Origin of the sequence: Paenibacillus ihumii (assembly GCF_001403875.1) — a bacterium.
Classification (GTDB): Bacteria; Bacillota; Bacilli; order Paenibacillales; family Paenibacillaceae; genus Fontibacillus; species Fontibacillus ihumii.
Window position 1 is genome coordinate 3,610,688 of sequence record NZ_LN884299.1, and the last position, 57,671, is coordinate 3,668,358.

Annotated in this window: 50 protein-coding genes and 1 riboswitch (2 of these 51 running past the window's edge); of the genes, 8 read left to right on the top strand and 42 right to left on the bottom strand. The window is 49.1% G+C overall.

Features of this window, described 5'->3' with window-relative positions:
• On the top strand, positions 1–44 hold the 3' portion of the coding sequence (locus tag BN2762_RS23460; protein ID WP_230202580.1) for a phosphatase PAP2 family protein. Its footprint begins 634 nt before the window's first position; the window shows 44 of its 678 coding nt (coding positions 635–678); its start codon lies off the left edge, out of view; the stop codon is at positions 42–44.
• A gap of 1,146 nt (positions 45–1,190) precedes the next feature.
• On the opposite strand, the gene BN2762_RS23465 is transcribed toward BN2762_RS23460, so the two are convergent.
• Both BN2762_RS23465 and BN2762_RS23470 read right to left on the bottom strand, forming a co-directional pair.
• Positions 1,191–1,997, bottom strand: coding sequence for a DUF6612 family protein (locus tag BN2762_RS23465; protein ID WP_055109236.1), 807 nt, complete (start codon positions 1,995–1,997; stop codon positions 1,191–1,193).
• A gap of 343 nt (positions 1,998–2,340) precedes the next feature.
• Positions 2,341–3,321, bottom strand: a complete 981-nt coding sequence (locus tag BN2762_RS23470) for a DMT family transporter (RefSeq protein WP_055109237.1) — start codon at positions 3,319–3,321, stop codon at positions 2,341–2,343.
• A 126-nt stretch (positions 3,322–3,447) separates the two neighbouring features.
• Positions 3,448–3,599: riboswitch (FMN riboswitch) on the bottom strand.
• 289 nt (positions 3,600–3,888) lie between these two features.
• Between BN2762_RS23470 and BN2762_RS23475 the strand changes: the two genes are divergently transcribed.
• Together BN2762_RS23475 and BN2762_RS23480 are read left to right on the top strand one after the other, a co-directional pair.
• Complete coding sequence (locus BN2762_RS23475) at positions 3,889–4,641, top strand: ABC transporter ATP-binding protein (protein WP_230202581.1); 753 nt, start codon at positions 3,889–3,891, stop codon at positions 4,639–4,641.
• A complete protein-coding gene (locus BN2762_RS23480) occupies positions 4,629–5,381 on the top strand; it encodes an ABC transporter permease (protein WP_055109238.1) in 753 nt (250 codons plus the stop codon). The genes BN2762_RS23475 and BN2762_RS23480 overlap by 13 nt, the downstream gene beginning before the upstream one ends.
• A 129-nt stretch (positions 5,382–5,510) precedes the next feature.
• Here BN2762_RS23480 and BN2762_RS23485 read toward each other — a convergent pair whose 3' ends face one another.
• The 10 genes from BN2762_RS23485 to BN2762_RS23530 all read right to left on the bottom strand — a co-directional run bounded on the left by BN2762_RS23485 (position 5,511) and on the right by BN2762_RS23530 (position 17,387).
• Complete coding sequence (locus BN2762_RS23485) at positions 5,511–6,371, bottom strand: MetQ/NlpA family ABC transporter substrate-binding protein (RefSeq protein WP_055109239.1); 861 nt, start codon at positions 6,369–6,371, stop codon at positions 5,511–5,513.
• 59 nt (positions 6,372–6,430) lie between these two features.
• Positions 6,431–7,114 (bottom strand): methionine ABC transporter permease, encoded by a 684-nt coding sequence (locus tag BN2762_RS23490; RefSeq protein WP_187386575.1) that lies wholly within the window; start codon positions 7,112–7,114, stop codon positions 6,431–6,433.
• Positions 7,107–7,871 carry a methionine ABC transporter ATP-binding protein gene (locus BN2762_RS23495; RefSeq protein WP_055109240.1) on the bottom strand — a complete coding sequence of 255 codons (765 nt, stop codon included), beginning with the start codon at positions 7,869–7,871 and terminating at the stop codon, positions 7,107–7,109. The genes BN2762_RS23490 and BN2762_RS23495 overlap by 8 nt, the downstream gene beginning before the upstream one ends.
• 226 nt (positions 7,872–8,097) lie before the next feature.
• Complete coding sequence (locus BN2762_RS23500; RefSeq protein ID WP_230202582.1) at positions 8,098–8,847, bottom strand: stalk domain-containing protein; 750 nt, start codon at positions 8,845–8,847, stop codon at positions 8,098–8,100.
• A 230-nt stretch (positions 8,848–9,077) separates the two neighbouring features.
• The gene (locus tag BN2762_RS23505; protein ID WP_055109241.1) at positions 9,078–9,404 is read right to left on the bottom strand and encodes a thioredoxin family protein; all 327 of its coding nucleotides are present in this window, start codon (positions 9,402–9,404) and stop codon (positions 9,078–9,080) included.
• A gap of 19 nt (positions 9,405–9,423) precedes the next feature.
• On the bottom strand, positions 9,424–10,185 hold the full coding sequence (locus BN2762_RS23510; protein ID WP_055109242.1) for an SDR family NAD(P)-dependent oxidoreductase: 762 nt from the start codon (positions 10,183–10,185) through the stop codon (positions 9,424–9,426).
• A gap of 372 nt (positions 10,186–10,557) precedes the next feature.
• Complete coding sequence (locus tag BN2762_RS23515; RefSeq protein WP_055109243.1) at positions 10,558–13,902, bottom strand: beta-galactosidase, LacZ type; 3,345 nt, start codon at positions 13,900–13,902, stop codon at positions 10,558–10,560.
• 206 nt (positions 13,903–14,108) lie between these two features.
• Complete coding sequence (locus tag BN2762_RS23520; RefSeq protein WP_055109244.1) at positions 14,109–14,933, bottom strand: carbohydrate ABC transporter permease; 825 nt, start codon at positions 14,931–14,933, stop codon at positions 14,109–14,111.
• Entirely contained in the window at positions 14,930–15,823 is an 894-nt protein-coding gene (locus BN2762_RS23525; RefSeq protein ID WP_055109245.1) for a carbohydrate ABC transporter permease, read from the bottom strand. The genes BN2762_RS23520 and BN2762_RS23525 overlap by 4 nt, the downstream gene beginning before the upstream one ends.
• 247 nt (positions 15,824–16,070) lie before the next feature.
• Entirely contained in the window at positions 16,071–17,387 is a 1,317-nt protein-coding gene (locus tag BN2762_RS23530) for an ABC transporter substrate-binding protein (protein WP_055109246.1), read from the bottom strand.
• A 764-nt stretch (positions 17,388–18,151) separates the two neighbouring features.
• Between BN2762_RS23530 and BN2762_RS27085 the strand changes: the two genes are divergently transcribed.
• On the top strand, positions 18,152–18,400 hold the full coding sequence (locus tag BN2762_RS27085; protein ID WP_148499995.1) for a hypothetical protein: 249 nt from the start codon (positions 18,152–18,154) through the stop codon (positions 18,398–18,400).
• Between the two features lie 172 nt (positions 18,401–18,572).
• Here BN2762_RS27085 and BN2762_RS23535 read toward each other — a convergent pair whose 3' ends face one another.
• Complete coding sequence (locus BN2762_RS23535) at positions 18,573–20,765, bottom strand: cache domain-containing sensor histidine kinase (RefSeq protein WP_055109247.1); 2,193 nt, start codon at positions 20,763–20,765, stop codon at positions 18,573–18,575.
• Complete coding sequence (locus tag BN2762_RS23540; protein ID WP_055109248.1) at positions 20,762–22,333, bottom strand: response regulator transcription factor; 1,572 nt, start codon at positions 22,331–22,333, stop codon at positions 20,762–20,764. The genes BN2762_RS23535 and BN2762_RS23540 overlap by 4 nt, the downstream gene beginning before the upstream one ends.
• A 1,527-nt stretch (positions 22,334–23,860) precedes the next feature.
• Here BN2762_RS23540 and BN2762_RS23550 point away from each other — a divergent pair.
• From BN2762_RS23550 to BN2762_RS27090, 3 genes are all read left to right on the top strand, one after another.
• Complete coding sequence (locus BN2762_RS23550; protein WP_055109250.1) at positions 23,861–24,502, top strand: NAD(P)H-binding protein; 642 nt, start codon at positions 23,861–23,863, stop codon at positions 24,500–24,502.
• 287 nt (positions 24,503–24,789) lie between these two features.
• Positions 24,790–24,957: a hypothetical protein gene (locus BN2762_RS27910; RefSeq protein WP_222861109.1), complete on the top strand. Its 168-nt coding sequence runs from the start codon at positions 24,790–24,792 to the stop codon at positions 24,955–24,957.
• A gap of 515 nt (positions 24,958–25,472) precedes the next feature.
• Positions 25,473–25,856: a hypothetical protein gene (locus BN2762_RS27090; RefSeq protein ID WP_148499996.1), complete on the top strand. Its 384-nt coding sequence runs from the start codon at positions 25,473–25,475 to the stop codon at positions 25,854–25,856.
• Between the two features lie 8 nt (positions 25,857–25,864).
• Here BN2762_RS27090 and BN2762_RS23555 read toward each other — a convergent pair whose 3' ends face one another.
• The 16 genes from BN2762_RS23555 to BN2762_RS23630 all read right to left on the bottom strand — a co-directional run bounded on the left by BN2762_RS23555 (position 25,865) and on the right by BN2762_RS23630 (position 41,633).
• Positions 25,865–26,956, bottom strand: coding sequence for a carbohydrate ABC transporter permease (locus tag BN2762_RS23555; protein WP_055109251.1), 1,092 nt, complete (start codon positions 26,954–26,956; stop codon positions 25,865–25,867).
• A complete protein-coding gene (locus BN2762_RS23560) occupies positions 26,957–28,039 on the bottom strand; it encodes a carbohydrate ABC transporter permease (RefSeq protein WP_055109252.1) in 1,083 nt (360 codons plus the stop codon).
• 342 nt (positions 28,040–28,381) lie between these two features.
• On the bottom strand, positions 28,382–29,788 hold the full coding sequence (locus BN2762_RS23565) for an ABC transporter substrate-binding protein (protein WP_055109253.1): 1,407 nt from the start codon (positions 29,786–29,788) through the stop codon (positions 28,382–28,384).
• 762 nt (positions 29,789–30,550) lie between these two features.
• Positions 30,551–31,114: a 6-phospho-3-hexuloisomerase gene (gene hxlB / locus BN2762_RS23570; protein WP_055109254.1), complete on the bottom strand. Its 564-nt coding sequence runs from the start codon at positions 31,112–31,114 to the stop codon at positions 30,551–30,553.
• A gap of 13 nt (positions 31,115–31,127) precedes the next feature.
• Complete coding sequence (hxlA, locus tag BN2762_RS23575) at positions 31,128–31,763, bottom strand: 3-hexulose-6-phosphate synthase (protein ID WP_055109255.1); 636 nt, start codon at positions 31,761–31,763, stop codon at positions 31,128–31,130.
• A gap of 25 nt (positions 31,764–31,788) precedes the next feature.
• Complete coding sequence (locus tag BN2762_RS23580; RefSeq protein ID WP_055109256.1) at positions 31,789–32,784, bottom strand: dihydroxyacetone kinase subunit DhaK; 996 nt, start codon at positions 32,782–32,784, stop codon at positions 31,789–31,791.
• Position 32,785: 1 nt separating this feature from the next.
• Positions 32,786–33,442 (bottom strand): dihydroxyacetone kinase subunit DhaL, encoded by a 657-nt coding sequence (gene dhaL, locus BN2762_RS23585; protein WP_055109257.1) that lies wholly within the window; start codon positions 33,440–33,442, stop codon positions 32,786–32,788.
• A 6-nt stretch (positions 33,443–33,448) separates the two neighbouring features.
• Entirely contained in the window at positions 33,449–34,621 is a 1,173-nt protein-coding gene (locus BN2762_RS23590) for a mannitol dehydrogenase family protein (RefSeq protein ID WP_230202646.1), read from the bottom strand.
• A gap of 72 nt (positions 34,622–34,693) precedes the next feature.
• Positions 34,694–35,545: a PTS system mannose/fructose/sorbose family transporter subunit IID gene (locus BN2762_RS23595; RefSeq protein ID WP_055110364.1), complete on the bottom strand. Its 852-nt coding sequence runs from the start codon at positions 35,543–35,545 to the stop codon at positions 34,694–34,696.
• A gap of 5 nt (positions 35,546–35,550) precedes the next feature.
• Positions 35,551–36,303 (bottom strand): PTS mannose/fructose/sorbose/N-acetylgalactosamine transporter subunit IIC, encoded by a 753-nt coding sequence (locus BN2762_RS23600; protein WP_222861110.1) that lies wholly within the window; start codon positions 36,301–36,303, stop codon positions 35,551–35,553.
• Positions 36,304–36,306: 3 nt separating this feature from the next.
• On the bottom strand, positions 36,307–36,801 hold the full coding sequence (locus BN2762_RS23605) for a PTS sugar transporter subunit IIB (protein WP_055109259.1): 495 nt from the start codon (positions 36,799–36,801) through the stop codon (positions 36,307–36,309).
• Positions 36,795–37,214, bottom strand: a complete 420-nt coding sequence (locus BN2762_RS23610; protein ID WP_055109260.1) for a PTS sugar transporter subunit IIA — start codon at positions 37,212–37,214, stop codon at positions 36,795–36,797. Before BN2762_RS23610 ends, BN2762_RS23605 begins: the two co-directional genes overlap by 7 nt.
• A gap of 16 nt (positions 37,215–37,230) precedes the next feature.
• A complete protein-coding gene (locus BN2762_RS23615; protein ID WP_055109261.1) occupies positions 37,231–38,022 on the bottom strand; it encodes an SDR family oxidoreductase in 792 nt (263 codons plus the stop codon).
• A 212-nt stretch (positions 38,023–38,234) separates the two neighbouring features.
• On the bottom strand, positions 38,235–38,987 hold the full coding sequence (locus BN2762_RS23620; RefSeq protein WP_055109262.1) for a GntR family transcriptional regulator: 753 nt from the start codon (positions 38,985–38,987) through the stop codon (positions 38,235–38,237).
• A 91-nt stretch (positions 38,988–39,078) separates the two neighbouring features.
• Positions 39,079–40,869 (bottom strand): cellulase family glycosylhydrolase, encoded by a 1,791-nt coding sequence (locus tag BN2762_RS23625; RefSeq protein ID WP_055109263.1) that lies wholly within the window; start codon positions 40,867–40,869, stop codon positions 39,079–39,081.
• 317 nt (positions 40,870–41,186) lie between these two features.
• Positions 41,187–41,633, bottom strand: a complete 447-nt coding sequence (locus tag BN2762_RS23630; RefSeq protein WP_055109264.1) for a hypothetical protein — start codon at positions 41,631–41,633, stop codon at positions 41,187–41,189.
• Between the two features lie 347 nt (positions 41,634–41,980).
• Between BN2762_RS23630 and BN2762_RS23635 the strand changes: the two genes are divergently transcribed.
• Complete coding sequence (locus tag BN2762_RS23635) at positions 41,981–42,658, top strand: NAD(P)H-dependent oxidoreductase (RefSeq protein WP_055109265.1); 678 nt, start codon at positions 41,981–41,983, stop codon at positions 42,656–42,658.
• A 171-nt stretch (positions 42,659–42,829) separates the two neighbouring features.
• On the opposite strand, the gene BN2762_RS23640 is transcribed toward BN2762_RS23635, so the two are convergent.
• From BN2762_RS23640 to BN2762_RS23695, 12 genes are all read right to left on the bottom strand, one after another.
• A complete protein-coding gene (locus tag BN2762_RS23640; RefSeq protein WP_055109266.1) occupies positions 42,830–44,461 on the bottom strand; it encodes a beta-N-acetylhexosaminidase in 1,632 nt (543 codons plus the stop codon).
• Positions 44,454–45,815: an FAD-dependent oxidoreductase gene (locus BN2762_RS23645; RefSeq protein ID WP_055110369.1), complete on the bottom strand. Its 1,362-nt coding sequence runs from the start codon at positions 45,813–45,815 to the stop codon at positions 44,454–44,456. The genes BN2762_RS23640 and BN2762_RS23645 overlap by 8 nt, the downstream gene beginning before the upstream one ends.
• 39 nt (positions 45,816–45,854) lie before the next feature.
• Entirely contained in the window at positions 45,855–47,054 is a 1,200-nt protein-coding gene (locus BN2762_RS23650; protein ID WP_055109267.1) for a GNAT family N-acetyltransferase, read from the bottom strand.
• 20 nt (positions 47,055–47,074) lie between these two features.
• Positions 47,075–48,070, bottom strand: coding sequence for a zinc-dependent alcohol dehydrogenase (locus BN2762_RS23655; protein ID WP_055109268.1), 996 nt, complete (start codon positions 48,068–48,070; stop codon positions 47,075–47,077).
• Between the two features lie 22 nt (positions 48,071–48,092).
• A complete protein-coding gene (locus BN2762_RS23660) occupies positions 48,093–50,339 on the bottom strand; it encodes a helix-turn-helix transcriptional regulator (RefSeq protein WP_055109269.1) in 2,247 nt (748 codons plus the stop codon).
• A gap of 55 nt (positions 50,340–50,394) precedes the next feature.
• Entirely contained in the window at positions 50,395–51,258 is an 864-nt protein-coding gene (locus tag BN2762_RS23665; protein WP_055109270.1) for a carbohydrate ABC transporter permease, read from the bottom strand.
• Positions 51,252–52,154: an ABC transporter permease gene (locus BN2762_RS23670; protein WP_083485221.1), complete on the bottom strand. Its 903-nt coding sequence runs from the start codon at positions 52,152–52,154 to the stop codon at positions 51,252–51,254. Before BN2762_RS23670 ends, BN2762_RS23665 begins: the two co-directional genes overlap by 7 nt.
• A 159-nt stretch (positions 52,155–52,313) precedes the next feature.
• A complete protein-coding gene (locus BN2762_RS23675) occupies positions 52,314–53,933 on the bottom strand; it encodes an extracellular solute-binding protein (RefSeq protein ID WP_055109271.1) in 1,620 nt (539 codons plus the stop codon).
• A gap of 313 nt (positions 53,934–54,246) precedes the next feature.
• Positions 54,247–55,149, bottom strand: coding sequence for a Gfo/Idh/MocA family protein (locus BN2762_RS23680; RefSeq protein ID WP_230202584.1), 903 nt, complete (start codon positions 55,147–55,149; stop codon positions 54,247–54,249).
• 7 nt (positions 55,150–55,156) lie between these two features.
• Positions 55,157–56,041: an L-serine ammonia-lyase, iron-sulfur-dependent, subunit alpha gene (gene sdaAA, locus BN2762_RS23685; RefSeq protein WP_055109273.1), complete on the bottom strand. Its 885-nt coding sequence runs from the start codon at positions 56,039–56,041 to the stop codon at positions 55,157–55,159.
• The gene (gene sdaAB / locus BN2762_RS23690; protein ID WP_055109274.1) at positions 56,028–56,720 is read right to left on the bottom strand and encodes an L-serine ammonia-lyase, iron-sulfur-dependent subunit beta; all 693 of its coding nucleotides are present in this window, start codon (positions 56,718–56,720) and stop codon (positions 56,028–56,030) included. The genes sdaAA and sdaAB overlap by 14 nt, the downstream gene beginning before the upstream one ends.
• Positions 56,721–56,740: 20 nt before the next feature.
• Positions 56,741–57,671, bottom strand: partial view of a dihydrodipicolinate synthase family protein gene (locus tag BN2762_RS23695; RefSeq protein WP_055109275.1) — the 3' portion only. 137 nt of this gene lie beyond the right edge of the window; the window shows 931 of its 1,068 coding nt (coding positions 138–1,068); the start codon falls outside the window, past its right edge; it ends in the stop codon at positions 56,741–56,743.

Below are 57,671 nucleotides of genomic sequence, written 5' to 3' on the forward strand. Positions count from 1 at the left end.
AGTCCGTTCGGGAAGCAGCCCGCGAAATGTCGCATCATGGATAAACCTCATCTGCTTCGCACTCGCCAAAGAGGGGGTGTCCCAGAAGTCATCCAAGATGACTGAGGGACGCTCCCCTTCTTTTAGAACGCTATCCGTTTCTGCGGAATCAATTGTTACCGGAGTCCATTTCTCTCTTGCCTGAATCCCATTTCTTTGGCTCATCTTATATTAAGCTAAACTTTGAACACGAACATAAGCTGTTGAGCACGAACATGAGCTGTTGAACTCAAACATGAGCTATCGAGCACGAACATAAGCTGTTGAACACAAACATGAGCTATCGAGCACGAACATGAGCTGTTGAACTCAAACATGAGCTATCGAGCACGAACATGAGCTGTTGAACTCAAACATGAGCTATTGAACACGAACATGAGCTATCAAGCACGAACATGAGCTGTTGAACTCAAACATGAGCTATCGAGCACGAACATGAGCTGTTGAACTCAAACATGAGCTATCGAGCACGAACATAAGCTGTTGAACTCAAACATGAGCTATTGAACACGAACATGAGCTATCGAGCACGAACATGAGCTGTTGAACTCAAACATGAGCTATCGAGCACGAACATGAGCTGTTGAACTCCAACATGAGCTATCGAGCACGAATATAGGCTGTTGAACTCCAACATGAGCTATCGAGCACGAACATAAGCTGTTGAACTTCAACATGAGCTATCGAGCACGAACACTAAATGGAATTCATGTATCTAAATTTGCTCTAAACGAATGGTTTAAGGGATTAGATGGATTTCATGCCCCTAAAGTCAAGAATCTCGCCCATAACGGGGATCTCCCTCCTTCTAACCACATGAAAACCATTTAAATCTGCTTTCCCTGCTTTACCGCAGAAACTAACTACTACAATTCCATTTAAATTGAGAAGTCCGCGGATTCATGTTCGCTAGAACGAGAAACCCGCCATTTATGTTCGGCGTAAAAAGGGGGGAGAGCGTGTTTGATCATATCAAGGGCAACCGGCCGCAGGCTGGGAGCAAATATTGATCACATTACAGACGACCGCAGGTGGGGAGCATAATGGTCACATTACAGGCGGCCGCAGGCCGAGAGCGTATTGGTCACATCAAGGCAACCGCTCGCAAAGTTTACTCATCAAACAGCCCCTTCGAGTTAGTGGGCCTGCATTTATTGGGCGCTCAGCGCTTCCTCCGGGATACGGATTTCCTTGATCCCATTATAATTGGAATATTTGCTTCGCATCTCCCCTTCTATAGAATACGTATGGCCTGAACGCGTTAGATCCATATCCGAAGATAAACTGATTTCAACCGGGTGATAAGTATCCTTGTGTACGGTATACACTATATCGGCCTTTCTAATTGTGATATCAGAGTAATCATCCATCAGCGGCTCTCCGCGGTAATTCGTCCGATTCCTGTAACTTTCGGTGAACTTTAACAGCTGACTGTCATTCAGCTCCGCTCTAATTACATAATGCTCCCCTTCTTCGCTGACTTTCAATGCCTCCTGTACCGGTCGATAAAGCTCCAGCTGCCGCCAGGGATAGCCTGCTTCCTCCATGCTTGGCATCGCTTTGACCCTCAGCTCTTCATTCATCTTCATCCAGTCACTGTCTAACTTCATGAATATGGCATCCTTCGTTACATACTGCTCCATCTCCAAGGACATATCCTCGTGCATTTTCGTCTGGTTGATGGAATGCATCTGAAACGGCTCTTTAATGATATCGCTCCTCGTCAACGAATCGACAATTTGTTCCGTGGATGCCGTATCCGAGACCCTGTTTACAATAATCTGGTATACGTCCTCTTCAGTCGAAAAGCTCTTTAATTCCTTGCCAGCTTCGCTAATTCGATCGATAAGCTCTGCCGCCTCCGGCAAGCCTGACGGCGGTGCTGAATTCGCTGTGCAGCCCGAGGCAACCATCGCCGCTATAAGACCTGTTAATATAAGCGTCATCCATTTTTTCAAGAGATATTTCCTCCTACAGTGAGAGTAAGTTCCTTAACCCTTTTTTTCATAATTAAGGAATCCTCCCCCCCAATTATTGTCAGTCATTTAATTCCCGTCCCGTACTGTCTTAACTATCTACTTCATATGCAAAGCTGCTCCATTTGGCGGTCAACTGCTCAATTCCGATTCCCATCCAATTTCATTTTACTGCACATGACAGGGTCTGTCGCTCCCTTACCGAATAATAATTAGGAAATAAATACAAGTCAGCAGATAAAAATCGACCATCACCTGCCCCCCGCGGGAGATAAGGATGATGGTCGATTAGTCAATTACTATATATATAAATCAAGCCAATGGTTCAAGCGGACTTGAGCGCGGCATCAGGCGCCGTCTGGGACTGCCGAGAAATAATAAACAGCGTCGCCCAAATCAGCATAAAGCCGAAGGCCTGAGCGAGTGTGACTACCTCCTGAAAAGCAATCCAGTTAATGAGCACCCCGACCATCGGGAAGCTCAGCTCCGCAAGCGTGGCGACGGAAGCCTTGGTCGTTGTCAGCCCCTTATAGTAGACAAGCAGGCTGAGCAGGCCTGGCAGCAGCGCCTGACCGAGCAAATTCAAGGATACGGCCGTAAAGGCTCCGGCCTCACTAGGAAGGTTCCAGGCCGCGCCCTCGTTCCAGGTGATGGCAAACAGCAAGGGCAGCGCCAGAAGAAAACGAAGCGAGGTCACCGTCTCGTATTTCATTTGGCCTACCATCAGACGGCCCATTACCGTGGAACCGCCCCACAGAGCCGCCGCGCCCAGCGACAGCAGGCTGCCGACATGAACGATCTCGCTCCAGTGCCCGATCGGCAGCGTAAAGTCAAAGGTTAGCAGGTACGTCCCCGCCAGGGCCAGAATGACCAGCCAGGAAAAATGGCGCGGCAGACGCTCCTTCAACAGCACTCTTGCCAGTACGATCGCAAATATCGGCTGAAGCTTCTGCAGCAGAAGAACGGCATTCGGATTGCCGTTAACGAGCCCCATCGTGAACAGAATAGTAGCGATAGCCGATCCGCCCCAGGAAATGAAGAGAAGGGCCCCGGCCTGCTTCCAGCCCAGTCCGCGCAGCTCCTGGCGATTCTTCCACATGACCGGGACGGCGATCAACGCGATAATAATATGCTCCAGCAGCACGATTTGCGCCGATGTGAGCGACTTTAGCAGAATGATGCGGAATAACGGATCTGCCCCCCATAGGGCGGCTCCTAGAACGACCAGCCAGAATCCGCTTTTCGGGCGGTCGGCCTGCAGCGGCAGCGAAGGCTTGATTTTGACTCCTACAGTTACATTATCCATCTTGCAGTCTCCTTACCTTGAATACGGAGTCTTATCGCAGAAAACCCCCGTCATCGACATTGTCGACCTGTACGGGGGTTGATCAAATAAGCTTGCCTGGACACAGAAATCCGCAGCATGCTTACGCTTGATCTTCTCCCATCCGGACTTTACCGTCGGCCCTGGAATTTCACCAGATCAGTCGCGCCTGATTCAGGCTGCGAGTCGCGGGCTGAAGCCCGTTCAAGGAACAGACTATCACCGCCGGTCAGGAATTTCACCTTACCCCGAAGATCCATATTCAAATTTATTTTGTATTTTGAAAGCTGTGTTATTGCTTTGAATTTAGATTACTACAAATTAATGCTTATTCCTGTGAAGGAGGTCACATTTGAAAATGATATCATGATGTATTTCATGTAAATTCATTGCAATTTCATTCATTATAGCATTTTTTCATCTATTGTGTAATCCACTATTTATTCCATCCTTACTTTCATATGTATTAATGCCCGAAAATGTGCGCTGCCCGGAATGTCTGCTAGAATAATCTTGATAACTATCCGTGAAAAAGAGGTGCCCATCATCTTGCCTAACCTGCTTGAATTCGAACAACTAAAGAAAAGTCACGAGGGATCCCCCGAAGCCCTTCTATTTAGCCGTGTAAGCGGGGCGCTGGCGCATCACGACCGGATCGCGCTACTCGGCTCTTCTGGACAGGGCAAGAGCACCCTGCTGCGAATCTTGTCCCTGCTGGATGCTCCCGATGAAGGCGACATCCGCCTCGAAGGCGTATCCTGCGCGAAAATCAATCCCATAGAGTGGCGGAAAGCCGTCTGCTACGTGGCCCAGCAGGCCGTCATGCTGCCCGGCAGCGTCGAGGATAATTTACGGACGGTGCATCACCTGCACCGCATTCCTTATGACGCCCCGCTCGTTCGCAGGCTGCTCGCACAAGCGGGGCTGGAGGCGATCGATCTTGGCAAGAACGCGGCCGATTTGTCCGGCGGGGAGAAGCAGCGCGTCGCTCTGATCCGCTCTCTGCTGCTGCGGCCCAAAATACTTCTGCTCGACGAAATTACGGCCTCGCTGGATCAAAGCAACGCCCAACGGGTGGAGATGCTGCTTCAGGAATGGCATCGCCAGGAAGGAACCGGCATGATCTGGGTGACGCATCAGCTGGAGCAGGCTGCCCGGATCAGCGATGTCGTCTGGTTCATGGGACGGCATACCTTGCTGGAGAAGACGCCGACTAAGCAATTTTTCGAGCGGCCCGAGACGGAGCTGGCCCGCCAGTTCCTGAATCAGCCGTTGAATAGAGGTGAACTATGTCTCTCCTAGCGCTCAGTTTTACGATCATATTCATCATGGTCACGATGCTGGTCTCCGTATGGCAGAAGCTTGGACTGGAGAAGGATATCGCTATCGGAACGATCCGCGCGGCCATCCAGCTGCTGCTGGTCGGCTACGTCCTCCAGTTTGTATTTAACAGCAGCCATCCCTTATTTATTCTGGCTATCATCGCATTCATGATCATCGTCGCCTCCAGCAATGCTGCCAAGCGGGGCAAGGGCCTGAAGGGAATCTGGTGGAGAGTGGCCATCGCCATTTCGGCAACGGAATTGCTCATGATGGGCCTGCTGCTCGGGCTCAGGATCATTGAGCCCACCCCTCAATACATTATTCCGATCAGCGGCATGACGATCGGGAACGCGATGGTGGTGGCCGGCTTGTTCCTGAACCAGTTCAAGCGCGACATCCATGCCTCGCGCGGCGAAATCGAAACGCTGCTGTCCCTCGGCGCGACCGCCCGAAGATCGGTTCAGGATGTGATGAAGCGTTCTGTGAAGTCCAGCATGATCCCGACGATCGATGGAATGAAAACCGTAGGGCTCGTCCAGCTGCCAGGGATGATGACCGGCATGATCATCGCTGGGGCCGATCCCGTTGAAGCGGTTCGATATCAAATCCTAATCGTATTTGCTTTTACCAGCTCCGCCGCCATCACTAGCATCCTGCTTAGCACGCTCAGCTACCGGCAGTGGTTTACGAAGGATTTGCGCCTGCGCCGTATCGCATAAAATGGCACGCTCGATGGAGCGGCGCTTAATGAAAGCTACGCTCAATAAGAGCTGTGCTCGATAGCAGCTCACAGCAAGAAAAATCCGGGGTTTCTCCTTTATGGAGAAGTCCCCGGATTTTTTACATCATTACTCAAAGGCAGGTATGGCGATTTCATCGTAATTTTCTTGCAGGAACTGCTTAACCTCCGGCCCGGACATGGCTTTGGCCAGCTTCTGCACGGCTTCGGAATCCTTGTTGTCCTCGCGGGCTACCAGGGTAATTGCAAAATCGGACTCCGCCGTCTCGGTCAGCAGCGCATCCTTCTTCGGCGTCAAGCCGAGCGGACTCGCATATGCCGGCGTCATCAGCACCAGATCCGCATCGTCCAGCATCCGCGCCAGCATGAGCAGATCGACTTCCTCGAATTTGTATTTTTTCTCGTTCTCGATGATGTCCGCCTGCGTTGCATTAATGCCAACGCCTTCCTTCAGCTTGATTACCCCCGCCTTATCCAGCATATCCAGCGAACGTCCGATGTTCGACGGATCGTTGGCGATAGCGATTACCGCCCCCTCCGGCAGCTCCTCCATCGATTTGTAACGCTTCGAATAAGCACCATACACAGCGTGATAGATCGGCTGAACGGCTACCAGGTTAGCGTTCTTGTTCTGATTGTACTGCTCCATATACGGAACGTGCTGAAAAAAGTTCACATCTACTTCCTTATTCGCGAGCGCATCATTCGGCTGAATGTTGTCCGACAATACGACCAGCTCCAGGTTGACGCCCTCCTCCTTCAGCAGCGGCTGAACGAGCTCTAGAATTTCCGTCATTGGCGGAATTAACGTAGCTGCTTTTAACGTAACTGCCTCCTGCGGTGCCGCTTCCTGTGAAGAATCGGACTGATTCTGCGAAGCTGCGTTGTTCGCCGCGCCGCTATCTGCCTGTTTACCGCAGCCAGCCACAACAACCATAAGTAATGAGAGCATAAGCATCCATTTTTTCATCGTATGTTTCCCTCCGGATTTTTTTCTAAGTATGGTGTAATTCATAATTCATCCATGTACTATGACCGCTTATCCAGAAGTCTGGAAATGGTCGTGCCTGCATATTGAATGGCCTGCACCAGGACGATCATTAAAATAATAACCCCAGTCATCAGCTCTGTCTCAAACCGCTGATAGCCGTAACGAATGGCAAAGTCGCCAATCCCGCCGCCCCCCACGATTCCCATGACGGTCGAATAAGAGATGAAGCTGATCGTTGAGGTGGTTAACCCCAGCACCAAGCCTGAACGGGCCTCCACATATAAAAATTTGACGATCATCTCCAGCTTGGACGCGCCCATCGCGCGCGCTGCCTCGATTACACCGCGCGGAACATCAAGCAGCGCCTGCTCTACCTGCCGGGCATAAAGCGCAATCGCGACGACCGATAAAGGAATCGAGGCCGCCAGCGTGCCTATTGCTGTCCCGACGATCATGCGGGTGAGCGGTATCATGAAAACGACGAGCAGCAGGAACGGGAAGGAGCGGATGATATTCACGAGGCTGTTAAGCACCCATGACCATGCGCGATTCTCATAAATTTGGCCTTTGCGGCACAGGAACAGCAATGTACCGGCGGGTAAGCCGAAGATAATCGCAGCAACCACCGACATTCCGACCATGAAGAACGTCTCGCCAATCGCCTTCCTGATCTCGGCCTCGTATTGTATCATGCCGTCCAGCATGACCGAAATATCAAACATCGCCGAGACCCTCCATGACCAGCAGTTGTTCCCTGTACGACTTCGGGGGCCCGATCGCACCTGCCTGTTCACGAGGCTGCAATGCGAAGCTGTCCGTCAACCGGCCACCCTCCATCACCGAGACCCGCTGGCAGATTTGCGCTACCACATCCATTTCGTGCGTGACCATGACAATGGTGACTCCCAGCGTCTCGTTCACATGCCGCAGAACGCTAAGGATATCATTCGTCGTCTTCGGGTCGAGGGAAGAGGTCGGCTCGTCGCAGAGCAGCACCTGCGGATGATTCGCCAGGGCGCGGGCTATCGCCACCCGCTGCTTCTGCCCTCCGCTCAGCGACGCCGGGTATTCCTCCGCCTTATCCAATAATCCGACGAACTGCAGACATTCGCGAACCCGCTCGGCCCGCTCCTTCTTCGGCAATCCGGCCAGCTCCAGAGGAACGGAGACATTGCCGCTGACCGTACGATTCTGAAGCAGATTGAATTGCTGAAAAATCATGCCGACCGATCTTCGCGCCTGGCGCAGCTCGGATTCGCTCATCGCCGTCCAATCCTTGCCTGCCACGACAACCCTTCCTTCATCCGGAATTTCCAGCATATTCATCAGCCGCAGCAGCGTGGACTTCCCCGCCCCGCTTGGCCCGATAATCCCATGAATGGTTCCTTCCTCAATGGTGAGAGTGACCGCCTGAACCGCAGCCAGCCTGTCACTGCTCTGCCGGTCATAGCTCTTGCTAACCTCCTGCAGGGATAACATCCGGCTCTCCCCCTTTACCCGCTCAAAAATTGTACTACTAATATTTCAAGACTGTTATACTCCTGATCTTCACATGATTATACGTGATTAATCTCACTGTGTCACTAATTTTTAATAATTATTTAAATCTATTGGAGATTAAATGCAGCGCAAAAAGCCGAAAGACGGCGCATACAGGCGGTCATCTTTCGGCTTTTTATATCGATTATTTTTTATAAAATGAAAATTAATTCTCAAGCCAGCTCTCGTCCCAAATAACGAAGCCTGCGGAATCTTCTCCGGCCGGTCCGGTAAAGGAGACATACAGATCGGTCGTGTTGTCAGGCAGCACCAGAACGTTTTCAACTACTTTGCCGTTCTCGATTTTTCCAGTGGCAAAGGCCTGACCATCCTTATCAGCAATCGTGTATTTTGCGGAGTATTCCTTATCTGTTTTCGGCGTCTTGAAGCCGAGCAGCACTCCGACTTTTTTCGTACCTTCCTTCACTTTAAAGGCAACGCCCTGTCCCGCACTATTCACTCCAGTTACCATGAACGCTGTCTCATATTGAGTTTCCCCAAACTGTAAATCCTCTTTATTTCGAGTGATGCCGCTTTTGTAGTAGCTCCATTTGAAGTGAGATACGTTATTTACGCTGAAAGGCGTGCGCTCTCCCTTGCTAGGAGTCTCGGCAACCGGTCCCGTCGAGATCACAATTTGCTGCTTGGCCGCATCGTAGCGAACGTCTGCACCAGTAGCTTCCGCCACAGCGCGCAGCGGCACATAAGTGGTTCCTTTATAGCTGATGGGAACAGCCTTTGCCCCGTTCGCATCTTTAGCCGTCCAAGCTTTTCCATTAAGCAAAAAAGAAATGCCGTGGTTCAGATTGGCCTGAATACGCTCCAATGTCGAAGCCGCGGAAGCCCCGGCAGAAAAAGTAAACAATAGAACAATTGCTGCACCGATCATTGCCGTCTTTTTGGATTTGATTCTCAAGAGTCATCTTCCTTTCCATGTATTCTATGTATATAGTTCTACATAATGATACATTATTCTACATTCTTCTTAAACGTGTCGAAATCCTCAAATTTTAAACAATTTCGTTTGAAAATCAGGCGGAAATCCGCACAAACACGACAAAAAGACCAATCCTTATCCAACGATTGACCTATAAACCCTATACACTCTTATTGCTTTCAACTATCACCCGAGTTCTCGGCAAATTCTCAGTCAAGAATTTGTTCTTCATATCTCGCCAGCACCTGCTCCAGCTCTTCAAAGCGAACAAAGCGGGATTCCCTATACACTTCCTTCCCTTGAAAAAAGAGCAGCAATGTCGGAGCGGTCAGCACTAAATATTCCGCGGCCATGTCTGGAGCATCCTCCATGAACACATAAATTCCCTGAATTGCCTTATGGGATTGCAGCAGCACCGCCGCCTTCGCTTGAATCGATTCGCATACGCCGCATCCGCTTGTCTTTATGAGCAGCAGCACTAGATCATGATGCTGAATCTCCTGCCTGATCTCGTTTAATCGATACAATCTCTTCACGCAGCCCACCTCCCAGCTGTTAAATGGATGGCATCACATTTCCCCCGCTGACCGGGATATATGCCCCCGTAATGAAGCCTGCCAAATCCGAGGCCAGAAAGGCAACCGCATTCGCAATATCCTGGTCCTCCCCCCGGCGTTTCAGAGGAACCTGCGCAACGTAAGCGGCGTCTTGCAAATCGTCTTCCCCGCGATCCTTCTCGCTGATCGTCCAGCCGGGAGCCACCTGATTGACGGTAATTTGGTGCTCTCCCACCTCTTTGGCCAGTACGCGGTATACCCCGTCCATGCCTCTTTTCCCCGCTGTGTAAGCGGACTGGCCGGGAAAATTCTGCATGACGCACTCCGTATTGATCCCGATGAAGCGTCCCCCGCGCTTGGCAATCATCTCAGGAATGAAGGCTTTTGCCAAAAATACGCTCTGCATAACGCAAGACTCGAACTGGCTGACGTAATCCTCCGGCGGCTGCTCCAGAACGGAGGTCCAGTTGTACTGAATAACCGCATTCGCAACTACGATGTCAGGGGCCCCCAGCTCCGCGGCGATCCGTTCCTTCATCTCCAGAATCGAGGCTTCCTTCGTAATATCCCCTTGCACGATAACAGCCGCGCCTCCTGCTGCAATAACTTCCTGCTGCAGCTCCCTAGCCTTGGCTGCATTATGGTTGTAATGAATCGCAACCTTGGCCCCGCACTTGGCAAGCGTCCGCGTCATCACTCTCCCGAGCTGTCCCGTCGCTCCCGTAATCAACGCGATTTTCCCTGTCAGATCAATTAGCATCCCTGTCTCCGCCCTTCCATTCTTCTTAGTTTTTCGCCTTTATATTGAAAATTATAGATTATATAAGTTTTCAGCGGGGCTATTATTTCTGTGAATTGCAAAAAAATACCGCTAACTTCTCACAAAAAACCGCCCGGAATTGAACTGCACCTTCGTGGAGCACTTCAATTCCCGAGCGGCTTCGACCGATTATATTTGCCTTGCCTGCTAATTGCCCATATTGCCTTGACGCCTACATAGCGGCTCTATAGCGCTTACGCCTTTATAGATCTCTACGGTGTCTCTACAGCGCACAATATGCCTTAGCATGCCTTAGTACGCCTCAACGGATCTCTTTGGCGTCTTTATGACCACTGCCTCTATTCTACTCTACTATTGCCTATATTCCGCTTCGGGCTTCGCTTCCCCCAAACCTATTCCGCTAATCCAGAATTCAAACTGCAAGCTCTGGTCTGCGGGAATCCGATACTCTTCATGCACCGGTGCGCCCCAGCTATCGTCGCCGCCGACGCCCATCTGCCTGCCGGCAACGGTGATCACCGTGTAATGTATTGGCGGCAGCTCCCAGTGGTGACGGGCATTCTCCAGCTCAAAGGCGGTATACGGCGAAATGCCGCATTCTACTGGCCTCCCGGAGGCTGCCGAAATGGCTATCCCCACGCCTTGCTCATTGCGAATGCATACCCGGCGGACACCGGTCCGGTTCCCGGATTCCTGCGGAATCAGGTACGGGGAGACATTGCCTTCCGCCGTATTCTTAAAGACGCCGAGCCTAGCTCCATGACAACGATCTATATAGTTCTCTTCCGGACCCATAGCCAGCCATTCCAGCTTGCTGTACTCTGCAGGCACTTTGAAGCTCCATGCATAAATCGGCAGCTCAGGAAGACCCGCAGCCCCTTCATATAAGGAATTGACGCGGATTTTACCGTTCGGATAGACGGTATAGCGGACGGAGGCCTTGACCTCTTTGCTGATGCTCAGCTCATAAGTAAAAGTAATGCTGACGGCCCCCGCCTCCTCCGGCCTCTCAGCCCGGTCAGCTTGCCTGTAATCCTCTACATCTACGGCAGTGCATTTAGGCGCAAGACTGGCGGCATACCACCCTGCGGCATGAAAGCCCATATTCATTCCACGGTCATTATCCGTCAGGGCTCGCCAGAATAGAGGCTGCGGAGGGCGGGAAATCATCTCGCGCCCGGCATAATTCAAGGAGATGAGGCTGCCGTCCTGCTTCGAGAATAGAACGGAGAAGTCCTTGCCGTGAACGCCAATGTTGACGTCTCCGTAAGCCAGTTCAAGATTTTGCAGTCCAGATTCATTCGCAGCATTTGCACTCGCTGCATGCGAGCTACTTGCCGCAGCAGCGATTTTCGTGTTTGCCGTATCTGAGCCAGATCCCGCAGCAGCTTTTGCTCCGTTCTCCACCATAAATACATGCTGCCCAAATGCCACTTCATGACCTGCGTCAGCCCACAGCATCTTGTCCTTCAGCTTCAAAGAAGCGTTGATATAGTATTCGCCTGAAGGCAAGCCATCCAGCTCCAGCTCCAGTGGAATTGTCTTCTCGCTTAGCGGAGCGACATCGGCCTGCAAGAGCCGCCTGCTGATTTCATAGCCCTCCTGGTGCAGGCTAATCTCAAGATCATATACCGAAGTATTAGTGAATAGGTTGTCGTTGATCATCGTGAGCTCCTTCAGGCTCGGAATCAGCTTGACGTTCTGATACAGGAATTTGACCTCCTGCATTTTAGCGGACAGCTTCCGATCAGCAAAAACAATGCCGTTACAGCAGAAGTTGTAATCGGTCGGCCGGTCTCCGAAGTCGCCGCCATACGCAAGATATTCGCGGCCATAGCGATCCTTCACCATAAGGGCTTGATCGATGTAATCCCAAATGAAGCCGCCCTGATACATTGCATATCTTCGCTCCAGCTCGGTATATTTGTGCATGCCGCCGACCGAATTCCCCATGGCATGCATGTACTCGCAGGTGATATAAGGCTTCTGCGGATCATTCAGCAAATATTCCTCAACATCAGCCGCCTTCGCGTACATCCGGCTCTCCATATCACTCGTATCGTTAAAGCGGCGATCATGAAAAATCCCCTCATAATGCACAAGCCGCCCGGGATCGGAGCTCCTGAAATACTCCGACACCTCATAGATCACTTTGCCGCCGTACGCCTCATTTCCGCAGGACCAGATCAAGATGGAAGGATGATTCTTGTCGCGCTCGAACATGGACACAGCCCGGTCCATCACGATATCCCTCCACTCCGGCCGATCGCCCGGCACGACCCAGGACGGCTCGACGGCACCCATCTTCTGCCAAGAGCCATGGCTTTCCAGGTTCATTTCATCGATCACATATACCCCGTATTCATCACAGAGCTCATACCAGAGCGTCTGATTCGGATAATGCGAGGTGCGTACCGCATTCATATTGTTCTGCTTGAGCGTCCGGATATCGAACAGCATATCCTCTTTGGTAATAGCGCGCCCTGAATAGCAATTGAATTCATGGCGGTTGACCCCTTTGAACACGATCCGCCTGCCGTTCAGGTGCATCACCTTGCCGATCATTTCAAACTTGCGGAAGCCGACCCTCTGCGGAACCACCTCCACGAGCTCGCCCCGAGAGTCGTATATGGAGAGGTAGAGTGTGTACAGCTGAGGATTCTCTGCGCTCCACAGCCGTGCCTGAGGCACTTCAAGCTGCAGAGAGAGCTTTAACTCATCGGCAGGATGGAGTGACACGCTGCTGACTCCAGCTTTTCCAGATGCCCTGCTTCCAGCCCCGCCCTGGAACTCGCCCAACTCCGCACATGTACGTCCTGCCAGCCCGCCGCTGGGATCGAACAATTCGGCCTCTACATAACCGCCCCCCGCATTGCCGGGCTGGGACTGTATCTGCAAATCCGCATGAAGCAGGCCATCGCGATAAGCCCCGTCCAGATCTGTGCGGACAAATAAATCCCGTACATGCAGCTTAGGCACGGTGTATAGATAGACATCCCTGAAAATCCCGGAGAAACGCCAGAAGTCCTGATCCTCCAGCCAGCTGCCCGTGCTGCGCTGATACACCTCAACCGCCAGCTTGTTTATGCCGTCCAGAACGTATGGCGTCAGATCAAACTCCGCCGGCGTAAAGCTATCCTCGCTATAGCCGACGAAGCTGCCGTTGAGCCAGACATAGAAGGCCGATTCTACGCCCTGAAAAGAAATGCCAACGGGCTGATCCCGAAACTTCGCAGGAAGCTCGAACTCCTTCACATAGCTGCCCACCGGGTTCCTCTTACGGGGAACGGCCGGCGGCCTCAGCTCTTCATGCCCGTCCCATGGATACATCGTATTTACATAATGCGGCTGTCCGAAGCCCTGCAGCTGGATATGCCCCGGTACCTGAATGCTGTCCCACCCGCTGCAGTTGTGCTCCAGCTTGTAGAAATCCACTGGACGGCTATCCGGATGAGCCGAGTAAGCAAATTTCCAGCTCCCGTTGAGGGAATGCCTCATCTCCATGCTTACATCCATGCCAGTGCCCGTACCTAACTTGCTCATATCCCTGCCCATAACCCTGCTCATATCCTTCGCCGCAGCTTCCCTCGTCCTGTAGTACCTATGATCCGAATGGGCCGGCAGCCGATTTACTGCGAATACTTTTACATCACTCAGCCAATCCAAGCTTGGCGTCCTCGCTACTGTCAACTTTATCGCTCCTATCTCTTTATGGTTGTTCTAGGTTGTTCTAGGCTGGTCTTTACTTGGTCTCTTGCTTAATCCTTGCTTAGTCCTTACCTCCTCCTTGCTTGCCCCTTGCTCGCTCCTTGCCTGGTCCTTGCTTGCTTCTTACTGACTTCTTACTTGCTACTTACTTACTTACTTACTTACTTACTTACTTACTTACTTACTTCTAACTGCTACTTCACTGAACCCATCATTCCCGCCACGAAATGCTTCTGCATCAGGAAGAATACCAGCGCCGTAGGCAGCGTGGCGATGACAATCGCCAGCATAATGAGGCCGTAATCCGGCGAGTAGCCCGACCCCAGATTGGAGATGAGCAGCGGGATCGTCTTCTGCTCCGGAGATTGCAGCACAATGAGCGGCCACAGATAATTGTTCCAGCTTGACATGAACGTTATGATGCCTGCAGCAGCGTAGGTCGTCTTCATCGTTGGCATGAATATTTTGAAAAAAATACCAAGCTCGCTCAGCCCGTCAATGCGCCCGGCCTCCACCATATCCTTGGGAAACATTTTGGAATTCTGGCGGAAGAAGAAAATCAGGAACGCTGTCGTAATCGTCGGCAGCATGACCGAAGCCATCGTATCGATCCCAATCGCCGGAACGGTGCCGGAAATATTCGCGAACATCCGGTAGAGCGGGATCATTAGAGCCGCAAACGGAATCATCATCGATAACAGTAAAATATTGAACACGATGTCCTTCGCCCTGCTGCGAAATATTTCAAAGCCATATCCAGCCAGCGAAGCGATGACAATGGCCAAAATCGTCGTCAGCACGGAGATCCTTGCGGAGTTCCATAATGACGTCCATAGGTCGGTCGATTCCGCCAGCTTCGTGAAATTATCCAGCAAATGATTGCCGGGCAGCAGCCGCCCCTTGGTGACATCGACCGATTTGTTCGTGGCGCTCACGACCATCCACAAGAAGGGGAAAATCGAGACGAAAGCCGCTCCGCCGAGAAATGCGTAAGTGCCTATCCGCTTCAGCTTCCTCATTTTTTATCACCTGCCACCTTAAATTGAAGAATGGACAACAGAACGATGATGACCACAATGGAATAGGATACGGTTGCCGCATATCCGAAGTCCGCCGTGTACTTGAAGGACAGATTGTAAATATACTGCGAGATCGATAACGTCGCGTTGCCGGGCCCGCCCTTCGTAATGTTCATGACCTCGTCGAACAGCTGCAGCGTACCGATTGTGGAGGTAATCGAGGTAAATAAAATGATCGGCTTCAGCATCGGAACAGTGATTTTCGTAAATTGCCTGAATGACGAGGCTCCATCGATCCGCGCGGCTTCATAGATGGAGCTGTCGATATTTTGCAGTGCTGACAAGTAAAAAATCATGTTATAGCCGGTCCAGCGCCAGGTAATTGCGATAATGATCGTGATTTTCGCCCAGAACGGATCGGTGATCCACTGGATCGGCTCATGAATAATGGACAGCTTCATCAGCAGCGAGTTCACCAGCCCGTCGGCTGCGAACAAATATTTGAATACGACAGAATAAGCAACGAGCGAGGTGACGCACGGCAGGAAGATCGCCGTCCGGAAGAACCCGCGAAATTTCAGCTTGCTGTCGTTCAGCAGCACCGAAATGAATAAGGCGAGGATAATCATAATCGGAACCTGAACAATCAGGTAAATAAATGTGTTTGTTAAAGCCGTCAGAAAAGTTTTGTCGGATAGCAGCCTCACATAGTTGTCCCAGCCCGTAAAGGAGAGATTGCTTCCCGTACCGGTCTTGAAGGACAGGATCAGCGCCTGGACCATAGGATAGAAATAAAAGACCGCAATCATGACCACGGCGATCAGGATGAAGCTCCACCCGGTTAAATGGCTTTTGGCGCGAATGCTAAGGCCTGTTCTGTCCGCTTTCATCGTTAGCAAGAACCCCTTTCTGCCCGTAAGAAAAACGTCTGCCGACGTAATCTCCAAGATGATAGACCGCGTTTGGCGGTAGTTCTTCTGGCGATTGTAGAATTGTTCAGCTCCGCTGAAAACTTGTCTAATAATTTCTATGGTTTAAAAGCAACCCCGGGACGCTTCGCCTCTTCACCTATGGATCAGCTCAGTGCCCCGGAGTTTTCCGGGTTATTGTTATGGAACGAACGGGGAACCCGCCGCGTTATTTAACCTGAGCTTCTGCTTGGGCCTGCGCGTCGCTTAACACTTGATCGATACTCTTGCCGTTCAAATAATTCTGCATTTCGACGATCAGGATATCCTCGATCGCATACGTGGAAATTCCGTAGTTCACCTTCGGAATCTCAGCCGTCCAGGCTGCAAAGTCGTTGACGATCTGCTGACCGCCGAAGAAATCATCCGGCTTCGAATAAGCTTCGCCGGAGGCGGCCGCCTTCAGCGTCCCGATCGCGCCGACGTTCGTCAGCAGGTTCTGGTACATCTCTACGTCCGATCCGAACGTCTCAGCCAGGAAATCCGCAGCCGTCTCCGCGCCCGGTATATTCATAACGTACCAGGAGCTCCCCCCTAAGTTCGTCGCGTGAACGGAATTTGGCGTTTGCGGCAGCTTAGGGATCGGCAGGATGGCCCATTGTCCGGCCTGGGAGGCCTCCGCCTTGACGGACGGCGTAATCCAGTTGCCTGTCGGTACGGTAGCTACATCCCCATTATTGATATTGGCGATGAATTGGCTCCAGTCCGCGTTGACCTTAACAACGTTGGCCTCCATCATTTCCTTGTACAGCTCAAACGCTTCCTTCAGCGCCGCGTTGCCCGCCAGATCAGGCGTCTTGCCGTCCTCTGCCAAATACCATGAGCCGCCGGACTGAATCATCATGCGAATAATTCCCAGGTCGTTCGGGTCAAGGGTGATGATGTCTTTACCGGTTTTCTCCTTGATGACCTTCCCGATCTCGATATACTGCTTCCAGTCGATATTCTTCAAATCGTCCAGCGTATACCCCGCCTGCTCGATGTAATCCTTGCGGACATACATGCCCGTTACCCCAGAATCGAACGGAACGCCATATTGCTTGCCGTCCAGGCTGGTCGGCCCGATCTTGTAATCCGCAAAATCCTCAGCGCGGATCGTGCCGCTCAGATCATAGAACGCATCGGGGTAGGATTGCAGGAATCCCTGGGCCCGGTAGTCTTCGATCAGCACAATGTTGGGCAGCCCCTTCGTCGTGCCGGAGTTCAGCCCCGTGTTCAGCTTCTGAATGATATCCGCCTGTGCGAATTCCACAATGTTGATTTTGGCATCGGGATTCTTCTTGCTGTACGCTTCCTTTGCGATGTTCAGCGCGGCAATATTGAACGCCGGATCCCAGGCCCAAATCGTGATTTCCTCCGCCTTGCTGCCGGAGTCGCTCCCGCCGCTATTGCCTCCGCTTACCGCCGGCTCTTTACCGCCTCCGCCGGATGAACAGCCCGCCAGCAGCACCATGCAGCTCAGGAATAATGCCAGTACCTTCTTCATCGTGTTTCAGCCCCTTTGATCATGTATAAGTTCTCTTTCCCCTGTCGGCGCCGCTTTCTTTGCAAACGCTTACCACAGGGCCTGAATTTATCGTAGCACCGGGCAGTACGACAGCGTTAGCAATTCCTTTAGTGAGATTTGTGATTTTATCGTCCGTATGAATGCGCTTTCATACCGTGTCTGTCTTTTCTTTGGATTTTGGTCATTTTATTGGCTTTCTTCTGAGCTGCTTTATTCTAAGCTGTTCCACATCATTGACTTTCTTCTGAGCTGTCCTTGCACATCCATGTTAATCGTTCAATTTTCAGTCGATGAATTGTTCGGTATTCACTGTTCGGTGTGTGATAGATGGATTGCTCACTTTTCGGTGTTCACTGTTTGGTGTTCGCTGTGCGGTGTCGGTAGATGGACTGTTCGGTGTTCATTGTTCGCTTTTCACCCTGTTGACTGTTTGGTGTGCGATAGAAGGATTGCTCTCTGTTCGGTGTTCACCGTTCACTGTTTGCTGTTCGCTGTACAATAGATGGATTTATAGTAGTTAGTTTTTGCAGCAATGAAATGAAAATAGATTTAAATGGATTTCATGTCGTTAGAAGAAGAGATTAGCCAATAATTCGCTGAATTCTTTAGTTTAGTTGCATTAATTCCATCTAGCTCGTTGAAAAATTTGTTTAGAGCATAACTAAATGCATGAATTCCATTTAGTGTGCGAAACAGCTTGAGAGTACAACATAGGTTGGAGTACAGCATGGCTGGAGTACAGCATGGCTGGAGTACAGCATGGCTGGAGTACAGCATGGCTGGAGTACAGCATGGCTAGAGCACAGCATGGCTGGAGTACAGCATGGCTGGAGCACAGCATGGCTGGAGTACAGCATGGCTGGAGCACAGCATGGCTGGAGCACAGCATGGCTGGAGTACAGCATGGCTGGAGCACAGCATGGCTAGAGCACAGCATGGCTGGAGTACAGCATGGCTGGAGTACAGCATGGCTAGAGCACAGCACAGCTTAGAGCACACGGCTAGAGAGTACAACACTGCTCGAGAGTACAGGATAGCTTAAGTACAACAGCCTAAAAAATAACTGTTCCGCTTACGCTAGCTCCAACTGTATCCGCAGTATTTTATTTAAATCTTAATCGGTAGTATTCGGTGTACAGTTAATAAGCTGAATTGTAATTGAAATTAATTTGATGCAATAAGCGGCAGCGTCACGCGGACTCGGGTGCCCTCACCAATCTTGCTCGTAATCGTTACACCATACTCCTCCCCATAGAGCAGCCGGATGCGGTCGTTGACGTTGGCCACGCCGATGCCCGAGAACAGCTTGCGCGAGCCTCTGGGTTTCAGCCCAGCCTGGGCCTGGCAAGCATTTGCTTGGGACGCTTGACCAAGCTTGCAGGCTGCCGATTCGGCCTGGTCAGCCGTGCTAGCTTCCAATCCAGTCGTGTGCCCAACCTCAAGATCCTCAAGTCCAGTCGTAAAGCCAACATTGTGAGCTTTCATCCCAGTCGTTTGATCGATATTGACAGCATTTGTTCCAGCCGTCTGACCAACCTCACGGCCTTCCACTCCAGCCTTGCAGCTAACATCATCAGCTCGAAATCCTGCCGTATAGCTAACCTTGGAAGCTTTCGCTCCAACCATGTGACCCGCATTTCGGTCGCCCGTTCCAGACAAACCGTCAAGTTTATCGCTTTCCAGTTCAGACATATCGGCACCAGCCTTTGACTCAACAGCCGCCTTAGCCGCCTGTCCGGCTCTGCCTTCCACCCCATATTCAAGCTCAAACGCCGCCATATCCATGCCATCACCGTTGTCAGCCACCTCGCAGATCAATTTCTGCCCCTCCTTCGCCACCAGCACATGAATCACGCCTTCCCCCTTTACATTGAAGGCATGGAAAAAAGCATTCTCCATAAACGGCTGGATCATCAGCTTCGGCACCTGGTAATGCGCACAGTCCGGCGCGATGTAATAGTTCACCCGAATCCGCTCCCCATAGCGGATATGGTTGATGAACACATAGGCTTTCAGATTTGCCAGCTCCTGCTCTACAGTAATTGTCTCGCTGACATTGCTGATCGTATTTTGCAGCAGTGAAATTAGCGCATGGATCGTCTCCACCGCTTTATCCTTGCTGCCCTGCTGAACCAGGAATTTAACCGAAGCTAACGTATTGTAAAGAAAATGAGGATTGATCTGCTGCTGCAAAGCAGCAAGCTCCGCCTTCCGCTGCCCCTTCTGCGTCTCCATAAGCTTGTCGACGTATTCATGGATCTCGTCAAGCATATAGTTATAAGCCCGGCCAAGCTCGCGAATTTCATAGCCGCCAGAAACGTTGACGTAGTTATGAAAATTCCGCCGGGTCACCTTCGACATCTGCCGGGCCAGCAGGGTGAGGGAGCGCGTCATTTTTCGTGAGATCAAGAATACCACCGCCAAGGCCACCAGTACGATCACCAGGCAAATGAACACGACGCTTCGCGTATTAACCATTTGACCAAGCACCATCTGCTGGTCGATCAGATTTACAAGGTAGAAATCGTAAGACGGCAAGTACTCGGCCAGCATGAGCTGATCCTTGCCCATGAGGTTCACTTTTTTAACGTCTAATCCCTGTTCCTCAATCTCCTCCGCGTAGGACAGCAGCTCGATGCCGCTCAGCCCGGTCAAATCCGGTAAATTGCTCGTCATCACCGTTCCGCTCCGGTCCAAAATGACGACATCGCTGCCCTCGCTCGTAAAGCTGCTGTAGAAAGGCTTGAAATCGTTCTCGTCAATGACGATGTAGAGCATGCCGTATTCCTGGCCCGTCGTCCGCTCCAGCAGCACCTTGGTTGCTACGATGAACTGCCGGCCTGCCGCGTCGCGGTACATTTGATACATCAGCTTGTCCGGATGTGCCTTCGCCTTGGCCGTAATCTCGCTTTGCTGCAGCTCTAGGGCCGACGGCTTGGCTACGTTGACATTACCGGAATAGCTCCGACCGTTCTTCCCGACGATCGCGACCCCGACGGAATAAGCATCCACCATCGATTGTACCCGTTTCATTTGTTGGGTCATGTTGTAATATGAGTTCATCACGCGGATGGATTGCCCCGCCTCCGGCTCCGTCAGAAAGGTCTTCAGCGTTCCGCTCTGCTGAGCCTGATTGGCTGCCAAAACAATCGAATAGTGAAACGATTCAAAATTGTTATGAATCTGATGAATAACTTTAGAATTCGTAATGCTGAAGGTCTCCAGGAACAACTGCTCCGACATGCGCAGATTTGTCCACACAACGGACACCGTGATCGTTACAATGCAAATGACCATAACGACAAACAGTTTGATAAATAAACCATGAAATTTCAGCCGCTCCAGCATTGCCCTCATCTGATATCCTTCTCCGCTCGCTCAATGTATTGTCTTCGGTATTGAGTCGGGGACAGCCCCGTGCTTTTCTTGAACACTTTGCAAAAATAACTGTGATCCCCATATCCAACACGGCTGCTGATTTCCGAGATCGGAATATCCCCCCTCCGCAGCAAATCGGCGGCCTTGCCGATCCGCACCCGGTTAAGATGCTCCTTGAAGCCTTCATGGTGATGTGCAGCAAAGAAGCTGGACAAATAAGACGGGTTAAAATGGAAGTGCCTCGCCATCTCCGTTAGGCTGATCGGCTCTGCGTAGTGTTCATCGATGTAGTCAAGCAGCAGCTTCATGCTGGGGTTGCCCTCCTGCCGCGCTTGCTGAGCGACCTGCACGCAGTCTTCCGCCTGCCGGCGGAACTCCTCCAGCAGAGAAATTATGGCGCTTATATGCCGAGCCTCGTCAATCGCCTTGAAGTACGCATATTTGGCTTCGTCCAGCGCCGACACATCCAGGTTCAGGCTGCCGAGCATATGTATGACGTTAAAAAGGATATTTCCGATCAATGACTTAAACTCAAAGACCTCTGCCGTATAGGCCTTGGTATGATGGGCAATATACTGCTCCAGTTCATTGAATCCCTCCTCCAGTTGCAGCCTGCGAATCTGCTCCATGAACACCTGCAGGGGGAACTCCTTCGTCTCCTCGGCCATCGGCAGCTCGCTTGGCATCAAGGCAGCATCCTGCGGCAGGAAGAAGCGGTACTGCAGCAGCTTCAGCCAGTCCTCCCGGCAAATGCCTCCGAGCTGGTTCAGCGAGTGAAAAGGATCGCTGAGCACCCAGGACAACTCCCCTTCCCCTGTCATCGAAGTCGGATGCAGCACCCTCAGCTTTAATGGCAGCGCCTCCCGCCCCTCTTCATCGACATTCAATATATGCACGGAAAGACGGGGATAACCGGAAATCGGGCCGCAGGGCAGCTTGGCCGCAGCCATTCGCGGAAAAAGCGCTTTCAACTCATCTAGAACGGACGAAGCTCCACAGCTGCCCAGCACATAAAAATACGGATAAGGAAACCACTCAGCCGCTTGCGCGCGGTCCAGCTCGACTTCATACCCCGCGAGCAGCTTCTCCAGCGTCTGCTGCATGGAAACCGAAGCCGAAGCCGATTCTGCGTTCTGGCGCATGACTCGGCTTGGAGCCGGCAGCTTTTCCACTGTTTTGCGCAGCACCTCCAGCAGCATTTCCGTCTCCAAATGAGGCTTCAGAATATAATCGGATACACCGCTCTGGAAGGTGGAGCGCACATAATCGAATTCGCTGAAGCTGCTCAGCACGATGACTTCGATTTCAGGCCAGTTATGCTTGATAAGCCGAGTTAGCTCCTCACCGTCCATGATCGGCATCACGATATCCGTCAATACAATATGCGGGCGCAGCGTCTCGATCAGTTCGAGCGCCTCCTTGCCATTCGAGGCCTCGCCGACGATCTGGAAGCCGTCCTGCTCCCAATTTAAAATATGCTTAATGCCCTGGCGGACCAAAATCTCATCGTCCACAACCAGAATTCTATACAGTTCGCCATTGTCCATCTATGCTCTCTCTCCTTCAAGCGACGTTCAACGATCTACTTTTGATCCTTAATATTTATGGCCGCCCGTTGACCGCACGCCACTGACTGGTACACTGCACCGGCCCGCTGCTCCAGTACGCTGCTGCTTTGGGACGCTATTCCGGAACGCTGTTGCTTTAGGACGCCTGCTCCGGGGCGTTGCTCGTGGCGCTGCTGCTTTAGGACTCTTGCTCCGGGGTGTTGCTCCTGAACGCTGCTCCCTGTTTGCACGGTACATAGGGGTAACGGCATGGCTTGACGGCCGCCAAGGGACAGGGAATATGGTGAATGTGGAGCAGGGGCGGCAAGCAATGATGTGGAAACAACCTATTAAAAGGAGCCAAACAAAGTTTCATCGCAGCCCGCTTCAGTAGAATGATCCTTCCCAAGTCTCTCGACTCTGTCGAACCACCTACTTGCAGGTACCCTAAATTGTATCACGGAATCCCTCGCCCCTGTCGAGCAGGGATCGTGAATATGGGATTTATTAAGCAGGGGCAGTGAATAAGGTGACTTTGGGGCAGAGGCGGCAAGCAACGACGTGGAACCCCCCCCTTTAAAAGGGGCAAACAAAGTTTCATCGCAGCTTGCTAGGACTTTTTCCGCAGTATCCGTCACCAGCACGGATTTTGTTCATTTTCTTGTGAAGATGGTTCAATTTTCTATTATCGATTGCCTTTTCATAGGGGATCATTCATAATTTGATTTACATTATCATCCAAGTTATTTAGCAAGCTCTGGTCACCGGATTTTCGCAAGCTTGCGAGCCAAGCTGCTAAAAAAACTGGGCTGCTTCAGGCCCAAGGTACCTGGCTGATTAAAGTCTGTAGATCAATGCAGTATGGACAAGCCGTGTTGAGTACGAGCGGCTCACTATGGATTAAAATGATTTCTTTTAATGGGATTCGCAAGCTCCAAGAGCGGACAGCATCCGCGTGCTCATTACTCCCTCCGCTAGTACTACATTATATAGCACAACAATACCTATCACAGTAATATCTAGACACAGCAATTCCCGCCGTCATGACGCATCACGAACAAAGCCAGGACATCCGTATGTCAGAACACTGCTATCAGAGCATGCTTACCCGAATATTTGCTTACGGAATATTGGCTCATCGTATACTCGGTCATTGAGCATCGAAGGTCGAAAATCCGATCATCAGACATCTGCACATTGAATATTGGCTCATCGCTCTCGGTCATTGACATCGAAAATCGCAGGTCCGATCAATGGATATTAGCTTGATATTTCCTGGATATTTGTTTGCTCATTACTTTTGATTAGGGTACATCGATTTGCTGATCGTGCATCAGCTGTGTGCGGCAGGCGAGCATGGTCTGGACCATGCTCCCCCGAAATATGTACTGTTCATACAGCATCACTACATCGATCCCAGGATCTGGCCGGTAAATGGCCTGTCATATAAATGAAATATTACTATATTATAATTAAATTACAGAACTAGTGTTTGGAATAATCGAGAACGTGAATAGGGGCGTTTCTATGACAAATAACCATAAAATAGCTATCATCGGCGGTACTGGAAAGGTAGGGCGTTATATTGCGGCCGCAGCGCTGCAGCAGGGCTACCAAGTCCGTATGCTCGTAAGGAATCCTGGCAAGCTAAAGGACGGTTTAGACAGCAGAATCGAAATACTCCAAGGCAGTGCGGAAAATAGAGATCATATCAGACAGCTGCTCCAGGATTGTCACGCCGTGGTGAACGCTTTTGGCCAGCCGCTAGGCGAGGCTCCGCTATATAGCACCGTAACCAGCATGGTTCTCGAGATCATGAACGAATTGGAGATCAGCCGTTACATCGGGGTGACCGGAGGCTCTCTCACCTTGGAGGGAGACCGTAAACGGCTTATGAATAAGGTCGGTGCGCTGCTGTTTAGAATCTTTTTCCCAGCGATGATCAAAGACAAGCAGAGGGAAGCTGCAATTATTCAACAATACTGCAATATCGAATGGACACTAATCCGGCTGCCGTTTGTAGTCGAGGGTAAAGAAAGCGGACATATCAAAGAACATCTGACCGATATGCCCGGATTCAAAATTTCCAACAGAGATATTGCGAGTTTTATCATTCGCCAGACGACAGAGGCCAAGTACATTCATAAGTCCCCCTTTATCGCAACCTAAAGGCTGCGGTCAGTCCTGCCGCGCTACTCTAATATCCCCATCTCATGTTGAGAATAAGTTGGGATCTGGTCTGGCTTCATTCTCTTGTACGTGGATCCTCCTTACGGACATGAGAGCCCTTATTGGCACAAAAAGAGAATATATTCGACTGCCTACGGACACAGGATCCGCTATTTGAAGTAAAACATTAGTTTTTGCTGCGATTTTGATGAAATAACGTCCCCTGTGTCCATTAATTTGTAAAAAAGGCTGATTTGGGGCAAATAGCGGAACTAGGGTCCGTTAGCATGAGCATGTATGTGGTCGACCGCCATCATGCAGCGAACCCCGCACTGGGGCTGCGTTCGTCGCAAGATCATGCGAAAAAGCCCCTCTTCTTCTCCTCAACAGGAGGGGAAGACAAGGAGCGGGGCAATAAGTGTGTTGAACAGACCCTGCCGCTCTTTAATGCTTGATAGGCCATCAACTGTCGGAGCTTGTCCAGATTCAGATCGCGCGAGAACAAGCAACAGGTCAGCAGCACCTAGTTGAGCGTCGCTTCGGATGCTAGGGTTGTCATGCGAATAGTCTGAGTAATGGCGATGCCTGCCTAGATCTGCCTAGCGACATTGATGCTTTTCGACGAGCATACGCCAGGGGTTCAGAATGAGCAATGAGCTACGTCGGCTACGACGAGCTATTCGACAGAGCTATGATGGGCCACACAACAGTGCTACAACGAGCTATACGTCGGTGCTACGGCGAGCTATACAACAGTGCTATGCTGGGCCATACGTCGGTGCTATGGCGAGCTAAACGACAGCGCTATACAAGCCATGCGTCGGGCTATGGCGAGCTAAACGACAGCGCTATACAAGCCATACGTCGGGCTACGGCGAGCTAAACGACAGCGCTATACAAGCCATACGTCGGGCTACGGCGAGCTAAATGGTGGTAGTTATTCGAAGGTACTACGCCAAACAATACGACGATGCTACGACGAACATGCGTAGGAGTTACGCCATGCCATACGACGGTGCTCCAGCGAACAATACGTCGGGTCGTCGGGTTCTACACCGAGCCAAATGTCGGCGAGCTATACAACAGTGCTACAACGAGCTATACGTCGATGCTGCACCAAGCCATACGGACGGAGCTGCAACAAGCTACTACGAAGCTATGTCGGCTACGACGAGCTATTCGACGATGCTACGCCATAACGACGGTGCTGCGACGAGCCGCAAATATTTCTCAGCCAGCAGAAATATTTACGGCTCGTTTTACTGTCTATAGCGGAGTTCAGGACGACGCAGCCCTTGAAGTGCAGCGCTGCGGCTTCTCTCGGGTTAGCGGCCACTCTCTGATTGATGGTTGACGCCAGCGTTAGCCCTTGACCGATCCTCCCATGAGTCCTTTGACGAAATATTTTTGCAGCAGGAAGAAAATCGTTAGCGGCATGAGCATCGAAATAAAAGCAGCCGAGGTCAGCAAATGCCAGTCGTTGCCCTTGGAGCCGACAAGGTCAGCGATCTTCATGGACATAACCTGTACATCCGGCTGATTGCCGATGAAGACAAGCGACACAAGGTAATCATTCCACACCCAGAGGAACTGGAAAATGGCGATTGATGCCAAAGCCGGTACAGACAGCGGCAGGATCAGCCGGCTAAAGATTGTAAAGTGGCTCGCTCCGTCAATGAACGCCGACTCGAATAAATCTTTGGGCAACTGGCTAATGAAGTTGTACATAAAATAAGTTACGAGCGGCAGGCCGAATGCGGTATGTGCCAGCCAAATGCCCAAGTAGCTGCCGTTCAGGCCAAGCGCGGTGTAATCCTTCAAAATCGGGATAAGCGCAACCTGAAGCGGAATGACGAGCATGGCCATAATGATGAAGAACAGCGTTTTGCGCCCCGGAAAACGGAGCCATGCAAAGGCGTATGCCGCGAACGAGGCGATCAGCACCGGAATGATGGTTGCCGGTACAGCAATCGTCAGCGTGTTCCAGAAGGCCTGGGACAGGCCGGTTCCTTTTTGCACCGTTTCACTGCCGTCTGCGAGCTTCAGCTTATACTCCTTCCCGGATAGGACGTTCTTGTAGTTGTCCAGCGTGAATTCGGGCTTCATCTCCCAGCCGCGCTCCTGTACATTAATCGTGCGGGCTCTGCGGTTCTCCCATATGAGGCGGTGTTCGCCCTCGCTAGCACCGGCCTTTAACTGGTCATCGGTATAGGTTTTGCCGTTGACCTCGATCGGCTCCCTCAGATCGACTTCCATGGACAGCTGCACCGTCTCCCCGGCCTTCCATTCCTGGTGAGGAAACACCTTCCACCAGCCAGTCTGCAGTATATCCGCCGCGGGCCGGAACGAAGAAATGAACAGTCCAAGCGTCGGGAGCAGCCAGATCAAGCAAATGATGCCGAGCACGATGTTGACGAAGGTCTTGCTTCCCCTTTTCTTTTTACGGCCGACCATTTAGAATCCCCCCTGCTTGCGGAACTGTCGCAAATTAATAAAGATGACAGGCAAGACCGCGATCAGCAGCACGATCGCCAGCGTCGAGCCATAACCGAAGTTGCGGTACATGAAAAACTGACGGTAGAACTGCGTCGCTACAACCTCTGTATCGTATTGACCTCCCGTCATCACCATGACGACGTCAAATATTTTCAAAGTGAACACAATAATGGTCGTGGTAACTGTCAAAATCGTAGTCGAAATATACGGAATCATAATGCCGAAGAAAATCTTCACTTCGCTCGCCCCGTCAACCCGCGCCGCCTCCAGAATATCCTCGGGGACGCCTTTGATCGCAGCGGAGAAAATAACCATTGCAAACCCCGTTTGCATCCATATCAAAATGACTATCAGGAAAAAGTTATTCCATGGCTGGAGCATACTTGTCCAGGCCTGTGGCTCACCGCCGAAAAAAGTAACGATTGCGTTCAAAATCCCGATTTGCTCATCGCCCGGCTGATAATAGTAAACAAATTTCCAAATGACGCCCGCGGCCACAAAGGAAATCGCCATCGGCATGAAGATGATCGACTTGGCGATCTTCTCATAGCTGCTTCGATCCGCGAGAATCGCAATCAACAGGCCCAGGCTTACGCAGGCTAGCGTTCCGACGAATACCCACAGCAGATTGTTGCGCAGTGCCGTAGCCATAAGACGGTCGCTAAAAATAGCCGCATAGTTGGCCAGTCCGACGAATTTGTCTGAGGAGGCGTTGAAGAAGCTCAGGTAAAGCGTCCGCAATGCAGGCAGAATAAGCAGCCAGCCCAACACAAGGACGGCCGGACCGATGAAGATGAAGGGCAGCACTTTTTTGCGGACATGCTCCGGATACTGCTCGACAGCCCAGTTAAACGTATAGTAGATAAGATAAACGCCGATAACTCCCCACAGTACGGCAAATACGGCCGTCAGCAGCGGATGGAGCGTCGAATCGCGGAAAAACATAAATATGGAACCGTGGACAAAGATATTAATCAATAGTACAAGCAAGGATAAGAACACGGCTTTCATGCTAATTCTCGATTTTGCTTGTGCACTCATAGTAGGTCCTCCTATAAGTTTTGCGGTGCAAAACTGTCTTCGTAAGCGTCATACGTTTGTTTTGCGGAACAAACCGTCTTTGTTATCATACGCTCGTTGTGTGATGCCAAACGGATTCAAAGCATGCGCTTGTTTTGCGAGTTAAACGGTCTTCGCTGCCTTAAGCTGCACCGCATCGCTAGCAGCTCCCAGCGCAGGGGGTTCGCTGCATGACAGGGTCGGTCGACCACATAGCTGCTCTTTGTTCAAAGGTTCATTAGATAGGAAAAGAGGAGCAGCTAGCATTTGAAGCACAGTGCTCCTCTTACTTTTAATAACGCGGGAATTGAGGATAATGCCGGATCAGTTATCCCAGCCGGACTGAATTTGCTTCAACGCTTCGTCCAGCGTCGCCGTTCCGCTCACGTAGTCGGTCATGCCCTTCCAGAACGTTCCTGCGCCAACCTTCCCAGGCATCAGGTCAGAGCCGTCAAAGCGGAGGGTGGAAGCGTCCTGAACAAGCTTCGCCATGCGGCGGTCGGATTCGGAGCTGTACCAGTCCAGAGATGCGTCGTTCATCGGTGCGATCACGCCGCCAGATTGAACCCAAGTCTTGATGGATTCCCCCGTCGTGAAAAATTCCATAACCGCGCGAACCTCCGGACGATCGTTGAACATTGCATAGATGTCACCTGCTACGAGCACCGGTTTGCCGTATTCCTCATCGATGGATGGCAGGTAGAACCAGTCATAGTCCTCATCTACTTTGGCCGTTTCCGGGAAGAAGCTTGTAATAAAGTTGCCTTGGCGGTGGAACCAGGCTTTTGGCGGATCAGTGAACATCGGAGCCGAAGCATCGCCGAACGCTGTGGTTACGATCGATTTCGTACCGCCGTAGACATAATCCTTATTCATCCAAATGTCAGACATAATCTCCACGGCGCGCTTTACCTCAGGAGAAGTGAACGGAAGCTCGCCATTCACCCATTTGTCGTAATTCTCCGGGGAAGTAGTGCGAAGCATAATGTCCTCCACCCAGTCCGTAGCCGTCCAGCCCGTTGCTGCGCCGCTCTCGATACCGATGGACCAGGCCGGGTCGCCATCTTTTGCGATTTGCTCGGTCAAAGCCATCAATTCATCCCATGTTTCGGGAATTTCATATCCTGCTGCTTCAAACTGCTTCTTCGGATACCACACCAAGCTCTTCACATTGCTGCGGTTCCAGATCCCCGCCAGAATTTTGCCGTCCCTGCCGTCCATCGTTCCCATATCGATCCAGCTCTGGTTGTAATTCGCTTTCAATTTGTCCTGGTCAAGAATGTTGGTCAGGTCGATGACTTTGCCCGTTTTAGCGATAGAAGCCAGCAGGCCCGGCTGCGGGAAATCGGCGATATCCGGGGCATTGCCGCCGTCTACGCGAATATTGATCGTCGCCTCGAATTCTTTGGAGCCTTCATATTGAATATCGATACCGGTTTTCTCCTCGAATTCTTTAATGCTGCTCTCGAACTTCACCTGGTCAGCATCCACGAACGGGCCGAACATCGTTACCTTTGTCCCTTTGTACTCGCCTTTCAGCGCAAGCTCCAGCGGCGACAGGTTCTCACTGCTTCCTTCATTCGCCGATCCCTGGTTATTGGTTCCAGGCTGATTGTTCGCCGGCGGTTCATTCTTCGTCGCATTGCCTCCGCCACAAGCGCTAAGCACCATCGTGAATGACAGCAGCAATACGAGAAGCAATGACATTTTGCGTCCTACAGCGTTCTTCATCTTATGAACATCCCCTTTGATTAATTAAGTCTTGTGTCCCTGATTTCAGGGTCTTTGGGCAATACGATTTCTTGCCCTAGTCGCTTTTAGCGCACTTTTCTGCTCCTTCGATGCTTCTTAGAGCTTCTTGAAGGTGCCTTAAAAGCCGATTTAATTGCTAGCTCCTTGGTTAGTTCATGATTAGTTCATGATTAGTTCATGATTAGTTCATGATTAGTTCATGATTGGTCCAAGGCTGCTTCCATGCTGTTTTTTGTCGCTTCTTTGTCGCTTTTCCCCTGCTAACGAATTATTCTTTTCCAGGTTCACCCCCTTCAAGAACTTCGATCTCGTTTGCTCAAGCTAAGCATATCACGCGATACAGCTGTGCACAGGTTCACATTTCGCTGATTCAACATTCAAATTTTTACGATTTCCGTTCTGAAAGGCCTTTCAAATTCGACAGAAAACTAAGTTCCGAGAATGTACAGAAACACCGCTACAATACTAATGTATACTCCTGGCTTCTTGACAAAATCCCGCGGTTCTAGATTTATAGAAAATTGATTCTATCCGGCTCCGCATCTCTTTAGCATATTCGGCAATTTAGCCAACATTCGCTTCAGAATCGCCCTTCAGCCCAAAGGTTATTTTGCAAGGAGGCCCGTTCCAAATAGATGAATTAAATACAATAGAAAAACCGCCAGGGAAAATTATTCCCTGACGGCAGATGCTCGGTTTATTCGTCCAGAGCTCCAAATTGCCCATGTGAGTCTCGTTTGCCTACTCCAGATTGGCATGCCGGGCAAACATATCAGCGTCGGTCTGCCCAGTCTCCCGCTTCAAATCAATGATGATGCTGTCATAAATCAGCCAGCTCAACTGTTCAAAGGAAGATCCCTTTGTCTGGATGGACTTCGCGTTATCCCCTTCTTCCTCCACCTTAGAGGTGATGCCGGGAATTTTAATGCAGGCTGCAGCCATTGAACCAATCGTATTCGAAGGAAAAATCGTCAGCGTAGCCAGCTTTGCTCCCTGTTCGACTGCCTTTTGCGCCATCGCCTTCAAACTGGCGGTTTCGCCAGAGCCGGAGCCGATAATCAGGAGATCGCCTTGCTGAATGGACGGTGTAGTAGGTTCTCCGACAAAATACGAGCTATAGCCCAAATGCATCAGGCGATTGGCGAATCCTCTGGCCGCGAACCCGGAACGGCCGGCCCCCGCCACGAACACCCGCTTGGCTTCGGTAATCAGAGCCTTCACCGCGTCGACTTCTTCGCCATTCACCCGTTTCGCATCCTCTGTCAGCTCCTCCAATATCGCCAGCAAATTATTGCAAGGTCTCATGCTCTCTCCTCCTTCAGGCTCTCCGTTCCATCGCTTCCTTAATCAGCCGGGCTTCCTTGACCGGATCCTCCGCATGGGTAATCCCGGTGCCCACGATAATGATATCGGGCTCCAGCGCAACGTATTGATCGATTGTTCGGCTGTTAATGCCCCCGGCAACGGCGATTTTGGCTGACTTGGCATGCGCCCTCATCACCCTAAGATCATCAATCGGCTGCCGGCCGGCTGCCTGCTGGTCAGCCCCCGTATGGACGGCAAGTACATGAACCCCCAGCTGCTCCAGCTCTTCGATCTTTTCCGGCAAATTGTCTACACAGATCATATCGACTACCAACTGCTTGCCGAACTCATTCGCAGCCTTCAGGCAGGCTTTGATCGTCAGTATGTCGGTCACCCCAAGGGCTGTCACGTATTCGGCTCCGGCGTCAAAAGCCAGCTTCGATTCTAAAAAGCCACCGTCCATAATTTTTTCATCAGACAATATTTCCTTATCCGGAAAGCATTCCTTGAATCTCTTAACCGCATTCATGCCCTCGGCGATGACAAAGGGGGTTCCGATCTCGATGATATCAATGTAGTCTTTGACCTTCTCGGCAAATTCCAGCGCTTCCTCCAGCCTCAGCTCATCCAAAGCCAACTGCAGCTTCATCTTTCTGTCTCCTCTCCATGAATCTTTATTTGAAGGCAGGGCATTGCCCCGGATAATCCAAAAGCTCCTTCAGTTCCTCATCCAGCCGTACAATCGTTAGCGACAAGCCGTTCATATCCAGGGAAGTCACGAAGTTCCCAATCAACGTGCGATCGATCCGGTGACCCTGTCCCGACAGGATTTCCGCCACCTTGTCATACACTACGTACAGTTCCATCAGCGGGGTCGCGCCCAACCCGGACAGCATGACAGCCAGCTCCTCCGGCTTGCTGAAGCCAAAATCCTGCAGGATGGCGCCGGTCATTTCGGCGGCGATTTCATCCGCCGTCTTCAGCGGCTCCACCCGGATTCCCGGCTCGCCATGGTGGCCGATCCCGAACTCCATCATTCCTTCTTCGATGGTAAAGTTGGGAGAGCCGGCTGCCGGGATCGTGCAGGAGCTGAGTCCGACGCAGATGCTCCGGGTATGGTCGACGGCCTTCTGCGCGGCAGCGATCACCTCATCCAGGGAGCCGCCCATCGCCGCCCTTGCTCCCCCGGCCTTCCACATGAACAGGCCGCCGGCAATGCCATGACGCTTCTCTCTCGTCTCGGGCGGGGAGGACGCGATATCGTCCGTCGCAGTCACATATTTCACGGGAATTCCCTCGTCCTCCGCAAGCTGTACCGCCATTTTGACATTCATGTTGTCGCCCGCATAATTGCCGAACAGGCAGGCTACCCCTTTGCCGGAATCGGCTTCGAGAATTGCATCCAGGAACGACTGGGCTGGCGGTGAAGCGAAAACCTCGCCGATGGCAGCCGCATCCACCAGCCCCTCGCCCACATAACCGAGGAAGGCCGGTTCATGGCCGCTGCCGCCGCCCGTTACGATGCCTACCTTGCCCTCTGCCGGGGCCTGAAGCCTCTTCACCACGCGATTATTGCGCTTCGACAGCTGAACCGTATCCCCATGGGCTTTGACATACCCTTTCAGCATATCGTCTACGATGAAATCGGGATTGTTCACAAAACGCTGCATTTCAAACCCCTCCTTCTTCTGCTTTGACCAGCTGTAAGGAAGCCTCGGCCAGGGCTTCCAGAATGATATAGCAGGAAGTCGCTCCGGCGTCCTGATGCCCGATTGCGCGTTCTCCGAGACGGCTCCCGCGCCCCACTTTGGCTGCCAGCTCCTTGGTAGACTCGAGGCCCCGCTTCGCAGCATCCAGCATACGCTTCAGGCAGACCTCCATATTTCCGCCGCCGGCCGCCGCTTCTTCATACGCCTTTACTGCGGGGTCCAGCACATCGATCAGAGTCTTGTCACCCACCTGTGCGCTCGTCAGCATGGCAATCCGACTATAAGCCTTCTGCAGCATATTCTGCAGGACCGCGGCATGAATGACGGGCTCGTCTTTGGAAGCTGCAGCCATCCCCCTGAAAAAGCTGCCGTACAAGGGCCCCATCGAGCCGCCGATTTTGCTGACCAGTATGCTGCTGATCGTCAGCAAGCCTTCGCTCATATCAGCATCAAGCTCGCCGAGCTCCTCGCCGGCCATAGCGAAGCCCTTGCTCATGTTGATTCCATGATCGCCATCTCCTACTAAAGCATCGATGCGGCTCAAATAATCCCGGTTAGAGCAGACGGCTTCAATTATAGCTGTCACAACGGCGATGCCCGCCCTGTTCGTAAATTCCATCCGTGATCATCCCCTCCCTCTTTGATGCTGCCGCTGTACCCGGTACAGCTCTTCATAATGCTGCATAATGCCCTCATGCAAGCGGGATGCCGCCGGAATCCCGGTATAATGCGCAATCGCGGCGCCGATTCCGTGTTCCTCTACATACAACCGCAATTCCTCGCATTGGCTGTCCGCATCATTGCGGAAGAGAAATGCGGCGGCGATGCCTTGCTGCAGCCGGCTGTTCTTAAGCCCGTAGGCTTCGCATTGCAGGCAAGGGGCCACCAGCCGATCATCAGCATGCAGCTTGCGAATCGGCGACCTGCACACCCGGTTGATCGTATCGACGATGCCTGGCGTCTGAAAGCGGGCAATCGCAAAGTCGACATATTCGGCCAGCTCCTGCATGGAGAAGCCGTATTTGCGCTCCAGCATTCCCGCCGACTCCAGCATGGTCTCGCGCACTTCCCGTACCAGCTCGTCATGATGAAATACATCCTGGATAATTTCGTAGCCGTACACGTGACCGATATAGCCGGCCCAGGCATGCCCGCAGTTGATGATATATAATTTCCGCTCTAGAAATTTCTGCAGATTATCGGTATACACGGCCTTTCGAATCGGGTTCGTGCCAGGTTCAGCCAGCTTGTTCTGTTCAATGACCAGTTCGTAGTCCCGGCCGATGTTTATGACCGCCTTGCCCTCCCGCTTATCCTCCAGCACCAAGCGGTCGACGGCCGTATTCGGAAATGATGCGATCTCATCCAATTCCTTCTCCGAGAGGCCTCCCTCCAGCTCCAGTATGCTCTTCTTCAGAATATCGGAGTTGAACATGGCGTTCTCGCAGGCAAGGATATTCACCTTGCTCTTTCCTGCCTCCCGCCTGGCTTTGAGGCCTTTCAGCAAAACGGGCGCGATTCGCGGCAGATTGTCGGCCCACACCGAGGTTGTAATGATATCCGCATTCGCCAACGCCGCCACGGTCTCTTGCTCCTCGGTGATGGAAGAGACGGCACGCACACGGTCAATCGTTCTCCTGAGATAATTTTGTTCGATCACGTATAGATCGTAAGCCTTGTCCCGGTTAATCTGAGCGATGATCGCGGGATCCACATCGACAAAGGTGATGTCGTATCCCGAGTCATGCAGCAGATCACCGATAAATCCTCTGCCGATGCTGCCGGCTCCAAAATGCACCGCCTGCAAAGGTACCACCTCTTTTTGTTATGAATTTATTCTTGTATGAATTCTGGCGACCAAGGGCTTCCCTTAGAAAATACCGGTAAAGGCTCCGAGAATACTTACCGCAATGATCATCAGCATAATAACCGTGAAATTCTGGCTCTTCTTATTGAGCCACCAGTACAGGCCGAGTACAGCCAATAGAGGCAGCAGGCCGGGGATGATCCCGTCCAGAATGTTCTGCAGCACAAACGGCTCGTTGCCGTTGCCGAAATCGAACTGCAGGGGGGTGCTGAGCTTGACATAGGTGGACGATAATGCCCCCATCATGAACAATCCGAGCGTGCTTGCCCCAACGATCAGATCCTTGATCCGCCCGGAGTGCAGCAGTTCCCGGATGGACGCCTTGCCAGTGCGATAACCGTACACGGACAACCGGAGGCCGATCAGAATCTGAATCAGCGGCAGCAGCAGGAGGACGAACGGACCGATAATGCTCCCGGTTGCGGACAGCGTCGCCGCAAGCGCGAAGATGATCGGCTTCAGCGTAGCCCAGTCAATGGAATCGCCGATCCCCGCAAGCGGCCCCATCAGCCCTGTTTTCATCCCGGTGATCGATTTGTCGGTGATCGGCTCTCCCTTGGCCTTCTGTTCCTCCATGGCGATCACGATGCCATTGACCGGCGACCCGAATACAGCCTCCGTATTATAGAAAACGAGGTGCCGCTTCAGGGCCTCCTTCATATCCTCCGGGTCGGAATACAGCTTCTTCAGCACCGGGATCATGGCCGTTGTAAAGCCGAGCGCCTGAAGCCGTTCGTACGAAATGCCCATCTCCGCTACCATATAGTAGGTCAGCCAGTTGCGGCGGATGTCCTTCTCGGTAATCAATTTACCGGTTTCCGTGCCGGCTTCTGCTGTTTTCTGCGTTTCCGTCATTTCCATCACACCTCCAAATTCTTCTTATTATTGTTGTAATAAGTGATTAGAAGAACTGCGCACAAGCCGAAAATAGCCGCTCCGATCACAGGAATTCCGCTGAATTGAACTAAGAAGTAACCGATGATGAACCACGGAAAAAGTTCTTTTTTCCCAATGACGAACATCGTCAAAGCGAAGCCGAGAGCTGGCAGCAGACCGCCAGCCACACTGAAGCCGTGAACCAGCCATTCCGGAATGCTGTTCATGAAGGAGTTAACGGCATCCGCACCATAGAGAATAGCGAAAAACGGAATCGGAAACCGGAAGAAAAAGCTTAAAGCAGTAGGATAAACGACGGAAGCAAGCACAATCTTTCGGGTATTTCCTTCCTCCGCATACCGGTCGGCCATATGAACGAATATGACATTGACCGTCTTGCGCAATTGATCGACGAATACGCCCATGACCCCTACGGGCACGGCAATGGCAACTGCCAGCGCCGGTGTAAGCCCGGACCCGATCGCAATGGGAATAGCGATAAGTCCTGCGAGACAGTCATCGGCGGGAAGATTGGAGCCCGCGGCAACCAGGCCAATATAGAGAATTTGCACAGCGGCCCCGATAATCATCGCCTGCTTGACATCGCCCATGATCAGCCCGATGGGGAGAGCGGCAAACAATGGCTGCCGTATCGCATGGGTGATTGCATAACCGATATCCGTTTTACAAATCCAATACCATAAACCCGCAAATATACTTACGACCAGCAATTCCATCGCTTATCCCCCCAATTTTTTCAATGCTTTATCCAGCGACAGCTTGGTTTCCTCTGGGGTCACCTGGAAGTAAACCTCAACTCCCCGATCCCTCATGCAGATCAGATTGTCTGCATCCTCCCGGTCAATGGAAATTCCTTTAACCACGGATGTCCGATTCCCGGCTGCGCCAAGTCCGCCAATCTGTACCTCGGCAAATACAATGCCCCTCTCCACCGCGTTCCGTACATCCTCAATGTTCTTGAACAGTACGAGAATGCTGCCGCTGTCATACTGCCCGGCGTTAGCCTGCTCGACGAAAGAAGCGATGGACAGCACTTCCACCTTGATGCCGGGAGGGGCCGCCATCACGTAAATATCCGCCATGAACTCGTCCTCGGAAAGCTCGTCGTTAACGACAATCATCGTTTTGGCTGTGACGGTATTACTCCATTTCGTAACCACCTGTCCGTGAATCAGTCGAAAATCGACTCTGACCAGCTTGACTCCGTTTAACATGCAGAACCCTTCCTTTCCTTGATGATTTTAGTGATATTGCGAATGCCTTCGGCCCCGAATTCAATAATCTTGTCTTCAATGCCTTCCCACTCCCCCAGCGATCTGCGCGTTTGCGCCTCGATCAGCATCGGGAGGTTAACTCCGCAAATGACAGAGTAGCCATCCCTTTTCGAAAAATAAGCGCCGATATTCGAGGGAGTTCCTCCGAACAGATCGGTCAGGAAAATGGAATCCCGCGGCGCATCGGTTAACCGGGCATCGATATATTCAATCAGCGTCTTGCTTTCCATTCCCTCCAGGAGAGAAAAGCAATACACATCCTCTAATTCTCCGATAATGAGTTCTGCGCTTCTTTTGAGCTCCTCCCCGAATGTCCCGTGCGTAATGATGATAATCCATGGTTTGCTGCTCATTGTCATCCTCCTGTCTTTAGCCTCTGGATTTGCCGCCAGTAACATTCACGATCGTGCCTGAAATATAAGATGAACGGTCAGACAACAAATACGTAACCAGATCCGATACTTCCTCCAGCTTGCCGCGTCTCCCCAGAGGGATCACTTTCATATAGTCGTCGGATACATCTCCTGGCTGTATTCCCCTCGTATAAGCCAGGGCTTTTACATGCTCGGGATTGCCCATCGGCGTAGGTTCATTGATCCCTGGAGAGACGCCGACGACTCGAAGATTGAAACGGCCAAGCTCTTTGGCCCACGACAGGGTGAAGGAATTCAGAGCCCCTTTGGTTGCGGAATAAATGCTTTGGCCCTTGGAGCCTTCCATGCCGGCCTCGGAGCTAATGTTCACAATAACCCCGCTTTGCTGCCGGATCATGACTCTTGCTGCCGCCTGGGCACAGAGAAAGGCGCCTTTCACATTAACGTTGAACATGAAATTAAAATCTTCCTCGTTAAATTCATGATCCTTGTCGCCGTGATAATAATCCACTAGCAGTCTGGGTCGGTTGACTCCGGCATTGTTCACCAAGCCATCGATCCGGGAATATCTCTGCACGACCTTGTCCATCATTTCTTCCACTTGAAGCTTGTTCGTAATGTCGCACGGGATAAAATCTACGTTGTTGTAAGCGGATCCAGAAATATCAGCGATAACAACCTGTGCTCCATTTTCACTGAGACTCTGCACTATGGCAGCTCCAATACCTGAGCTTCCTCCGGTTACGATGACGACCTTCCCCGCCAAGTTCAACCAATCGCCTGCCATTGTTCAATTCCTCCTTAATTATGCAGCTTTGCAAGACATCGTGACGTCGTGACATCCTACTGTTATGATTACACTGTTTTTTTTCTTTGTCAAGCGCTTTCATAGAAAAAAGAACAAAAATAAAACCCGCCGCCCTAATTTCTCTGCTTTAACGAGAAATTGGAAGCGACAGGTTTATCCTATCCACATCTTTATTTGCTAATTAATGACTGCTATTCTTTGTATCTCAACCTTACCTTAAACCGGTTAAGATCGCCTCTGTCTCTGGAAACGGAATATTCAATCGGCCGATCCTTATCGTCATAGGTGACTGTCTCCACCAATTGGATGGCAAAATCCGGCTCTATCTTCAGAATAGCGGCATCCTCGGCGCTGGCATTGATTGCCCGGAAGGTCTTGTTCGCATAACTGATTTGAAGTGAATAGTGCTCTCTTAGCGTTGCAAACAGAGAGACTTCCGAGAAGTTGAACCGCTCCAGCTCAGGCGTTATATCTGCCGGAACATAAGTCGTCACCAGCACGGAGGGCTCATTCTCAATAAAGCGGAGCCTTTCCAGCTTATAGAACAAAGCCGGCTCCTGCCCGAAAATGCTCCTCAAAGCCTCATTCGCCATAACACGCTCAATGCTTAACAGTTCCGTTCTGGCGCTCAGGCCCTGGCGGCTGGCTTCTTCATTAAAGCTGCGCAATTCCGCCAGATCCCACTGGTTCAGCTGCTGCTTGGTTACAAAGGTGCCGACCCCTCTGCGCTTTTCCAGATAGCCTTCGCTAACCAGCAAATCAATCGCCTGTCTGACTGTGGTTCTGCTGACTCCATACATCTTCATTAATTGGGTTTCGGGAGGCAGGCTGTCATTTACTTTGTATTCTTCATTTCTGATTTTATGGATCATATCTTCTTTAAGCTGAAAGTATAAAGGAATTGGACTGTTTTTTTCCAGTTCATACTGCGCTAAATTACCCATTATGTCCTCCTAACTGATTAAGATGTCACGTTGTCCGTACTTCCATTATACAGTAATTATGAATCGTTGTAAAAACAGCCTGCAAGCCCGATTAAGGCTCGATTCCCCAGACCAGAGCCCCGTTGTTGTACAAGGTTACTTTGTTCCAATCGGTATATGAAGTCTTCGTGGCATCGAAGGAATAATCATTATTCTCGTCGAGGTTCGACCAATCGGATTTGGACATCCGCAATTGAATGTCCCCGGTCTGCCCGCCTGCCGGAATAGAGCCTGCCGCCGCCGAGAAGCTGAGCTCGACATAGGTGTCGGCATTCGTTCCGGATGTGCTGCCGAAGACGGCTTGAACGTTGCTCGTGCCTACTTGGGCCCAATCGATCCAGGCATTCATCGTTTGAGCACCGTCTTTCGTAAAGTAATAGCGAATTTTCAAGCTGCTCAGATCGACCGCGCTGGTTCCGTTATTTTTGATATTAAAATGCGGTTTGATCTGATTGTCGGTCGCGTTCGTATCGCCAGCACGGTATTGCAGCACAAGCGAGCCGGATGGCGCCGTCGCTGCCTGCGGGGTCACGCTAACCTGCGCTGAATTGGCGCTGGATCCCGCGCTGTTAGCGGCGCTTACTACATAATAATACGTGCTGCCGTTCGTCAGCCCCGTATCGGTGTAGCTGGTCGCTGTAACGCTGCTGGCGATGGTCGTGTACGGTCCGCCGCTGACCGCTGCTCTTTTCACCGTGTAGCTTGTCGCTCCCGGGGATGCATTCCAGCTTAACACGGCTTGGGCATCCCCGGCTGCTGCTGTTAGGCCTATTGGGGCGGCCGGTGCAGTCGGCTCCGTTGGATTCCCGCCGCCATTGTCCGGAACCGGCTGATAGCCAGGGGTCGTGTAAATACCGCTTAGTTCAGAAGTAGCCAGTGTACCATAGGTGCTGTTAACGATGGTTTTCCCCCAATCCGTCAGACTTCCCGCCGGTCCAGTCGCCAGATCCAGATACTCGACGCCCCCGCCATTGCCGTACCAGGACCAAGCGAGCCAGCCAACGCCTTTCTCCTGGGTGTAGCTCAGGATTGTTGCTTCATCCACGTCGCCGCTGGAATGCTTATGCCCGAATTCACCGATGATGACCGGAATATTCAGAGCCAGAGCGTTATCGATGTTGCTCTTGACCGTCGCTGCGCTGCCGCCGGCATATTCGTACATATGGATGGAGAAGATCGTATTTTTCAGCGTATCTGTACTCGCAACGGACAGGCCTTTCTCAAAAATAGAGTTCGGATACTGTCCCCAGCCTGCGGCATCCACAACGAGCGTGTTCTTGATGCCTGCATTGCGAAGCGCCGGAATCGCCGCTTGATATCCGGCTGCCCAGCCCTCCGAGCTCCAGGAGCCGAACCACTCATTGGCAATGTTGACGATGACGCGATCCTCTTTCCCGATTAACGCATCTTTAATGCTAATCCAATAATCTACGGCACGATTCAGCGTAGAGACCGAATCCGAGCCTGTCGCATCATGCACCTCGAGCACCGTAATCAGATTGTATTGATCGCATAAGTCGATAATATTCTTGACGGAAGCCACATCGTCCCTCGTCCACTGCCCCCCATCCGACAATACGATTCTCACGGTATTGGAGCCCGTTGCAGCAATGGCGGGTATGGCGGCGGCCAGATCATTCTTGAACCAGGTGTGAGCATGGTTGACTCCCCTCATGACGAAAGGCTTGCCCGTCGCATCATACAGCGTGGTACCGCTTACATAAAATCCTTTGACTGGCGTAGCAGCGGCGGATGCATTGCCGCCAGGAACCACAGCAGAGGCTGCAATAACAGTCATGGCGAGAAGCACAGCAGCAAAAGATTTCAACAGTTTTCTGCTCATAAATAGAACCCTCCAATCAGAATTTGGATGATGAGTTGAGACCGGGTGTCGCTATTTCGTGTATACTGGCACTTGCAAGGTAAGCGCTTACTTGATGGCGTTACTCCAATCCTCCTTTCCTGCAAAAAATAGATATATATGGAAAACTACTTTTATCATACATTATTTGTAAGCGTAATTCCATAGTTTATTAGATTTTGTTAGCATTAAAATAATAACAAACCAATCGAATGGTCATAACAACTAAAAAGATGCCCCATCACTATAAATAGCTGATAGGGCACCTCTTACTAAAGTATGTATGTATTTCTTATGGTCTATTCTGCCGGTACAACTTCCTCTGCCTCACCGCGTTTGCTTGCTAACTTTACTGGCAGCTGCCATGCCGTTATTATCGCCAGTAATACAAAGATGATATCCATCCCACTGAACAGGGATGAGAAAAACTGTGGAAATAAGCGGATGACCTCCAACTGGAACATGGACAGGATCCCTTCTGCTTCACCGATCAAAAAGTAGCCATACACAAAGTATTTACCAAGCAAAATGCCCAGCAAACTTGCAACAACAGATAACAGCTGGTGAGCTCTAGTTACCCTTTTCGCAAAAAAAGATACTGCAAAAGCAGCCAGTCCTCCAATCGCCCATGCTACGATCCCTACCTCGTACTCCGTTACCACCACGATCAGTGCCCAGACGGCCCCGCCAATGATCGCAGCAATTAACGCTGCTAACCCTGGCATAACATTTTTACTCCCGTTCATTCTTCTACTCCCATCATAATAATATTAGCTACACCAATAATTATGTATGCCGATACATATTATTCAACAAAGAGTTATAAATTCCCTTTATTCGACAATATTTTGCATCTTAACTGTATAATTCCCTGCCGAGAGCTGTTTTGTTTATGCGCCTCTCCTTAATCCTTCATTAGCATAATAAGCGGGAACTGATTTCTACCAAATTCGGTTAGTACGGTTAAGGAATATTCAACATCACATATTGTGCATACTTCAAAATTAGTGTGTTATACACTAATATAGTTTTAGGCATGAGATATAGTTAAATCATGTAAATTGAACCATTATTAGAAAGGGAGAGTGCTCTATTGGATACTTCAACTAATATCAAAAAGGAAATTCTAGCTGCTTATCAGTTCAGGCATGCCGCCAAAGAATTCGACAGCAGCAAAAAAATCAGTGCGGAGGATTTTCAATTCATCCTGCAAACAGGACGCTTGTCTCCCAGTTCATTCGGATTCGAGCCTTGGCGTTTTGTTGTTGTACAAAATCCGGAGATTCGCGGGAAGCTTCTTCCTTACACCTGGGGAGCTCAGAAGCAGCTGCCGACCGCCAGCCATTTCGTCCTGATTCTCTCCAGACAACCTAAAGACATGGCGGCAGACTCCGATTATATTCAAGAGATGATGAAAAACGTGCAGCAGCTGCCTTCCCATGTGATTGAAATGAAAACCAAGCTCTACGATAAATTCCTGAAGGCCGATTTCAAATTACAGGACAATGAACGGGCCATGTTCGAATGGGGGGCCCGGCAGACTTATCTGGCCCTCGGCAATATGATGACAGCCGCTGCCCAAATCGGCATCGATTCCTGTCCGATTGAAGGCTTCGACAAGGTAGAGATCGAACGTATCCTTGCCGAGGAAGGCATTCTGGATGCCGAGCATTTCGGAATTGCCTGCATGGTCGCCTTCGGCTATCGTCTGAACGAACCGAGGGAGAAAGCACGGCAAACTATGGAACAAGTGGTTCAGTGGGTAGAGTAAGGTTTGGAGATAGAATTGTGGACAGAAATAGGGTAGACTTCCGAATGTTGATTTCATTTAACATACTGATAGCCCACCAAAAAAGGAGACCGCATTCTAAAAATGCAGTCTCCTTCTTTAAAAGTAAAGCGTTGATCTTATGGCGTAATCCCAACTCGCAATTGATTCTGTTTATTGCTCAAGCCATCGTTGCTTTAGAGCATCCGCATAATTAAGGATATGTTGTGCATATCGATAAGGCTCTAAATCTGGATTAAGCTCGGATCGCTGCAGGATGCTCTGTATACTGCTTCCTATATCCTCAAGAGTTGCAAGAATCATCTCTTTTTGCTCCTTGCTAGCATCGGCCTTTTCAGGATCTACAACTCTTGCAGGAAATAAGAGTGCATTCCATGATGTTATGCAAGGTAGCTTGGCTTCAATCACTTCGAATAAAGCTTGAACTGAAGCTCTTTCACTCTCTGGATAACAGGAATAGTAGTCGCTAAGAATTTCCTCCATTTGATCACTCCACAACGCTTTGCAAAAAACATAGCTGTTAAATCCATGTACCCATTTCCAAGGATAAGGATCCGAACCTCGATAGGGAACGACTAAATTCACCATGCCGAGCAGATTCAGCTTCTCGTAATATGCTATGTCCTTCAAGATGCGCTGTGGTAGAAAAGGGAACAAGTTCGTCAGCATGAAGTGATCACTATAGTATTCAAAGATAGTTAGCTTACGCTCCGTGCTTTTAAGGTTATGCGCCCAATCCTCTAACGCCTCTTTCGCCCTGCGATCACTTTCATGCGGACTGTTATCGTATCCGTACCGATAATCCCGACCCCAAAAAGCAAATAGTGTATCGACTTCAGCAGATGGCTTTGCTTCACTTCGCTCCAGCATATTCCAAGCTAGGCCTGCATTATAGGCAATATGTTCTACCTCTACATCTAATCCAGATTGACATAAGCTAGCCTTCAATCTTTCCGTAAATTGTACGTAATATTCGAGGAAGCCTTCTGTTTGCCGATCCGCGATGTCTTCCGGCCACAACGATATTCGAGTTAAATTGGGCACGGTATGGCAGTATGCTGTAATATCCTGTAGAAACAGGGTTTGCCATGTACTATCTTTGAAGTTCAGCTGTGATTTGGCTGTATACGGATGATCTGCTTCGGCATTCAGTTCCTCGTATTCTTTTTTATTCAAAAAAAACTTCATACTATGACCGCCGAGCGTGACCTGGATTCCGCGCTTGATCAATTCGGGAGCAATTTCTTCACCCACTTGGTCCCATAATGAAAAAGTAAAGAACATTTCATTAATTTTATTGTGACCAAACCAATCAATCATTTCTTTTAAGTAATGTGGCTCATTGATCGTTTCGAATACAAACCCTCTGCGTTCCATTCTTGGAGCATACCATCGAATTGTCTTTCGAGCAGGTTCCGAATCTACCCGATACTGCTGCTTCATGTTAGAAATGCTAGACGGCGAACCAGGATATACGGTGTGAAGGCCCCAGGCCTCCTGTGCGTATTGATATACAGCGTATAATGCTGCTCGCTCTGATTTGCCTGAAAGAACAATCTTGTTCTCCGTCTCATAGATGACGAATTCATCACTAAAGCCAGAGTCTCTCCATTCATCCACGCCTAGCAGTTCTGGCTGCTTATTCTTCAGCTCTTCCCAAGTCCCAACCCATACCTCATCCTTAGGCATAGTTACAGCCCTACCGGAGAGCTTCAACAGCCTGTTCCATTCCTCGCAGGCGAAAGCAAGTACAGGATGATTACTTTGTATGATTAGTTTACTCATCACGAACAGCCCTCTCCACCAATCCTAGTTCAGCATTCCCTTCTATTAACCGTTCTTGCAATTCAAGAATTGGAACCTCCGCCACAGCACAGTTATACAGCGCAGCCATCGCAGCTGCGGTGCCTGCGGCCTGACCAATCGCCATACAGCTAGGGGTCAAACGGGTCGTAGCCTGGGCCTCATGTGTCGTGGAAATACATCTACCTGCTAATAATAAATTTGAGTTATTTAGCGGAACAATGCTGCGATATGGAATATCGTATGCGCCGCCTTCCCGAATAAAATTAGCAGTGACACCTTTCCCCTCTGGATTATGAATGTCAATTGGATAACCACTTCGGGCAATAACATCATCAAATCTTTTACCATCTAATACATCGGTGCCATTCAACATATATTTACCGATAATTCGTCTTGATTCTCTAACCCCGATCTGAGTTCCAACCGCTGTAATACTAGCATTTTGAAATCCCGGAATGGATTTTTGAAAGAACGCCTCTAACAGCAGTACTTGTTTGCGTCCCTCGATCTCTGCCTCGGTCAAATCTTCAACATTCGTTGGATCCAAGCCGGATACCCGGGATACGTTTACAAGCACCTCATCCTCACCAGGTCCGCTAAAAAACAAGATACCATCACGTTGGATAGGAAGAGCGGCATCCCTCCACTTGGAATAGAATCCCATAACTCCTGTAAGAGGCAAGATATTCAACTCCGAAATTAATGATTTCTCGTAGAATTCTGTAGGATTCTCTTGCATATATTGCTTGACCTGATTCAAATCAACGCCCTTCATACGAAATTTCATGGTCATCGGCTGTACTTTTTGTTCGAGATTTCCCTGCTCCCAGGGAGCGCCTGCCATGTAAGCAATATCTCCCTCTCCAGTTGCATCAACAAACACCTTTGCTCGGAGCGTCGATAATCCACTTTTATTGTAAAGAGAAATACCCCGTATACGATCTCCCTCGGTTTGGACATCAATAGCCGCTGTATGCAGTAAAATATCTACTCCCGCTTCCTGAAGCATGTCGCAAGATAAAACCTTGTATACCTCAGGATTGTAGGGCGTCAGTGTGTGAACAAATCCAACCGTATCCCTTAAGTGACCAGGGGATGCGCCAAGATCTATCAACCGATCTACAATTTCTTGAGCGATCCCTTTGATAACTTGCTCACCCGTTGCCGTATGAAAGGTCATCCATGGGTATACCATCGCAGCGGTAGACATACCGCCAAGGAAGCCATAACGCTCTACGAGAATCGTCTTCGCTCCATTTCTCGCCGCGCTAATGGCAGCCGTAATTCCCGCCGGACCTCCTCCAAGAACTGCTACATCGTATTCTTTTTGCAATATAGACAATAGATTCCATTCCCTTCATGATTAAAAACTTTAAAACCTATCTAAATTGTAAAAGACAGGGTTTTGCTTCGGAAAGAGAGCCCCAAGCACAGGGTCATGTAGTGCTTCCGGGTTAGAGCTATCACAGCCTTGAAACAGTAAGATCGTAAGTTCCTCTTGGGTTAACGTTATTTTTGAGTATTCCATCCCTTGCCGTGGATCAGCCTCGATCGATAGCTGTCCGTCCAAATAATGAATATATGCTTCTTGTCCTGCGCAATCCAATCGGATCTGGAGGGATTTCCCGGCATATGCTTTGTTATTTTGTAGCCTCTTTTGAAAAAGGGCAGCCAGCTTGGCCAGTAAAGGCTGGAGCCTGATTATCTTCCACATCATATAGCGTTTCGTCTTCTTCTCTGCTCCCCATGAGGTTAATTTTTCGGTTAGATGATGATCTTCGGGAAGGTATGCTAGTATTCGGCTGACCTCAGGCCGCTGTTCAACCAAAGCGTGAAACAAGGGAACAACTGCACCTTCCTCGCCCTTAAGATAACCTAACTCCTCCAGATAGGCAGCCCCGTCCTCAGTCTGCTCAGAAATATGCCCATACGCTACGACAACCCCATTCCGTATAGCCAAAAAACAGGTAGACGCTTTCCATTTAGGAAATTGAAGCCGATCTTTCCAATGGGCCGCCGGCCTAATCACCGTGCAGGTTCTGGTCTCGTTAAATTGCTTATATATGTTAGAAACATCATCCAAATGAGTCGGATCAAACGGACGGATATCATAATTTGAGCTACTGTTCACCTTGATGTTTGCCTTATTCAATTCATACAAAGTTTGAGGAAAGGTACTCCAACCCGATTTTTCGTAAAAAGGGGTAAGGATAGCAAAAAGCAATGAAAGGTCATACTCCTGCTGCTCCATCCATTCAGTTAAGCGATGCAGCATTTGTTTGCAATATCCCTTCCCTTGATACTCGGGAACTGTAGCTACACTCCCTATTCCTCCGACTTTCACTTCTGCGTCCTCAACACGGATGTTTAAAGGAAACACTTGTATAGTAGAAGCGATAGCCTCTTGCTGCAGCGCAATCCAGGTAGTAGAGCTATCATAGGCTGAATCATGATCTAGACGCATTTGAAAAAAATCTCTGCCAACGGGGAATGCGTTTCCAAGAATGTCATAGACGGATTCCAACTCAGCACGATTTGCAATGCTGCGAATCTCAATTTGATCGTTTATCACTGAAAATACAAGCCTCCATCCTAGTATTTGATGACTGTAGCGATCGTTTCCGTTGGCGTTCTATAATTCATATAAGCTTCTTCAGCGTCATCTATTGAATAGAGATTAGTTATAAGGTTCTTTATCGAGATTCGCCCGTCAGCTAACAAACGAATGTATTCCTCAACATTTCTACCTTCCGTCCAACGAACATGACCGATCGGATAATCTTTATTCTCCCTTTCATACTGAGGATCATACCGACCCGGACCACCAGCGCGCGAGATGAGCACCTGAGCTTCCTTTCCGAACATTAGCTCTCTAGAGAACTCAGCTGTCAGATCACCAACAATAACGATTTTCCCACGATCGCGAATCCATTTGAGCGAGCTATTAATCAATTGCTCTCCCGGTCCGCTTGCGCAATGCAAGACAGCATCTGCCCCGTAACGTCCCGCCGCATCGGCTAATCCTTCTTCCATCTCCGCTTGACTGTGATACATATGAGAGAATCCACGCTCTTGAAGCATAGCTACCCGATCCTCTCTCAGATCCAAGCCTATGGTTCTATAAGCCGCTGCTTGAGCAATCTGTGTGATCATGTTACCTAGAATACCAAGCCCGACGATGACGACGGACTCTCCAAATTGCAACTGAGCTACACGAAGTGCATGAATTGCAATCGCACCCAAACCAGCAAAGGCCGCCTCTTGTGGATCGACATGGTCAGGCACAACAGTTACCAAATTAGCGGGAACAGCCAACCATTCCGCATGATGCACATAGGGGGCGCCATAGCAGGCTACGCGTTGACCCACTTGAATATGCGGAATACCTTCGCCTACTTGTTCGACAATTCCCACTGCATTGTAGCCTAACGTGACGAGCCGATCAGATGCCTGTCTAACCAGTATCATCTCCGTGCCGGGACTAATAGCCGAATATTCAGTCCTTATAAGCACATGACCGTGCAATAACTTCGGCTTCTCCCGTACTGTTATGATAATTTTTCCGTTTTGAGTAGTAATCGTCTTCATCTCGTATTTCACTCCAAACCTATCATTTCATATTTTGTTTTCGATATTCACTCGGAGAAATGCCAAAATACTTTTTGAATGTCGTCGTGAAGGTTGAGGAATTTAAATAGCCCGTCTTCTCTCCAATTTCACCGATAGATAACAAGCTGTCCTTCAGCAACTCCCTGGCGTGTGATAATCTCACTTTATTAAGATATTCGACATAGTTGATGCCAAACGTCTTCTTAAAGTAGCTCGAGAAATATTTTGGCGAGGTTTCCACAACCTCCGCAATATGATCTAGATATAAGTTCTCCATATAGTGCAGCTCGATGTAGCGAGAAATAAAGCTAGGATTCAATTTATTAGTTTGTTCAGACTTACTATGTTCGGAAATATGCTTCGCTACATCTATAAGCGCTTTCTCGATATCCAAATAATGATGTGCGCAATCGATCTTTCGTAAAAACTGTTGCTCAAAATTATACATTTCATTGTCAGCGTTAACAGTATCCTCTGCATGTCTCAGCATATACATGAACATCGTCTTAGCAATATGAGCCATTTGATGATGATGCACATTTCGAGCTGCGTTCTCCCTGAACGTCTCAGAAATGATTTCTTTGCCTTCTTGGAGCTTTCCATTTGAAACGTAGTTAGATAGCTTCTCGATTTTATCGAAAGGGAAATACAGACTCCATTTGTACTGAATCTTCTCAACATCCAGTACATTAGACTTTTCGTTAACTATTCTATATAGCATGCCATTTACCACGTTACGATACGCTAACTTATAATTCTCAAATTCTGTAGCGTATAGCTTGCTTACACTAACATAGATTGAATAGCCTACCAACTCTCCTTGTTCCAGGTTGGTAAACAATAGTTTCAAACGCTTTAACAACACTGCACGCTCATCTGGTTTAATGCCCACAAGCGAGACGAATTTCAGGTTGTTATCGTAGAATACCTGAACATCACTTTGTTCTTTCAACAAAGCTGCATTGATAACGGCTATAATCTTCTCTATTGGTAATGTTGTTTGCTGCTCCGTACCCTTCTCATTTAAATGAATCATGAGCAACACAAAGTACTCGCTGCGTAAAATATCTCTGCCATATTTCCGCATCTCTAAATCATGCTCCGGAGTCGAGTAAGCATATTCATCCACTGCTTGAAAAAACACATTTCTTCGTACTGCCAATTCCATATACTCCATTTGTTTTTTGGTAGAGTCGATTTCCATTTGCATTTTTACAATACCGCTTAATATTTTACGGAAATCATTTCCTCTACTATTGCCGCCGCCTAACTGACGAATAATTTTCTTGACTGGCTTATTTAAATAGACACTTAGAAGTACAGATATCAAGACCGCACAGATGATAGCCGATAACATAATCAGTTTGTTTGCTTTAGTCACTGAATCAATATTATGAAATTGATATGGCGCTTTATCAACATACACAAATCCGTTAAAATCGGATTTATATATGTTATATTGATAATCTTTTTTTGTTAAAGTGGCTTCATGAAATGAATTGAAATAAACATCATCAAACATGCCAGATAAATCGGAATTAGCATCTGTACTAAGAATGACTCTGCGTTCTTGATCAAGTACGATCAGTGAAGCACCTGGAATCATCAATTCCTGGTTCACATACTTCAATAAAGCGGCCTCATCTATTAAAATAATTATATTTTTATTCGAAATACGAACCTTATTGCCACCAACTGCGACCATAAGCTTTTTTCTATGCTGAGACGTATCCGTTGCGATTTTAAAATATTGCCCAGGTAATATTCTGAATGAATTTTTCCCCTTTGCATAAGTCCGCCAATAGCTCTCATTGTACAAATCATGCTTGTATTTGTTCTGGAACAAATGGCTAAGACTACTCGAGCCGGTTGAGGTGATGGCTAGATCCATGTCATCATAGAAAACAATCACTTCTTCAATGAAGTCAACGGAAGAGACAAGCGTAGCAATACTCTCTTGCATCGTGTAAACCTTTAGCATGTCAATACGTCCGTCTTCTTCCGACTCTAGACTGTTATAAGGAAGTCCATGAATAGAGTGAATAATGTTGTTAATCGATCGAAAGCTATTGTCGAACGATTGAATCATTGTCTTTATTGCTAGAGTATTGTTTTGTGCGACTTTTTCATAAATATCAGAAATTGAATTTTTGTATACGAAATAATTGGATACGAACATTATGCCGACGACTAAGAGCAACGAACAAAAGATTTGAATGATGCCCAAATTTGTGATGTAACGCTTCAAGTAGTAGCCATCCCTTCCGCATGTTTCTTTGTCCAATTAAGTATACACCAATAATTCAACCCTTCTCGGAACCTAGCATTACACCTTGTGCAAAGTATTTTTGAACAAATGGATAGATCATTAATACAGGGATCATCGACAACACAATTGTGGCATTCTTCTTCGCCTGAGGCGCTAAGGCTGCCGCATCGACAAGTCCTGGACCACTGCCATCATTAAAAATAAGCATATCTCTTAATACGACTTGAAGCGGGTACAAGCTTTGTTCATTCAAATAAATCAATGGGAGGAAGAAGCTGTTCCAGTGTCCCATGAAATAAAAGAGCCCAATCGATGCAAGCGCTGGTTTAGAGAGCGGAATCAAGATATTAAACAATATCCGGTACTCGGAAGCACCATCAATAAGTGCCGCTTCACGGACTTGCGCGGACATATTCTCATAGAAGCTTTTCAGAATTATTAATTCCATCGTCCAAATCGCATTAGGGATTACCAATGCCCATACCGAATCTGTCAATCCAAGCGTGTTAACGATGATGTAGTTTGGAATGATACCTGGATTCAAGAACATCGTTAGCACGATACCAAACATCCAATATTTACGCCAAATGAAATCGGGTCGGGACAGTGGATAAGCTGCTATAGAAGTCACTAACAGGTTAATGAAGGTTCCGAGCCCCGTATAAAAAATTGTATTTAAATAGGCTCTCGGTATCCGTGTGTCTTTTAGAACTTCCATATAAGCATCCAGGTTAATACCTTTGGGAAATAGGGTGACTTGGCCCTGAACAACAGAAGCTGTGTCGCTCAGAGAAATTGCAAGAATATAGAGAATGGGATAGACCGTAGCAATTCCAATGCAACATAGGATTAGCCCATTGATTAATCCAAATAGGGAAAATTTTGATTCTCCTACCATAGCCCTTTACCTCCAGCCTTTCTGCTTATGAAGTTTGCTGACAGTAGCATGATCATTGCGACCAATGCTTCAAACATGCCAACAGCTGCAGCATAGCTGTAATTCGCCTCAACTAAGCCTTTTCTATATACATAAGTGGAAAATACATCAGCCACTTCGTACGTAGTCGGAGTGTAGAGAAGCAATACCTTCTCATATCCAATTCGAATCATACTGCCCGTTTTCATAATGAAAAGAATAAGAATCGTTGGCATTAGGCTTGGTATCGTAATATGCCACATGCTTCTCAGCCTGCCGCTTCCGTCGACCCTTGCCGCTTCATATAGCGTCGGATTAATACCGGCGATCGCAGCTAGGTAAATAATTGCTTCGTAACCCATAAGGGCCCAAATATCGGATACAACATAAATGGTACGGAACCATTCCGGCATAATTAAAAAGTAAATCTTTTCAAATCCAAGCGCTGCTATCAGCTTGTTCACCAAGCCGCTGCTTGGTGAAAGAAAGTCTATAACCATACTACTTATAATTACAACAGACAAGAATGAGGGTAGATAAGTGAATGTCTGAATCGATTTTTTTAACCATTTCACTCTAAGCTCGTTTAGCGAAATTGCTAATAGAATCGGAACTGGAAAGCCGAATATCAAAGTAAAAAAACCGAGTGCTAGTGTATTTTTGAATAACAGTAAAAAATCATTACTCGAGAAAAATCTTACGAAGTGCTTAAGGCCGACCCATTTGCTCCCTATAATTCCTTCGAATACACTGTAATCCTTGAATGCAATAATCAAGCCGTACAATGGTCCATATCGGAAAATAATATAAAATATAAGGCATGGCAGAAATAGGAGCAATAACTGTCTATCTCGCTTCATGTGCTTCAACGTCCGCATGAAAGATGCGGTAATCCGTGATAACAAGGATGGCTTATTCAGTGTAATCCCCTTATCCGCGCTAGGGTTTGGCACGTCTCTTCTCCTCCCGATGATGATAAATGGCACTAGGAACATAAGTTTCCTCTGTGCCATTTATCGTCCTAATCATTCTATATATTATTTATTTGCTTCATAACGTTTTTGAGCTTGGTTGAATACTTCTGTGTATTTACTTGCCCCATTCTTCTCAGCTGTTACTAGCCACTCAGCCCATTCTTTATCTCCATAGTTCTTATTAAGGATATATTTTGAATTGAATTCATTCAGCGATTTCTCAATCGAGGTTTGCAATTCTGCAATAAGGGCGATCTCATCTTCGGTAAGATTCAATACAGGATCTAGAGGTTCAAATTTATTGGCGGATACCATTTTGTCCTGAGCCTCTTGCTCCTTCTCTGTGTAGTTGTAGTATACAGAGCGTCTATCCGGGTTAAGATACATGCCTTCAATCCACATGCCATAATGCTCTTCCAGTACTTTAATTTCTATGTTAGGCAAGTCGGCTAGCTCCGGATATACTGGTTTCCCGTTCTCATCAAAGTTAAAATTCACACCTTCTACACCAAGCGTGATAAGCTCGGAACCCGATGGGCTCGTCAGATAATCTAACAACTTCAATGCAGCTTCTTTATTCTCGTTATTAGCAACGGTGATTCCAAAGTCTGCATTGATTAAAGGCAATGTACGGATATTTCCGGTAGGCCCAATTGGGTTAGCATAACGCAGATCATACTCAGGATTTTGCGAGCTTACTTGGTTGTAGAATAGATCAAGACGTCCAATCCAGTCCCACGTTACGAACGATTTATCTGTAGTCATCTTAGCAGTCCAGGAATCCGTGGTATCTGTCAAGAATTCTTGATCAAGCAAGCCTTCGTTGTACAGCTTTTTCAAGAAATCAAGCATCTCTTTATGCTCTGGTTGAACTCCCGCAAATTTCCAGGTTTTATCGGATTCGGAATAGATAGCAGGGTAGCTCGCTCCTCCAATACCCCAGCCATAGGAAAGATCTTTAAAGATCGTCTCTTTTGTTTTGGATGCCATTGGATATGAATCCGGATAAATTTCTTTTAATTTTTTCAGTGCTTGATAGAACTCTTCCGTGTTTGTCCACTCAGGAATGCCGTGCTTATCAAAGATATCTTTTCTGTACATCATGCCATGGTTAACATCACGATTCATGTTATAAACCGGCCATGTATAAATGTTGTTATTCTCGTCACCATAGGAATTAATGACCCAAGGATTTTCATCAACATACAGTCTTTTGAAATTTGGCAGCATATCAACATAGTCATTAATTGCGACTACTGCTTTTTGTTGACCGATTTTCTTCAGCTCATCTCGTTTAAGCCCGTGAAAAATATCAGGAAGTTTGCCCGATGCAACAATTAAACGAAGCTTATCCTGGAAAGTAGCCGAGGAATAATGTTGAAAATCTACTGTAATTCCTGTACGTTTCTCGATTTCCTTAGCAACTAGCTTGTCGTTAAGCGGAGTTTCACTTACAACCATCCAGGTCAACTTTGTTGGTTTATCTACCAGTGGAAGCTTCAATCCGCCGGTATCACCGTATTCATTAGTGCTATCTTCAACCACCGCATTAGATGGGGGGGCATTTGTTGCTCCACCACTTGAGTTTGTTTCTTTTCCCCCTGCATTTTTTGCACCGCATCCAGCTAATAGTGAACCGACTAGCACTAGGACGAGCGTCATACTAAGAAGCCTTTTTGACATTGTTATACCTCCCCTTTGTAATAGAAAAAGCAAAGCATTTGTTGTCGTGCCGAAGGTGTTCCTTCGGGTAATTCACATTGTAGATCGGTTCAAATGCTTCGTAAATAAAGCGTTTTCATTTACTGTGTTTTTTCGTCCTCCATCATGGTGGAAAGTTGGAAAAACCCTCATCTATCAACGTTTTTTTGATATGGAATTTGCTAAACAGGTGGAAAATGCTATATAAATGTTTTGTTTTTTTGCCATTCTCCACATCTCCCTACATTTAGGAACCCGAACGAACGGATTCAATTCAGTTGTATATGGTAGGTCCTTACAGAAGCACTGACTTCCCCGACCTTTTACTTTCCTCGGCTGCCTCTATAAAGCGAATGATCTCTAAAGTCTCTTTCCAATCTAATGGAGATTTATGACTATTGAATAGAATCATAATTTGCTCAAGCAAGCTAGCGTAAAAAGGCTTTGCGCTGGAATCAACCTCGATCACCGAGGTTTGGCCTGCTCGGCGAATCGTCGCGACGAATGGACTTTCTGGCAAACGGCTGAGCTTAACTGTTCCCGTACGCCCACCTTCCCAATGAGCAGCTATTAAATCATGCTCTTCTGTAGTCGTAACGCTAACTTCCAGGCAACCTGCACCCATAATTGCATAAAGAAGCTCTATCGAATGAATCCCATACCAGTAATAGTAGGATTGGGTCGGCTCCACTGCCAAAGGGCCGCCAACATGGGCCCCAATCACGGTCGCCGGGTCCTCGCGCACCAAATCATCTGTTATTTGCTGTGCAAATCTTAAAGCCGAGCAGCTCATAATCGGAAGCTGATATTGCTGCGCGATCCGAAATATCTCTTTAGCATTCATCGTGTCTAGAGCTAAAGGTTTGTCAATAAAGACCGGCTTGCCGTATGGAGCTATTCGCCTAAATTGGTCAAGATGCACCCGGCCATCCGCAGATATAAGCAAAATTGCATCACAGCTCGCAGCAACCTCTTCAGGAGAACTCAATCTGCGCACCCCGAATTCAAGCTCCAGCTTTGCCATAAAACCTTCTACTCGATCCGCACTAAGCGGAAAATCATCAGAACCGCCTAAAAAAGCTGCAACAACCTTCCCTCCCGATACATGATTCGCATCGGTTGAGTCGTTGAGCAGCCTAGTAAATGCAACAGAGTGGGAGGAATCCGTACCAATAAGACCTATTTTCAAATCATCCACTTGCCTATCAACTCTCCTCTTTATCATAAAGCTCTTTCATCATTTTTTTGCCCGTAGGTGTTTGAGCAAGACCGCCCATCGCCGTCTCCCGGTGCTTCTCAGGCATTGCACTGCCCACCTCAAGCATAACCTCGATTACTTCATCCGATGGAATGACACTCTTGACACCGGCAAGAGCCATATCTGCAGCCGCCATTGCCGTAACGGCACCAAAACCATTACGAACGATGCAGGGAACCTCCACCAATCCCCCGACCGGATCGCATATAAGGCCAAGCGAGTTTTTCAACGCTAATCCTACCGCATGAACCGCCTCCACCGGTGTACCACCGCGAAGTTCCACCAATGCTCCGGCTGCCATACCAATCGCAGAGCCTATCTCTGCTTGGCACCCGCCTTCGGCACCTGACACGAATGAGTTATTCGCGATAACATAGCCGATTGCTCCCGCACTAAAGAGGCCATGAACCATATGCTCATCGCTCCAGCCAAATCTCTCCTGCGAGCTAACGAACACTCCTGGTATAATGCCGCAGGAGCCTGCCGTCGGAGTAGCGATAATTCGCCCCATTGATGCATTGATCTCAGAGACCGCTAAAGCATACGCCATCGCGCTGCAAGCCTCCGTCCCCAAAGAAACGGCTCCGTTATGCATATAAGCTCGGACTCGCTTGGCGTCTCCGCCCGTTAATCCACTACGGGTTTTCAACTCGCTGTCTATTCCTTTGTAAACCGCTTCTTTCATAATGTCATAATACGCGGCCATTTGCTCTAGCACTAGCTCAGTGCTCTTTCCCGTCTCTGCCGACTGCTCCGTTATCATCAGCTGCCCTATCGTAACGGATTCTTTAACACATAGTTGTATCAATTGCTCTAAATTAGAGAACCTCATATATATCCCCTTTGGAAGTGAGATTAATAACACGAACCTTGTAAACATCAGGTATTTCAGCGATCTGGTCGATAAACTCGGTACGCAATACCTCATCACTTTCAATAACGGTTAGAGCATCCCCACTTCTGGACTTCCGATCAACCTCCATGAAGCCAATATTGGCATCAGCGTGCTTGAAGATATCTGTCAATTCAGCTAAGATTCCCCGGCGATCCGCATGAAAGATTAATAGAGTTGGGTAGATTGCCGTAAACTTAACATCGAAATCATCAACACCTACGATTTCAATATTACCCCCACCGATGGAACACCCTGTCACAATTGCCTTCTGTTCCCCTCTGCGAAGAATAAACGTTGCCGTATTGGGATGCATACCCGCTTTCTGAGCTGTTCGAAGCTGAACTTCCATCCCAGCATCCTTTGCCTTTTCAAAAGCATCTCTGATTCGCATATCATCCGTATCGTAATTTAGCAAACCTGCGATAATAGCAAGATCTGTTCCGTGGCCGCGATAGGTTGTAGCGAAAGATCCATAGAGAAGGATTTCGGCATGCTCCGGCAATCCTCCGAGCACATGTCTGGCCGTTCTCCCCAAACGAACTGCTCCGGCGGTATGAGAGCTGGAGGGCCCCACCATGCTCGGACCGATAATAGAAAATACATCCTTAAACCGCATGTTTGAGTCCTCCTGTTTTATTAGTTGTCAAGCCACTCTGCAAGATGTTCGGACACAAAATCATCATCGTGTAGTTGTGGATAATCCCGATATACACGATCAATCTCCTCCATTTGTCCCGGAGACAACGTTTCATTTGGATTCAAACACCATATGCCTTGCAGCAAGCCTTGGCGACGCAGTACTTCATGTATACCTGGTATACAGCCTTTAAATTGATGTGCGGGGTCAAAAAATGCAGCATTCGTATCTGTTACTTGTACATTTCTTGTTAACCATTCTTTTGACAGCTCTCCATGCTTTCGGGCAATCTTAATTTCCTCCAACAATTCTACGGCCTTTTTCGTCCAAACCGCCCAATGACCTAGTAATCCTCCGACAATGGTCTTCTCGATCGTTTCACCAGCGACTTCAAAGCGATAAGTGGTTAATAAATCATTGATTATATTATCATCATTGCCCGTATATATTGCGATTTCATCCCGTCTGCTGGAATAGCACACAGCGCGTACAACATCAATTGTCTGGTAGCGATTAAAAGGGGCAATTTTGATAGCGATTACATTAGGAATTTCTGCAAATTTGCACCAAAAGTCAAAACTGAAGATCTGACCACCCACCGATGGCTGTAAGTAAAAACCGATAACGGGCATAATAGCCGCTACCTGCCTTGTTCTCTCCAGGATGTCTTCCTCACTCCAGTCCGTTAGCCCTCCCATACTCAAAAGTGCTGCATCATAACCTAGTGATTGAGCAAATCTTGCTTCATTAATTGCTTGTTCTGTAGGCCCACAAATCCCTGCCACCTTAATAAAGGGACGTTGTATATTCGCCTTCGCGATTTCTTCTGCGGCTATTCGCAGAACAGTCTCAAATAAATTATAAGGTTCATCGCGAATTTCAAATTGTGTCGAATGGACACCGATGGCGATTCCACCTGCTCCTGAAGCA

What these genes read in the sequence shown, in the direction of transcription:
- BN2762_RS23470 (WP_055109237.1), bottom strand. Translation starts at nt 3,321, where the DNA reads ATGGATAATGTAACTGTAGGAGTCAAAATCAAGCCTTCGCTGCCGCTG.
- BN2762_RS23480 (WP_055109238.1), top strand. Translation starts at nt 4,629, where the DNA reads ATGTCTCTCCTAGCGCTCAGTTTTACGATCATATTCATCATGGTCACG.
- BN2762_RS23485 (WP_055109239.1), bottom strand. Translation starts at nt 6,371, where the DNA reads ATGAAAAAATGGATGCTTATGCTCTCATTACTTATGGTTGTTGTGGCT.
- BN2762_RS23490 (WP_187386575.1), bottom strand. Translation starts at nt 7,114, where the DNA reads ATGTTTGATATTTCGGTCATGCTGGACGGCATGATACAATACGAGGCC.
- BN2762_RS23495 (WP_055109240.1), bottom strand. Translation starts at nt 7,871, where the DNA reads ATGTTATCCCTGCAGGAGGTTAGCAAGAGCTATGACCGGCAGAGCAGT.
- BN2762_RS23510 (WP_055109242.1), bottom strand. Translation starts at nt 10,185, where the DNA reads ATGCTAATTGATCTGACAGGGAAAATCGCGTTGATTACGGGAGCGACG.
- BN2762_RS23520 (WP_055109244.1), bottom strand. Translation starts at nt 14,933, where the DNA reads ATGAGGAAGCTGAAGCGGATAGGCACTTACGCATTTCTCGGCGGAGCG.
- BN2762_RS23525 (WP_055109245.1), bottom strand. Translation starts at nt 15,823, where the DNA reads ATGAAAGCGGACAGAACAGGCCTTAGCATTCGCGCCAAAAGCCATTTA.
- BN2762_RS23530 (WP_055109246.1), bottom strand. Translation starts at nt 17,387, where the DNA reads ATGAAGAAGGTACTGGCATTATTCCTGAGCTGCATGGTGCTGCTGGCG.
- BN2762_RS27085 (WP_148499995.1), top strand. Translation starts at nt 18,152, where the DNA reads ATGGCTGGAGTACAGCATGGCTGGAGTACAGCATGGCTGGAGTACAGC.
- BN2762_RS23535 (WP_055109247.1), bottom strand. Translation starts at nt 20,765, where the DNA reads ATGAGGGCAATGCTGGAGCGGCTGAAATTTCATGGTTTATTTATCAAA.
- BN2762_RS23540 (WP_055109248.1), bottom strand. Translation starts at nt 22,333, where the DNA reads ATGGACAATGGCGAACTGTATAGAATTCTGGTTGTGGACGATGAGATT.
- BN2762_RS23550 (WP_055109250.1), top strand. Translation starts at nt 23,861, where the DNA reads ATGACAAATAACCATAAAATAGCTATCATCGGCGGTACTGGAAAGGTA.
- BN2762_RS27910 (WP_222861109.1), top strand. Translation starts at nt 24,790, where the DNA reads ATGAGCATGTATGTGGTCGACCGCCATCATGCAGCGAACCCCGCACTG.
- BN2762_RS27090 (WP_148499996.1), top strand. Translation starts at nt 25,473, where the DNA reads ATGCTACGACGAACATGCGTAGGAGTTACGCCATGCCATACGACGGTG.
- BN2762_RS23555 (WP_055109251.1), bottom strand. Translation starts at nt 26,956, where the DNA reads ATGGTCGGCCGTAAAAAGAAAAGGGGAAGCAAGACCTTCGTCAACATC.
- BN2762_RS23560 (WP_055109252.1), bottom strand. Translation starts at nt 28,039, where the DNA reads ATGAGTGCACAAGCAAAATCGAGAATTAGCATGAAAGCCGTGTTCTTA.
- BN2762_RS23565 (WP_055109253.1), bottom strand. Translation starts at nt 29,788, where the DNA reads ATGAAGAACGCTGTAGGACGCAAAATGTCATTGCTTCTCGTATTGCTG.
- hxlB (WP_055109254.1), bottom strand. Translation starts at nt 31,114, where the DNA reads ATGAGACCTTGCAATAATTTGCTGGCGATATTGGAGGAGCTGACAGAG.
- hxlA (WP_055109255.1), bottom strand. Translation starts at nt 31,763, where the DNA reads ATGAAGCTGCAGTTGGCTTTGGATGAGCTGAGGCTGGAGGAAGCGCTG.
- BN2762_RS23580 (WP_055109256.1), bottom strand. Translation starts at nt 32,784, where the DNA reads ATGCAGCGTTTTGTGAACAATCCCGATTTCATCGTAGACGATATGCTG.
- dhaL (WP_055109257.1), bottom strand. Translation starts at nt 33,442, where the DNA reads ATGGAATTTACGAACAGGGCGGGCATCGCCGTTGTGACAGCTATAATT.
- BN2762_RS23595 (WP_055110364.1), bottom strand. Translation starts at nt 35,545, where the DNA reads ATGACGGAAACGCAGAAAACAGCAGAAGCCGGCACGGAAACCGGTAAA.
- BN2762_RS23600 (WP_222861110.1), bottom strand. Translation starts at nt 36,303, where the DNA reads ATGGAATTGCTGGTCGTAAGTATATTTGCGGGTTTATGGTATTGGATT.
- BN2762_RS23605 (WP_055109259.1), bottom strand. Translation starts at nt 36,801, where the DNA reads ATGTTAAACGGAGTCAAGCTGGTCAGAGTCGATTTTCGACTGATTCAC.
- BN2762_RS23610 (WP_055109260.1), bottom strand. Translation starts at nt 37,214, where the DNA reads ATGAGCAGCAAACCATGGATTATCATCATTACGCACGGGACATTCGGG.
- BN2762_RS23615 (WP_055109261.1), bottom strand. Translation starts at nt 38,022, where the DNA reads ATGGCAGGCGATTGGTTGAACTTGGCGGGGAAGGTCGTCATCGTAACC.
- BN2762_RS23620 (WP_055109262.1), bottom strand. Translation starts at nt 38,987, where the DNA reads ATGGGTAATTTAGCGCAGTATGAACTGGAAAAAAACAGTCCAATTCCT.
- BN2762_RS23625 (WP_055109263.1), bottom strand. Translation starts at nt 40,869, where the DNA reads ATGAGCAGAAAACTGTTGAAATCTTTTGCTGCTGTGCTTCTCGCCATG.
- BN2762_RS23630 (WP_055109264.1), bottom strand. Translation starts at nt 41,633, where the DNA reads ATGAACGGGAGTAAAAATGTTATGCCAGGGTTAGCAGCGTTAATTGCT.
- BN2762_RS23640 (WP_055109266.1), bottom strand. Translation starts at nt 44,461, where the DNA reads ATGAGTAAACTAATCATACAAAGTAATCATCCTGTACTTGCTTTCGCC.
- BN2762_RS23655 (WP_055109268.1), bottom strand. Translation starts at nt 48,070, where the DNA reads ATGAAGACGATTACTACTCAAAACGGAAAAATTATCATAACAGTACGG.
- BN2762_RS23665 (WP_055109270.1), bottom strand. Translation starts at nt 51,258, where the DNA reads ATGGTAGGAGAATCAAAATTTTCCCTATTTGGATTAATCAATGGGCTA.
- BN2762_RS23670 (WP_083485221.1), bottom strand. Translation starts at nt 52,154, where the DNA reads ATGCGGACGTTGAAGCACATGAAGCGAGATAGACAGTTATTGCTCCTA.
- BN2762_RS23675 (WP_055109271.1), bottom strand. Translation starts at nt 53,933, where the DNA reads ATGTCAAAAAGGCTTCTTAGTATGACGCTCGTCCTAGTGCTAGTCGGT.
- sdaAA (WP_055109273.1), bottom strand. Translation starts at nt 56,041, where the DNA reads ATGAGGTTCTCTAATTTAGAGCAATTGATACAACTATGTGTTAAAGAA.
- sdaAB (WP_055109274.1), bottom strand. Translation starts at nt 56,720, where the DNA reads ATGCGGTTTAAGGATGTATTTTCTATTATCGGTCCGAGCATGGTGGGG.